Here is a 47,672-nt window from a genome sequence, read left to right as displayed (position 1 = left end):
GACGACGTGAACCGCCGTACGCCGATCGCCTTCGCGGAGGAGGGCCAGCTCCTCTACCTGCTGGGCGACACGCGTGAGGAGTTCGGCGGCTCGGCGTGGTCCGAGGTCGTCCACGGTCACCTGGGCGGCATGCCGCCGGCCGTGGACCTGGACCGCGAGAAGCTGCTCGGCGAGATCCTGATCGCCGCGTCCCGCGACGGCATGATCGACGCCGCGCACGACCTGTCCGACGGTGGGCTCGTCCAGGCGGTCGTCGAGTCCTGCCTGCGCGGCGGGAAGGGCGCCCGCCTCATCGTCCCGGACGGCCTCGACGCCTTCACCTTCCTGTTCAGCGAGTCGGCCGGCCGTGCGGTCGTGTCCGTCCCGCGCAGCGAGGAGCTCCGCTTCACCGACATGTGCGGTGCGCGCGGCCTGCCCGCGACGCGGATCGGTGTCGTGGACGGTGACGAGGTCGAGGTGCAGGGCGAGTTCGGCCTCCCGCTGAGCGAGCTGCGCGCCGCGTACGAGGCGACCATCCCGGGTCTGCTCGCCTGACGCGCACGGCCCCTGAGCCCCCGTTCGGACCTCGCGGTCCGGGCGGGGGCTCTTTCGTGGGTGCGGCAGCGACATAACGCTTGCACGTTATTACGTAACTACGTATTCTTGGGGTCATGGATCTGGAGCAACGCGTCACGGAGCTGGAGCGGCGCATGGCCGCGCTGGTGAGTGGCGACCGTGCCGTGCCGCCCGTCGGCGAGGGCGACTTCTGGGCCCTGGAGGGCCTCAAGGCGCAGCTCGCCGAGGCGGGCGCCGCCGACGGTGGGGTGCTGTTCACCGGGGCGGTACGGCTGCCGACCGGCGAGCGGTACGAGTGGCAGTACGGCACCCTCGCCGAGCGGCAGCTCGACGCCGACTGGGCGGAGGCGGCCGAGTCGTTCGCGGCGCTGGGCCACCCGGTCCGGCTCCGGCTCCTGCGGGAGATCAGCGGCGGCAAGCGCACCGCCGCCGAGCTGGCCGCGCTGGAGGAGATCGGCACGACCGGCCAGATCTACCACCACCTGCGCCAACTGACCGGCGCCGGATGGCTGCACACCACGGGGCGGGGCCGCTACGAGGTCCCGCCGGGGCGGGTGGTGCCGCTGTTCGTCGCGCTGGCCACGGCCCGACCGTGACACCACCACAGGGGGAAACCGCATGACCATCCGCACCTGCGCCAAGCTGCTCGCCCGCGCTCTGTGGGCGGTGTTCATCGCTCAGGCGATCGCCGGGATCTTCGTCGACCTGCCCTACAACTGGTGGCTGGGCTGGCTCCCGATGCTGGCCGCCGTCGCCATCGGCGCCGTCCTGCGCGGCACCGACGAGCGCCGCGACCCGGCCAAGCGGCCCGACCCGGTCGAGGTGGACCCGCCGGTGACCGGCCGCTGGTCCGCGCTGAACAGCCCGGCGGACAAGGTGCCGAGCCACGGCACGGACATGCTCGCGCAGACGTACGCGATCGACATCGTGGCCGAGCCGGAGGGCCGCAGCCGCCCGACGTTCGCCTGGCTCTGGCCGGTCGCCCGGCGCAACACCGACTTCCCGGCCTTCGACGCCCCGCTGCTCGCGGTCGCCGACGCGACGGTGGTGCGCGCGGAGGACCACCGGCGCGACCACCTCAGCCGCAACTCCCTGCCCGCGCTGCTGTACTTCTTCCTGGTGGAGGGCCTCTTCCGGTCCATCGGCGGGCCGGGCAACATCGTCGGCAACCATGTGGTGCTGGACCTCGGCGGAGGGGTGTACGCGGCGTACGCCCATGTGCGGCGCGGGTCGCTGACCGTGCGCCCCGGTGACCGGGTGACCGCCGGCCGGCCGCTCGGCCGGTGCGGCAACTCCGGCAACTCCACGGAACCGCACCTGCACTTCCAGCTGATGGACGGCCCCGACGTGCGCACCGCGAAGGGCCTGCCGTTCACCTGGCGGGGCATAGGCGTCCCGGCCGGCGGCGAGACGTTCACCGCCGACCGTCAGGTCACCACCGACGGCCGGGCCAGCGCCGACGGCCAGGTCAGCGCCGACGGCCAAATCACCACCGCCCCTCCGGCCACCGCCGGCCGTCCGGCCACCGCCGACCGTCAGGCCCGCGCCTAGGCGGCGGCGGGCTAACCTCGCCCCATGCCACCGGCCAAGCGCACCCAGCGAACCCGCGCGTACGACCCCGCCAAGATCCGGGCCGCCGTGCTCGCGCAGTTCGACCACGTCCGTCGATGCGTCCTCACCCTCACGCCCGAGCAACTGGCGCGGTCGACCCGTCTCGGGGAGTGGACGGTCCTCGAACTGGCCGCGCACATCACCATGGCGATGCGTTCCGTCGTCCGGGGTGCCGAGGCGCCAGCGCCGGCCGCCCGGGAGCTGTCCCTGCTGGAATGGCCGCTCGCCACCCGGCGCTTCGCCGCGGACGTCGACCACGACACCCGGGAGATCGCCGAGGCGGCGGCCGACACCCCGGGGGCGCTCGCCGGGCTGTACGAGGACATCGGCGGCCGGCTCGCCGAGCTGCTGGCGGCGGTGCCGGGCGAGCGGCTGATCACCACCCGCTTCGGGGGCGTACGCCTGGAGGACTTCCTGGTGACCCGGACCGTCGAACTGATCGTCCACACCGACGACCTGAACGACGCGACCGGGCTCGCCGTGCCGTACGACCGCCAGGCGCTCGCCGCCTGCACCCGGCTGCTGGCCGACGCGCTGGCGGTCAAGGCGCCCGGCGGGTCGGTCGAGGTCCGGGTGCCGCCCTACGCGGTGGTCCAGTGCGTCGAGGGGCCCCGGCACACGCGCGGCACACCGCCGAACGTGGTGGAGACCGACCCCCTGACCTGGGTACGGCTCGCCACGGGGCGGAGGTCCTGGGCGCAGGCGCTGGACGGCGCGCACATCCACGCGAGCGGGGAGCGGGCCGACCTGTCGGCGCACCTCCCGGTCCTCGGCTGAGCGCCCGGGCGGAACGGCCGCCGAGCACCGCCCGGGGCACCGGGCGGAACCGGCCCGCCGCCCGCTCCGTCCCATCACCATGCCGACCAAGACGACGACGCAGACGAAGCAGACGAAGCAGCAGCCCACGAAGCAGCCGCACCGCACCCGGGCCGCGGCGGCGCTCGCCCCGCTCCTCGCCCTCGCGCTCGGCGCCTGCGGCACCCAGTCCGGGGACGGCTCCGGAGCGGGCGACGGCAGCGCCTCCGTACGCCCCGACGTGCCCCTCACCGGGGTGCACTGGGCCGTCGAGAGCGTCACCGCCGACGGCAAGAAGACCGCCGCCCCGGCGGGCGCCAACGTCGAGATCGACGCCAAGGGCCGGGCGCAGGGCAACTTCGGGTGCAACCACTTCAGCGCCAAGGCGGACGTCCAGGGCGACCAGGTGACCCTCAGCGACGCCACCATGACCGAGATGGGCTGTCCCGAGCCGCTCCAGGGCTTCGAGGACGCGCTGCGCTCGGCCCTCACGGGCAAGCTCACCGCCAAGCTCACCGACGGCACCCTGACGCTGACCTCCGCAGGCGGCGACACGATCCGGCTGAGCGAGCAGCCCCCCGCCCCGCTCCAGGGCACCACCTGGAAGGTGAACTCGCTGGTCTCCGGCAAGACGGCCACCTCGCTGCCGGCCGGCACCGAGGGCAAGGCGTCCATGGTGTTCGGCAAGGACGGCTTTGTACGCGGAAACCTGGGCTGCAACCAGTTCAGCGCCCCGGTCACCGTGGAGGGGTCCACGCTCACCTTCGGCCGGATCACCAGCACGCGGAAGCTGTGCGCGGGCCCGCAGATGGAGCTGGAGCGCGCCCTGACGGCGGCGATGCAGGGCAAGGCCACGTACACGGTCGACCACCGCACCCTGACCATCACCGCACCCGGTGGCACCGGCTTCGCGGCGGGCGCCGACGCCAAGGCCGGCGGAGCCAAGTAACCAGGCGCCCCACGGCTCACCAGGCGCCCAACGGCCCACCGGGCGCCCAACGGCTCACCAGGCGCCCGGCCCCCGGCGGCCCGAGACGACCGCATCGGCAACACTCCGCACCAGCGGCAACACCACGCACAGCGACAACACCCGCACCGACAAGCACCGTCCGGCGCCGAAAAGAACGCGACACCCTTCCGGCCGCCGCGTACGATGCGCGCCCCGCTGCGAGGTCCGTCACACCCGGCCGGCCCGGTGGTGCTCCGCGTCCGGCCGGCCCCGGCGCGGACGTCCGGCGCACGGCACCGGTCCACCGGTGCGGGGCCGCTTCCGGGCCGGTCGGCTGAGCCCCTGGTCAGCGCGTGATCGGCGGGCGGAGCGGGTCGTCCGCCCGTCCGGCCGGCCCGCCGCCGGGGGGCCGCGGGGCGCCGGAGCGGGCGGAATCCGCGCCTCCCCGGCCGTCCGGAAGCGGGGCTGCCCGCCCGTCCCCAATTCGGACCAGTGGTCGATCTCGCCTACACTCGGTGGCGTGCCACGTGGTGACGGTCGACTCAATCACGATCTGCTTCCCGGCGAGAAGGGCCCCCAGGACGCTTGCGGCGTCTTCGGTGTCTGGGCTCCGGGCGAAGAGGTCGCAAAGCTCACGTACTTCGGGCTCTACGCCCTCCAGCATCGGGGCCAGGAATCCGCGGGAATCGCGGTCAGCAACGGCTCCCAGATCCTCGTCTTCAAGGACATGGGCCTCGTCTCCCAGGTCTTCGACGAAACCTCCCTCGGCTCCCTCTCCGGTCATATCGCGGTCGGTCACGCCCGCTACTCGACCACCGGCGCCTCCGTCTGGGAGAACGCCCAGCCGACCTTCCGGGCCACCGCCCACGGGTCCATCGCGCTCGGCCACAACGGCAACCTGGTGAACACCGCCCAGCTCGCCGAGATGGTCGCCGACCTCCCCAAGAAGGACGGCCGTGCCACGCAGGTGGCGGCCACCAACGACACCGACCTCGTCACCGCGCTCCTCGCGGGCCAGGTCGACGAGGACGGCAAGCCGCTGACCGTGGAGGAGGCCGCCGCCAAGATCCTCCCCGAGGTCATGGGCGCCTTCTCGCTCGTCTTCATGGACGAGCACACCCTCTACGCCGCCCGTGACCCGCAGGGCATCCGCCCCCTGGTCCTGGGCCGGCTGGAGCGCGGCTGGGTCGTCGCCTCCGAGTCCGCCGCCCTCGACATCTGCGGCGCCGCGTACGTCCGCGAGGTCGAGCCCGGCGAGATGATCGCCATCGACGAGAACGGCATCCGCACCTCCCGCTTCGCAGAAGCGAAGCCCAAGGGCTGTGTCTTCGAGTACGTCTACCTGGCGCGCCCCGACACCGACATCGCCGGGCGGAACGTCTACCTCTCCCGGGTCGAGATGGGCCGCCGGCTGGCGAAGGAGGCCCCCGTCGAGGCCGATCTCGTCATAGCGACGCCCGAGTCCGGCACCCCCGCCGCCATCGGTTACGCGGAGGCCAGCGGCATCCCGTTCGGCGCCGGCCTGGTGAAGAACGCGTACGTCGGCCGGACCTTCATCCAGCCGTCCCAGACCATCCGCCAGCTGGGCATCCGTCTGAAGCTCAACCCGCTGAAGGAAGTCATCAAGGGCAAGCGCCTGGTGGTCGTCGACGACTCCATCGTCCGCGGCAACACCCAGCGCGCCCTGGTCCGGATGCTCCGCGAGGCGGGCGCCGCCGAGGTCCACATCCGGATCTCCAGCCCGCCCGTGAAGTGGCCGTGCTTCTTCGGCATCGACTTCGCCACCCGCGCGGAGCTGATCGCCAACGGCATGACGGTCGAGGAGATCGGCAAGTCCCTGGGCGCCGACTCCCTCTCGTACATCTCGATCGACGGCATGATCGAGGCCACCACCATCGACAAGCAGCGGCTCTGCCGCGCCTGCTTCGACGGTGAGTACCCGATGGAGCTGCCCGACCCCGAGCTGCTCGGCAAGCAGCTGCTGGAGACCGAGCTGGCCGCCGGACCGGCCGCCACGGCGGCGGCCGACGCCCTCCGGCGCCCGTAGGACCACCCGCAATCCCTGCAGTACGACACGAAAGTTCTCACAGTCATGTCTGAGACTGAGACCACCGGTGCCAGCTACGCAGCCGCGGGCGTCGACATCGAAGCGGGCGACCGCGCCGTCGAGCTGATGAAGCAGTGGGTGAAGAAGACCCAGCGCCCCGAGGTCGCCGGCCTCGGCGGCCTCGGCGGATTCGCCGGCCTCTTCGACGCCTCCGCCCTGAAGCGCTACGAGCGCCCGCTGCTCGCCTCCGCCACCGACGGTGTCGGCACGAAGGTCGACATCGCCCGCCGGATGGGCGTCTACGACACCATCGGCCACGACCTGGTCGCCATGGTCATGGACGACATCGTCGTCTGCGGCGCCGAACCGCTGTTCATGACCGACTACATCTGCGTCGGCAAGGTCCACCCGGAGCGGGTCGCCGCCATCGTCAAGGGCATCGCCGAGGGCTGCGTCCTGGCCGGCTGCTCCCTGGTCGGCGGCGAGACCGCCGAGCACCCCGGCCTGCTCGGCCCGGACGACTTCGACGTCGCCGGCGCGGGCACGGGCGTGGTGGAGGCCGACCGGCTCCTCGGCGCCGATCGCATCCGTACGGGGGACGCGGTGATCGCCATGGCGGCCTCCGGCCTTCACTCCAACGGGTACTCGCTGGTGCGCCACGTGCTGTTCGACCGGGCCGGCATGCGTCTCGACCAGCAGGTCGAGGAGTTCGGCCGGACGCTCGGCGAGGAGCTGCTGGAGCCCACCAGGATCTACTCGCTGGACTGCCTGGCGCTCACGCGGACGACCGACGTGCACGCCTTCAGCCACATCACCGGCGGCGGCCTGGCCGCGAACCTCGCCCGGGTGATCCCGGACGGGCTGCACGCCACGGTCGACCGGTCGACCTGGTCCCCGGGCGCCGTGTTCGACCTGGTCGGCAAGGCCGGTCAGGTGGAGCGGCTGGAGCTGGAGAAGACCCTGAACATGGGCGTCGGCATGATCGCCGTCGTCCCCGCCGACTCGGCCGACGTCGCCCTGACCACGCTGGCCGACCGGGGCCTCGACGCCTGGGTCGCCGGTGAGATCACCGAGCGTGGCGAGCACACCACCGGAGCGGCCCTGACCGGCGACTACGCGGTCTGAGCAGCACAGAACCCGGTCCGGGGAGGCCCCGGACCGGGTTGGGTGAGTTCAGGCGTCAAGCACCGCGACGCTGTGACGACGGACCGGACTCCTCGTCCTCGTCGTCGTCATCGTTGTACAGCTCCGCGTAGCGGGCGTACGGGTCGTCTTCCTCGTCCTCGTCCTCGAACGGCTCGCCATTCGGCGGCTGCGAGAGCGGTTGCGGAGTGGAAGCGCCCAGCTCGCTGGCCAGACGCGACAGGTCAGTCCCGCCGCTGTTGTACTTCAGCTGGCGGGCGACCTTCGTCTGCTTGGCCTTGGCCCGGCCGCGCCCCATGGCTCGACCCCCTCGGTGACGGGGCTCGACGGCCCCAGAGTCTTGACACGCGTTCATGATGCGGAACGGACTCTCCGTGGAGAGACCGGCCCGTAGGGCTTCAACGGTACCTGCTTCCGCGGCCATACGGTACGCCGCCCGCATCACGCGCCTCGGAGCAGGACCGACGAGGAGCCCTCTCCTCGCTGGTCAGCTGCGATTTTAACCTCTTCCTGGCGGTCGACCCGCCGACCGGCGTGAGCCATGTCTCTCCGGAGTCCACCGAAGTCTCCTCGGAGTCTCTCCGGAGACCACCAGGATCCACCGGAGGCCTTCCGGGAGTGACCGGGCTCACACAGGCCGACGGGTCGGGACCGTCAACCACAACTCCTCACGCGGCTACCCGCGGCGCGCCTCCGCCATGCGCTGCTCGGCGATCCGGTCGGCCGCTGCGGCCGGCGGAATACCGTCTTCCTTCGCACGTGCGAATATCGCCAGCGTGGTGTCGAAGATCTTCGACGCCTTCGCCTTGCACCGGTCGAAGTCGAACCCGTGCAGCTCGTCCGCCACCTGGATCACCCCGCCGGCGTTCACCACGTAGTCCGGGGCGTAGAGGATGCCGCGGTCGGCGACGTCCTTCTCGACACCCGGGTGGGCGAGCTGGTTGTTGGCGGCGCCGCACACCACCTTCGCCGTCAGGACGGGCACGGTGTCGTCGTCCAGTGCGCCCCCGAGCGCGCACGGCGCGTAGACGTCCAGGCCCTCGGTACGGATCAGCGCGTCGGTGTCGGCGACCACGGTGACCTGCGGGAACTTGTCGGTGATCCGGCGCACCGACTCGGCCCGCACATCCGTGACGACGACCTCGGCGCCGTCCTCCAGGAGGTGCTCCACCAGGTAGTGGCCGACCTTGCCGACCCCGGCGACGCCGACCTTCCGGCCGCGCAGCGTCGGGTCGCCCCAGGCGTGCTGGGCCGAGGCGCGCATGCCCTGGAAGACGCCGTACGCGGTCAGGACCGAGGAGTCGCCGGCGCCGCCGTTCTCGGGGGAGCGGCCGGTGGTCCAGCGGTTCTCGCGGGCGACGACGTCCATGTCGGCCACATAGGTGCCGACGTCGCAGGCCGTGACGTACCGGCCGCCGAGGGAGGCGACGAACCGGCCGTAGGCCAGCAGCAGCTCCTCGGTCTTGATCAGCTCCGGGTCACCGATGATCACGGCCTTGCCGCCACCGTGCTCCAGACCGGCCATGGCGTTCTTGTACGACATCCCCCGGGACAGGTTCAGCGCGTCGGCGACGGCGTCTTCCTCGGAGGCATACGGGTAGAAGCGGGTGCCGCCGAGGGCCGGGCCCAGGGCGGTCGAGTGGAGGGCGATGACGGCCTTGAGGCCGGAGGCGCGGTCCTGGCACAGCACGACTTGTTCGTGGCCGCCCTGCTCCGATCGGAACAGGGTGTGCAGGACGCCGTCGGTCACATCGGTCACGGTGGTGACTCCCAAGTACGAGGCGGCGGATGAGGCCCTCCTGCGGGTGGGGGAGGACCTGTCGGCAAGAGAGTAAGTCCTACCTGGGCGTAGCGGAGAGCCCGTGCGCGCGGATCACCCCCTCGCGGAGTACGGGCGTGGAAGGATTCGGGCATGGCAGCCGTCTCCTCGGTCCCCGTCCCGTACCCGTCCTACCTGCGGGTGTACGAGCCGCTGGCGGCCTTCCCCGAGCCGGAGCGGGGCCACTGGGCCCGCTATGCCCGCCGGGGCACCGCCCCCACCGCGCAGGACGAGCTGCGCCGGGCGCTGGCCGGCCTGCTGGCCACCCCGCCGGTCGCGGTGCCGGTGCAGGAGAGCGCCGACGCCTTCGTCGCGGAGGTGGACGGCGTGGTGTGCGTGTGCCCGTGGCGGACGCGGCTGCGCGGGTGGCTGGCCCTGCCCGACCTGGCGGGCACGCTGCCGCCCCCGGTGCTGGACGCGGCGCTGCCGCCGGTGGTGCGCGGCCAGGCGGAGGCGGACTACGAGCGGTGGCGGGAGCGGAACCCGGACGCCCGCCCGTGGATCCTCACGGCGCTGTGGCAGGTGCCGGTGCGGTGGTTCGTGCTCTTCTCGGACGAGGAGCGGGAGTACGTCGCGCCCGGCGGCCCCGGCAAGGCGCCGGTGCTGCGCTACCGGACGCCGATGGTGCAGGCGCGCCGGCGGGTGGCGCGGGCGCTGCGGACGCTGCGCGAGGCGAGGGAGGAGGGGCCGCTGACGGAGGGCCTGGTGGAGGTGGGCCGGTGGCTGGAGGAGTTCCACCCGCGCTCGCTGGTGGAGCTGGACTACGGCGGCCTGGTGCACACGCTGTCGGAGGAGTTCCTCGCCGGGGACCGGTCGGCGGCGGACGTGGCGGCGGGCCTGGCCGCGCTGCGGGCCGGTGACGGGGAGGCGGCGGGCGAGGCGTACGAGCGGCTGACCGAGCGGTGGCGTGCGGTGCGGCTCCGCCAGCACGCCAACTGAGCCGGGCGCGACCGTAACGCGGGCCGCGAACGGGACGGGCGCCGCGAACGGACCGGGACGTCGGCCCGTACCAGATAATGATCTTGAGCTGGACCGGCCGCCGAGCGGACCTCCGGGGCCGAGTCGTGGGATCCGCCTATGGATCCGGCGGTCGAACTGACGGATGATCTCGCCCTGAAGACCGGTGTGGTGTCCGGGTCCCGCTCCCCTTCGGGTCCAAGGTCCCGATCCGGGCCTTTGTGTCAAGCGTGACGGACAGCACTAACGGGGCTCTTGCGCCCATCGCCCGACCTCATGCCAAAATAGGACAAGGAGTCCGGAGGGGGCTCCTTCCGTCCGCGTATGGGCGGAAGGCTCAGCATTGCACGCTATGGGGGGTCTGTTGACTCCTGATCGCTCTGTGACTGATCGTCACTGTGACGTGACTGTCCGTTATGGCATGGTCCATCGGCTTCCGCCGCTGATGAACACCTGAGAGGGCAATTCCATCGGTTTGGCCGAACGTGGCTGGACAGATGGTGTAGTTGTAGTGCCGAGGACAAGCCGTTCGTCCTATAACCGACTCGGCTCGCGTCCGCCATTTCGGGCAACGCGGGTCAAGGTGCAGAATTTAGAGGAAAGAACCGAGAAGGTTCGGTTCTCCCGAGGAGGCCGCTCATGACCGCTCGCACCCCTGATGCCGAGCCGCTGCTGACCCCCGCTGAGGTTGCCACGATGTTCCGCGTGGACCCGAAGACGGTGACCCGCTGGGCAAAGGCGGGCAAGCTCACGTCCATCCGTACGCTCGGTGGACACCGCCGGTACCGCGAGGCGGAGGTCCGCGCACTGCTGGCGGGCATCCCGCAGCAGCGCAGCGAGGCCTGAACACCCTGAAAAACCGGGCGTTTCCGGGTCCCCCAACCCGGGTTGCCCACCCCCAAGCTCCACCGACGTGAGCCCGCCCCAACGGGCCTTCGTCACCGATCGCGCTGGACTCCGCCGGGTCCAGCGCGATCTTTTTGTGTGCCCGGAGCCGGTCGAGGCCGCCCGGGGCCGGCCGGGGCCCGCGCCTGCGGGGGAGCGTCGAGGGCAGTGCAATTGCACATATTAAATGGGGTCGTTGTAGGGAGGGCGTAAGATCAGGGGTTTTCAAAACTCTTTTCGTGACTCGCGTCACACCCGTTCCGCGTCGTCCCCCGGGTCCACCGGCTCCTCCGGGGCGGTCCGGCCGGCGTCGTCCTGGCCCTCGTAGGCCGGGTCCGGGTACTCCATCGCCAGCCGCAGGAGGCGGTGGCAGACCGGGCAGTGCCGGGTGAGGTGGCGGTAGCCGGACGCGGCCGCCAGGTGGGCGCGGAGCAGCGCGCGGGTCTCGTGCCTGGCTGTGGATGCCGCCGCCATCGCGTCACCTCCGGTGAAGGGCCCCCGATCCCCTGATGCTTGGGTACCGGTGGCAGATGACCGCGTCAAGGCGCACAGCAGAAGGGCCCGCATCCCTGGGGAATGCGGGCCCTTCTGTTACTGCTGTGGCGATCCTGACGGGACTTGAACCCGCGACCTCCACCTTGACAGGGTGGCGAGCTAACCAACTGCTCCACAGGACCTGGATTTCGCTGCCGACTGCGCGGCTGCGAACCAAACTGTACAGCAGGTCAGAGGGTGCGGTCGAACTCACTCAGGGAAACGGGTCCGTCACGTGGTCCCGGCCCCCGGCGCCCGGCGGGCCGCTGGCGGTCATGGTGCCGCCGGCCGTCACGGCGCCGCCGCGTCGATGGCCTTCACGATCCGCTTGTCCGACACCGGGTACGCCGTGCCCAGCGCGTGCGCGAAGTAGCTGACCCGCAGCTCCTCGATCATCCACCGGATGTCCAGGACCTCCTGGGGCACCGGACGGCCCTTCGGCAGCTGCTCCAGCAGCCAGGCGTACTCGTCCCGCATCTCGTGCACCTTCTCCATGCGCGTGGTGTCGCGCTGGACGGACGTCGGCATCTGCTGGAGCCGCCGGTCCGCCGCCACCAGGTAGCGCATCAGGTCCGGCAGGCGCCGCAGGCCCGTCGCCGTGACGAAGCCGGGCGGCACGAGCGCCGCGAGCTGCTCGCGGACGTCCTGCACGTTCCGCACCAGCACCAGGCTGTTGGTGGCCTTCAGGCGCCGCTCGCACGCCTGCCAGGCGGCCAGGATCTGCTGCACCTGGTCCACCGTGCGGACGGTCAGCTCCACCAGGTCGGCGCGGACCGAGTCGTACAGCTTCCGGAAGGACTCCTCGTCCCACGCCGGGCCGCCGCGGTCGGCGATCAGCCGGTCGGCGGCGGCGGTCGCGCAGTCGTCGAACAGCGCCTGCACCGAGCCGTGCGGATTGCGGGAGAGAGCCAGCTTCTGCTGGTTCGTCAGCCGGTCCGAGGCGAACTTCGCCGGGTTCACCGGGATGTTCAGCATGATCAGCCGCCGGGTGCCGCGCCGCATCGCCTGCGCCTGCTCCTCCGGGGTGTCGAAGAGCCGTACGGAGACGGTCTCGCCGGCGTCCACCAGGGCCGGGTACGCCTTGATGGGCTGACCGCCCCGCCGCGTCTCGAAGACCTTCGGCAGCGTGCCGAACGTCCAGTCCGTCAGGCCCGTCCGCTCCAGGGACTGCCCGGAGCCCGAGGGGCCCTCCGTGGCGGCCCTGGCGGCCTGGGAGAGCGCCTGCCGCGCCTTGGGGCGCAGCCGGAGCTTCAGGGCCTCCAGGTCCTTGTCCTCGGCCAGCTTGCGGCGCCGCTCGTCGACGATCCGGAAAGTGATCTTCAGGTGGTCGGGGACCCGGGACAGGTCGAAGTCGTCCGCGTGCACCGGCACCCCGACCATCCGCTGCAGTTCACGCGCCAGCACGGCCGGCAGCGGCTCCACCGACGGCGCCGTACCGGCCAGGAACCGCTGGGCGAAGTTCGGCGCGGGCACGTAGTGGCGGCGCACCGGCTTGGGCAGGGAGCGGATCAGCTCGGTGACGACCTCCTCGCGGAGCCCCGGGATCTGCCAGTCGAAGCCCTCGTCCGTCACCTGGTTCAGCACCTGGAGCGGGATGTGCACGGTGACGCCGTCCGCGTCCGCGCCCGGCTCGAACTGGTACGTCACCCGGAACTTCAGCGCGCCCTGCCGCCACGAGTCCGGGTAGTCGGCCTTGGTGACCGCGCCCGCCTTCTCGTTGATGAGCATCTCGCGCTCGAAGTCGAGCAGTTCGGGCTCGTCCCGGCGCTTGTGCTTCCACCAGGAGTCGAAGTGCGCGCCCGACACCACATGGTCGGGGACCCGCCGGTCGTAGAAGTCGAACAGCGTCTCGTCGTCCACGAGGATGTCGCGGCGGCGGGCCCGGTGCTCCAGCTCCTCGACCTCGGTGAGCAGCTTGCGGTTGTCGGCGAAGAACTTGTGGTGCGTCCGCCAGTCGCCCTCCACCAGCGCGTGGCGGATGAACAGCTCCCGGCTCACCTCCGGGTCGATGCGCCCGTAGTTGACCTTGCGCTGGGCGACGATCGGCACGCCGTAGAGCGTGACCTTCTCGTACGCCATGACCGCCGCCTGGTCCTTCTCCCAGTGCGGCTCGCTGTACGTGCGCTTCAGCAGGTGCCCGGCGAGCGGCTCGATCCACTCGGGCTCGATCTTCGCGTTGACCCGGGCCCAGAGCCGGGAGGTCTCCACCAGCTCGGCCGACATGATGAAGCGCGGCGGCTTCTTGAAGAGGGCGGACCCGGGGAAGACGGCGAACTTGGCGTTGCGGGCGCCCAGGTACTCGTTCTTCGAGCCGTCCTTCACGTCCTTCATCCCGATGTGGGACAGCAGACCGGCCAGCAGCGAGACATGGACGCGGTCGTCCGGGGCGTCCTGGTCGTTGAGCTGGATGCCCATCTGCTTGGCGACCGTACGCAACTGCGTATAGATGTCCTGCCATTCGCGAATGCGCAGGTAGTTGAGGTACTCCGCCTTGCACATCCGGCGGAAGCTGGAGGAGCCGCGCTCCTTCTGCTGCTCGCGCAGATAGCGCCAGAGGTTCAGCAGGGCGAGGAAGTCGGACGTCTCGTCCTTGAAGCGGGCGTGCTGCTGGTCGGCCTGCGCCTGCTTCTCGGCCGGCCGCTCGCGCGGGTCCTGGATGGACAGCGCGGCGGCGATCACCATGACCTCGCGTACGCAGCCGTTCTTGTCGGCCTCCAGGACCATCCGGGCCAGCCGCGGGTCCACCGGGAGCTGGGCGAGCTTGCGGCCCGCCGGGGTGAGGCGCTTCTTCGGGTCCTTCTGCGCCGGGTCGATGGCGCCCAGCTCCTGGAGCAGCTGCACGCCGTCGCGGATGTTGCGGTGGTCCGGCGGGTCGATGAAGGGGAACTTCTCGATGTCGCCCAGCCCGGCCGCCGTCATCTGGAGGATGACCGACGCCAGGTTGGTCCGCAGGATCTCGGCGTCGGTGAACTCGGGGCGGGAGAGGAAGTCGTCCTCGTCGTACAGCCGGATGCAGATGCCGTCCGACGTACGGCCGCAGCGGCCCTTGCGCTGGTTGGCGCTGGCCTGGCTGATCGCCTCGATCGGCAGCCGCTGCACCTTGGTGCGGTGGCTGTAGCGGGAGATGCGGGCGGTGCCGGGATCGATGACGTACTTGATGCCGGGGACCGTCAGGGACGTCTCCGCGACGTTCGTGGCGAGGACGATCCGGCGGCCGGAGTGCGCCTGGAAGACCCGGTGCTGCTCGGCGTGCGAGAGGCGGGCGTAGAGGGGGAGCACCTCGGTGTTCCGCAGCTTCCGCTTCACCAGCGCGTCCGCGGTGTCGCGGATCTCCCGCTCGCCGGAGAGAAAGACCAGGATGTCGCCCGGTCCCTCCGCCTGAAGCTCGTCCACCGCGTCGCAGATCGCGGTGACCTGGTCGCGGTCGGAGTCCTCCGAGTCCTCCTCGAGGAGCGGCCGGTAGCGGACCTCGACCGGGTACGTACGGCCGGACACCTCGACGATCGGCGCGTCGCCGAAGTGGCGGGAGAAGCGCTCGGGGTCGATGGTCGCCGAGGTGATGACGACCTTGAGGTCGGGGCGGCGGGGGAGGAGCTGGGCCAGGTAGCCCAGCAGGAAGTCGATGTTGAGGCTGCGCTCGTGGGCCTCGTCAATGATGATCGTGTCGTAGGCGCGCAGCTCGCGGTCCGTCTGGATCTCGGCGAGCAGGATGCCGTCCGTCATCAGCTTGACGAAGGTCGCCTCCGGGTTCACCTGGTCGGTGAAGCGGACCTTCCAGCCGACGGCCTCCCCGAGCGGGGTGTCCAGCTCGTGCGCGACGCGCTCGGCGACCGTACGGGCCGCGATCCGGCGGGGCTGGGTGTGCCCGATCATGCCCCGGACGCCGCGCCCCAGCTCCAGGCAGATCTTGGGGATCTGGGTCGTCTTGCCGGACCCGGTCTCACCGGCGACGATCACGACCTGGTGGTCGCGTATCGCCTCCAGGATCTCGTCCTTCTTCTGGCTGACGGGAAGCTGCTCGGGGTACGTGACCCCCGGCACGCGCGCGGCACGCGCGGCGGTCCTGGCGGCGGCCTCGCCGGCCTCGGCGGCGATCTCGTCCAGCACGGCCTGCCGGGCCTCGGGCTTGCGGATGCGGCGGGCGCCTTCGAGACGGCGGCCGAGCCGGTGCGCGTCGCGCAGCGAGACCTCGGCCAGCAGGGTCTGGAGGTCGGCGAAGGAAGTAGACATACCTGACCCAGGATCTCACCCTCCGCGACGGAGTGGCGAACCGATTTCCCCGTACCATCGGGGGACCCCCGAAGCTCCCGAGAGGCCGCCCCGAGATGTCCGTCGCCCGCCCCGGCCGGTGGTGCCGCGCCGCGGCCGCCGTCCTCGTGCTGGTGGGCGCGCTGCTGGCGTGGGGGTACGCCCCGGACGGCATCCCGTCGGCCGCGGCCGCCAGCGCTTCGGGCCCGGGCCCCCGGCACGCGGCGGCGCCGGAGACGGCGGCGCCGGGGGCCGCGTATCCGGCGGTCTCCGCGACCGTGGACGGAACGGCGTCGGGGACCGCGTACTCGGCGGTTTCCGCGACCGTCGGCGGAACCGCGCCCGGCGCCGCGTATCCGGCGCTCTCCGCGACCGCCTCCGAACCGACCGCGACCGGGGCCGGGGCCGCGCCCGGGGCCGGCGCCCAGGCGGTGGGCGCCGCGGTCGCGCAGGCGCCCGGTGTGCCCGGCTGCGATCCGCTGGGCGACGCGCGGGGCGGCCTGACGCCCGCCGTACCGCCGCGACCGGGAGCCCCGGGCGAGCTGCTGCCCGCCCCGCACGCCGCGCGCGTGCCCGCCGGGGCGTGGGGCGCGGCCGGTACCGCACCGGTCGTCCGGCCGGAGCGGGGGCCGCCGCCGCTCGCCCCGCCCTCACCCCTGGACCTGTCGATCCTGCGCGTATAGCCGGCGAGCCGCACCCGCGCCACCGGTCCGTTTCCCCTGCGTTCAGGAGCCCCACCATGCCCAGGTCCAAGCCGTACCTCGTCGTTGCCGGTGTCGTCGCCGCCGCCGCGCTGCTCGGCACCGTCTCGTACACCGCCACCAAGCCCTCCGAACCCTCGCGGGCGCCCGTCGCCGAGAGCGCCGCCGACCCCGCCGACCCGGGCGCCGGCGTGCACCCCGAGCTGCTGAAGTACGCCCGGCGCGACGCCAAGGACCCCCTCGCGGCCGGGCGCGCCGACGCCCCGGTCGTCCTGATCGAGTACGCCGACTTCAAGTGCGGCTACTGCGGGAAGTTCGCCCGCGAGACCGAGCCCGAGCTGATGAGGAAGTACGTCGAGGACGGCACCCTGCGCATCGAGTGGCGCAACTTCCCGATCTTCGGCGAGGAGTCGGAGCGGGCGGCGCGCGGCGCGTGGGCGGCCGGGCGGCAGGGCCGGTTCTGGGAGTTCCACCGGGCCGCCTACGCCGAGGGCGCCAAGGAGAAGGGCTTCGGCAAGGACCGGGTGCTGGCGCTGGCCCGGGAGGCGGGCGTCGCCGACCTCGACCGCTTCGCCCGCGACCTCGACGGCGACGCGGCTCGGCAGGCCGTCGCCAAGGACCAGGAGCAGGCGTACTCGCTGGGCGCCACGTCCACGCCCTCCTTCCTCGTCAACGGACGGCCCATCGCGGGCGCACAGCCCATGGAGACGTTCACGACCGCGATCGAGGCGGCGAAGCGGGAGGCCGGCCGGTGAGCGACATCGGCTACCTGGCCGCCTTCCTCGGGGGCCTGCTGGCCCTGCTGAGCCCGTGCAGCGCCCTGCTGCTGCCCGCCTTCTTCGCGTACTCCATCGACACCCGCGCCCGGCTGCTCGCCCGCACCGGGATCTTCTACGCGGGGCTCGCCACCACGCTCGTCCCGCTGGGTGCGGCGGGGTCGCTGGCGGGCCGGTTCTTCTACGGCCACCGGGACCTGCTGGTCGCGGTGGGCGGCTGGACGATCGTCGCGCTCGGGGTGGCGCAGATGCTGGGCCTGGGCTTCGCCTCGCGCCGGATCGCCGAGGCGAGCGGCCGGATCCGCCCGGTGTCGGCGCTGTCCGTGTATGCCCTGGGCCTGGTCTACGGCCTGGCCGGCTTCTGCGCGGGCCCCATCCTCGGCAGCGTCCTGACGGTCGCGGCGCTCGGCGGCAACCCCGCGTACGGGGGCCTGCTCCTCGCGGTGTACGCCCTGGGCATGGCCGTGCCACTGTTCCTGCTCGCCCTGCTGTGGGACCGCTACGACCTGGGGCGGCGCGGCTGGCTGCGGGGCCGCGCGCTGACGGTGGGCCGCCTGCGGCTGCACAGCACGTCCCTGCTGTCGGGGCTGTTCTTCGTCGCCCTGGGCGCGCTGTTCCTCGCCTTCGACGGCACGACCGCGCTGCCGGGGCTGCTCTCGGTCGACGACTCGTACGCGGTGGAGGAGTGGGCCGCCTCCCTCGGCCGGGCGGTCCCGGACTGGGCGCTGCTGCTCGGGGTGGTCGCGGTGGTCGCCATCACCCTGGGCGTCCGCGGCTGGCGCGGCCGCACCCGAGCCTGACGGCCCCGGGGGCGGGCGGCCCGGCCCCCGCCCCCGCCCGGCCGCCGGGTGCGGGGCGGCGGGTGCGGCCGGCGTACGCCTGCGGCCGTCCGGTCCTTGGCGGCCGGGCGCCCGAACGGGGAGGGGTTGGCGTAAGCGGCACGAGAACGGCCCCACCGATGATCATCGGTGGGGCCGTTTGCCCTGATGGGGCTGCGGTGGCTGGGGCCGGGGTCGAACCGGCGACCTTCCGCTTTTCAGGCGGACGCTCGTACCAACTGAGCTACCCAGCCATGTGACTCTTGCGGGTCACAGCGGTCCTGACGGGATTTGAACCCGCGGCCTCCACCTTGACAGGGTGGCGAGCACTCCAAACTGCTCCACAGGACCAAGCGATGCGCGCGAGAACCAGTCTCGCACACGGTGATGCGTGCCCCCAACGGGATTCGAACCCGTGCTACCGCCTTGAAAGGGCGGCGTCCTGGGCCACTAGACGATGAGGGCTAATTGGCCCGCCTGGGCGCTTCTCAGCGCGTCGGGGACGTGAGAAGCATATGGGATGGCGGGACCGTTCGCCAAAACGGTTACGGGGACCCGCTGGGCGTCCGGGGAGCGGACGGGCCCGGCGTCGGGGCGGACGGGGTCTCCGGCTCCGGGACGTGCCGGCTGACCTCGGCGGTCGTCAGGCCGAGGCCGCCGAGCGTGACCTCGTCCCACGCCTGGAGGCGGCGGGTGTCCCGGTCCAGGTAGAGCACCGAGGCATGGACCTTCTCCGGCTCCTCCTTCTCCAGGGCGCGCAGCCCGCCGCCGCCCGTGGAGCCCTCGATCTTCAGCCGGGTGCCCTCCGGGAGGAGCTTGTTCACCCGCCGGTGGACGTGGCCCGCCAGGACCAGCGGGACGTGGCCGTCGGTCTCCTGGGCCGCCACCGGGTTGTGCGCCACCGCGATGTCGACGGGCGTGCCCGCCCGGGCCTGGGCGTCCAGCGACGCGGCCAGCCGCGCCCCCGCCGCGCGCTCGGCGTCGTCGCCGGCCGGCACCACCGAGCGGTCCGGCGTGAACTGCGGGTCGCCCACCCCGGCCACCCGCAGGCCGCCGACGGTGACGGCGCGGCCGCCGTCGAGGACGTGGACGTTCCGCAGGCCCTCCAGGTACCGCTGGGTCACCGCCGAGTCGTGGTTGCCGCGCACCCAGACGTAGGGCGCGCCCAGGTCGCTGATCGGGTCGAGGAAGCCGTTCTCGGCGGCGGTGCCGTGATCCATGGTGTCGCCCGAGTCGATGATCACGTCGATCCGGTACTGCTCCACCAGCGAGCGGACGATCTCCCACGCGGCCGGGTTCAGGTGGATGTCGGAGACGTGCAGGACCCGCATGGTGCCCGGGTCCGGCTGGTACGTCGGGAGCGTCGAGGCGGCGTCGTACAGCTTCGTCACATTGGTGACCAGCCGGGCCAGTTCCTTCTGGTAGACGTCGAACTCACTGACGATCGAGCGGGCGTTGCCGACCACCGAGGGGGCGGAGGACAGCAGCCCGGAGAACCGCGGCTCCAGCACCGACTTGGGGTTCCAGGTGGCGTACGCGGACACGCCCGCGGCCCCCAGCAGGACGAGCGCCAGGCCGCCGGCCGCCAGGGCGCGGCGCGGGCGGCGGTAGACGGCGAGCCCCAGCGCGGTGGCGCCGGAGACCACGGCGACGCAGGAGCGCCAGGCCAGCTCGGTGGTGCCGTCCGCCACGTCCTGGGTGATCTCGTCCTGGAGGCCGGTGATCCGCTCGGGGTGCTCCACCAGCGCCTGGGCGCGGACCGGGTCGAGCTGGTCGACGTCCACGTCGAGCCGGATGGGCGCGGTGTGCGAGTCCAGCTCCAGCGCGCCCAGCGGCGAGACGTTGATCTTCGTTCCGCCGTTCAGGGAGGGGCGCAGGGTCATGCTGGTGTCCATCGGCCCCACCGGCGTACGGACGCTCCCGACGATCAGCAGCCCCAGCCACGCGCCCATCACGACCACGGCCACCATGCCCAGCGCGCGGGCATACGGGTGAGGGGTGCTGACCAGGGTGGACGTGGGGCCGGTGCGGCGGGAGGAGTAGTGGCCCGTCAGACGGGCACGGGCGGTACGGAGGGCAGCTCGGGCGGCCATGGGCGCCGTATGCCCATGCGGACGGGCCACTATGCCCGGCCATCCGTGACAATGGCCGCGTGCTGGAGATGACACGCGAGGAGTTCGAGGAACTGGTCGCCGAGGCGCTGGACCGGATCCCGCCGGAGCTGACGCGGCTGATGGACAACGTCGCGGTGTTCGTGGAGGACGAGCCCTCTCCGGACGACCCCGACCTGCTGGGGCTGTACGAGGGCACGCCGCTGACCGACCGGGGCGAGTGGTACGCGGGCGTCCTGCCCGACCGGATCACCATCTACCGGGGGCCGACGCTGCGGATGTGCGACTCGCGGGAGGACGTCGTCGCCGAGACGGAGGTGACGGTGGTGCACGAGATCGCCCACCACTTCGGCATCGACGACGAGCGGCTGCACGAGCTGGGCTACGGCTGAGGCGCGGCGCCTCCGCATCCGGTGCACGGCCGGGACACCCCCGAGCGGGGGTACGGCTGTGGCGCGGCCTCCCGAGCAGGGGTACGGCCGCGGGGCCCGGCGCGGCCGGCGTACGGCACGGGCTGGCCGGTGTGCGGCCGAGGCGTGGCGCGGCCGGCGTACGGCACGGGCTGGCCGGCGTACGGCCGAGGCACGGCCGGCGTACGGCACGGGTTCGCGGTCCGGCCGCGCGGCGGCGACGTGTCCGCAGGAGCCGGCGTACGGCTCGACCCGCGGACCGGCGGGCGGGGCCGGGCGGGTGGCGTGCGCGGGGGCGTGTCCTTGTGGCGCCTGGGGAGTTGGGCAGGGGGACCCCGTCCCGCGCCCCCGGAGGTGCCCTCGTGCGCCATATGCCCGCCCCCGTCCGATGGGCCGTCACCGCGCTGGCGGTGGCGGCCTCCGCCGGCTCCGTCAGCGGCTGCATGAGCGTCTCCGACGCGGGCGCCCGCCCCGGCCCGGCCCGGTCGGCCGACCCGGCCGAGGCCGCGGCGGACGAGCCGGACGGCGGGGCGGACGCGCCCGGCGGCCGGCACGACGTCCGGACCGGGCACGGCGTGGACGGCGCGGCGGGCCTGCCGGGCGAGCGGGCCGACGGGGCGCCGGAGCCGAGCGGCGCGCCCGGGCCGGCCAAGCGGTCCGCGGCGCCCTCGGGCAAGCCGTCGCCCGGTGCCGGGACCGGTGCGCGGCCCACGAAGCCGCCCGCCCCCTCGCCGAGCGGTGGCGAGTCCGGGGGCGCGGCGGGCGGCGGCGGGGAGTCGCCCGCCCCGGAGCCGACGCCCCCCGCGACCACGCCGCCCCCGGAGCCGACGCCGCCGTCCTCGCCGCCCGCCGAGCCGAGCCCGGACCCGTCGGACCCGCCGTCCGCGTCGCCGCCCGCCGAAACCCGCAACCACGCGCTGCGGGCGCCCGGGCGGCAGTGGGAGGGGGCGGAGCCGGCGGCCTCTCCGCAGACGCCGCCCGCCTGAGCCCGGGAGCGATAAGGGGGCGGGGAGACGGACGTCATACCCGGGCGACGTGAACCGGTTTGCGCTGAGTGGGGGAGAGTGCGTATGGTGGTAGATCGTTTGATCCCATGTTCCCCTTTGCCCGGCGCCACTACTCAGAGCGCCGCGTGTGGCGCGTACTCTCCCTTGCCGTGGCTGACCGCATCGAGGCGGTCGAATTGCGATACACGGAGTTGACGGGCGCGTGCCGAGACTCCGGAAGGTTTCGCATTTCGCATGTCCATTTTCAGTCCTGACCACGCCGTCATGCCCGAGAACGCCGAGTTCGACGAGAACACCGTCGACGGCGCCGTCGAGGCCACCGACGCCCCCGAGGCCGCCGACGTCACCGAGCAGCAGGCGGCGGAGGAGCCCCAGGTCACCTTCGGCGACCTGGGCCTGCCCGAAGGCATCGTCCGCAAGCTCGCCCAGAACGGCGTGACCACCCCCTTCCCGATCCAGGCCGCGACCATCCCGGACGCCCTGGCCGGCAAGGACATCCTCGGCCGCGGCCGTACCGGCTCCGGCAAGACCCTCTCCTTCGGCCTGCCGCTGCTGGCCACCCTGGCCGGCGGCCACACCGAGAAGAAGAAGCCCCGCGGCGTCATCCTCACCCCGACCCGTGAGCTCGCCATGCAGGTGGCGGACGCCCTCCAGCCGTACGGCGACGTCCTCGGCCTCAAGATGAAGGTCGTCTGCGGCGGTACGTCGATGGGCAACCAGATCTACGCCCTGGAGCGCGGCGTCGACATCCTCGTCGCCACCCCGGGCCGGCTGCGCGACATCATCAACCGCGGCGCCTGCTCGCTCGAGGCCGTGAAGATCGCGGTCCTCGACGAGGCCGACCAGATGGCCGACCTGGGCTTCATGCCCGAGGTCACCGAGCTGCTGGACCAGGTGCCCGTGGGCGGCCAGCGCCTCCTGTTCTCCGCCACGCTGGAGAACGAGATCGACAGCCTCGTCAAGCGCTACCTGGTCAACCCGGTCACGCACGAGGTCGACCCGTCCGCCGGTGCCGTCACGACGATGACCCACCACGTCCTGGTCGTGAAGCCCAAGGACAAGGCGCCGGTCACCGCCGCGATCGCCGCCCGCAAGGGCCGCACCATCATCTTCGTCCGCACCCAGCTCGGTGCCGACCGGATCGCCGAGCAGCTGCAGGACACCGGCGTGAAGGCCGACGCCCTGCACGGCGGCATGACGCAGGGCGCCCGCACCCGCGTCCTGGAGGACTTCAAGAAGGGCTACGTCAACGCGCTCGTCGCCACCGACGTCGCCGCCCGCGGCATCCACGTCGACGGCATCGACCTCGTCCTGAACGTGGACCCGGCCGGCGACCATAAGGACTACCTGCACCGTTCCGGCCGTACGGCCCGTGCGGGCAAGTCCGGCGTGGTCGTGTCGCTGGCCCTGCCGCACCAGCGCCGCCAGATCTTCCGCCTGATGGAGGACGCGGGCGTCGACGCCACGCGCCACATCGTGGGCGGGGCCGGGGCGTTCGACCCGGAGGTCGCCGAGATCACCGGCGCCCGGTCGCTGACCGAGGTGCAGGCCGACTCCGCGAACAACGCCGCCAAGCAGGCCGAGCGCGAGGTCGCCGACCTCACGCAGCAGCTGGAGCGCCTCCAGCGCCGTGCCGTCGAGCTGCGCGAGGAGGCCGACCGCCTGGTCGCCCGTGCCGCCCGCGAGCGGGGCGACGACCCGCAGGCCGCGGTCGCCGAGGTGACCGAGGCCGCCGAGGCCGAGGTGCAGGCCGCGGTCGCGTCCGTGCCGGCCCAGCAGGTGCGGGAGGAGCGCCCGTCCTCGTACGAGCGCCGCGAGCGCCGTGACGAGCGGGGCAACTACGAGCGCCGCGACCGCCGCGACGACCGGGGTGACCGGGGCGGGTACGAGCGCCGTGACCGCGACGACCGTCCGTCCGGCGGGTTCCGCCGCGACGACCGCCGTGACGACCGCCGGGACAACGACCGTGGCGGGTTCCGTCGCGACAACGACCGTCCGTCCGGTGGCTTCCGTCGCGACAACGACCGTCCCTCCGGCGGGTTCCGTCGCGACAACGACCGTCCGTCCGGTGGCTTCCGCCGCGACAACGACCGTCCCTCGGGCGGCTTCCGCCGGGACAACGACCGTCCGTCCGGTGGCTTCCGCCGCGACGACCGTCCGTCCGGTGGGTTCCGCCGTGACGACCGCCGCGACGACCGCCACACCGGCGGCCACCGCGGCAGCGACCGCCCGTACAACCGCGACCGCCGTGACGACCGCCCCTCGGGCGGCGGCTTCCGCTCCGGCGGCCACGAGCGCCCGTACGGCCGCCGTGACGACCACCGAGGCGGCTCCGGCTCCTCCTCCTTCGGCCGCCGCGACGACAAGCCGCGCTGGAAGCGCAACGGCTGACCCGCACCACCGGGCGCACACCGCCGAGCAGGGCCCGTATCTCGCACCGAGGTACGGGCCCTGCCCCGTTGAGCGCCTCCGGTGATCCGATACCCGATCGGATGCCGGGCGCCTTGGGGCTATGCTCTGGGGTAACTCCGCGAGGGCCGTTAGCTCAATTGGCAGAGCAGCGGACTTTTAATCCGTTGGTTGTGGGTTCGAGTCCCACACGGCCTACCGGGTCGGGAGCCCACCAGGGCATCCGACCGGCAAGCTGAGCCCCGGCCGCTTCACGGCCGGGGCAGGCAGCCCCTCGTACCGCCGCGTTGTGCACGGCGCAGTCGGCGGACCGACAACAGTCCCATTCGGTGAAGCTGGGGGACCGTGGCCGCTGAACGGAACACCCGTACCAACTTCGCCTTCTCACCTCCAAAGGACGCGCCCGGGTCCTGGCGGGCGGACCTCGGCTCCCTGGAGCGGGCGCTGAGCCAGGCGTTTCCGGGCCTGACCGTGGAGCACCGCACCTCGGCCCTTCACCAGATGACCGTCCTGGACTTCGAGGTCGAGGTGACGCCGGGCGTCTGGATCGACGGGACCGCCGCGCTGCCGCACGCCGAGTACGCCTTCATCACCCTGACCGATGTGACGGCGGGTGAAGCGGCTGTCTTCGCACGCTGGCTCCGGGACTCCTTCGTGCCCGCCACGCATCTGGTCCGCTTCGCCGGCAGCCTCGCCATGGCGAACGGTGAACAGGAGCCGTGGCCGCTGCCGTCCCAGGGGGACGAGGAGGAGATCGAGGCGGAGCTGCGCAGGCACCTCGATGCTGCTCCGTAGCCACAGGACGCGGCCGCACAGAAACGCCCCGTCCGGTCTTTGCCCGGGTTCCAGCGGTCATCGCAACGCCCGACCAACGCAACGAAGAAGAGAACCGCTCAGCCCGCGCTCATGCCGCCGAGGCCCGCGCCGAGTCGCGCCGGCCCCGTCCGGAGACCGGGCCGGCCCCGTCCCGAGACCCGGCCGGCCGAGCGCCTGTCTACACTGCTCGAGGCCCAAGAGAGCCGGTCGTCGGTGTGCCGTCGGCACACGGCACAACCGCGACAGGGGGAGCGGTGAAAGTACCGGCGGAGCTGGTCGGCACTCGTGTCACGCGCACGGCCTTCGACCACCAGGTCCGGATCAGCTTCACCGATGACGCCCCGGACGGCCGCATCCGCGTCGACGGCGAGCTCGTCATCGAGACGCCGTTCACCCTCACAGACACCTCGGGCCGGCAGACCCTCCTGACGCCGGCCACCGGACCGTCCTTGGCGCCGCTGCTCGGCCTGTTTGCCAAGTCCGTCACCGAAGCCGAGGTCACCGGGCAAGGCACCCTGTCTCTCGGCTTCGATGACGGCACTCGGCTCAGCGTCGAACCGGACCCCGACCACGAGTCGTGGCACCTCACCGGCTCGGGAATCGACCCCGTCCTGGTCGGCCCGGGCGGCGAGACCGACTGGCAACACTGATCACCGCCGCAGCCGACACCGTTGCGGCACTCAACCCGTGTCGCGACGACCGCTGGAATCCGCCTTGTGCCGGGCGGGGCGCTTCGGTGTTCCGGGGGGCGGTCAGGGCGTGCTGTCCTCCGCGAGGGTGTACGCGACCAGGGCGTTGGCGTGGCCGTGGCCGAGGGCGTGCTCGGACTTGAGCCAGGCGACCAGCTCCATGTGCTTGGTCAGCGGGGAGGAGCGGATCAGCTCCTGCCAGTCCGCGATCGGGCGGCCGTACTTCTTCTCGATGGAGGGGAAGTAGCTCGCGGGTCCCTTGGCCGTGGTCGTCATCAGTGCCCCGTTTCTGGTCCGGTCCGGCTGGTGAGGTGATGCTGCACTGTCGACCGGCCGACCGGGGCGGAATCATCGCCGCCCCTCTGTGTGCCGCGTCACACCGGCCGTGCTCTAGAGCTCCTGGTCCGGCCAGTCGAGGAGGCGGGCGCCGATGACGGCCGTCTGGAGGGTGTAGCGGTCCACGGGGTCGCCCGGGTCGGCGCCCGTCAGGCGGTGGATGCGGTCCAGGCGGTACGTCATGGCCCGGACGCTCAGCGACAGCCGGCGGGCGGCCTCGGCGGAGACGCAGCCGGTGTCGAAGTACGCCGTGAGCGTGTCGATCAGCGGGCGGGCACCGCCCCGGGCGCCCTGGAGCGGGCCGAGCACCGAGCGGACCAGGTCGGCCATCGCCTGCCGGTCGCGGGTGAGGACCGGGTACACCAGCAGGTCGGCGGCGCGCAGCACCGGGCCCTCCAGCTGCATCCGGGCCGCCAGGTCGAGGGCGTTGAGCGCCTCCTCGTACGAGTGGACGACGCCGCCGACCCCCGGGTGGGAGCGCCCGATGGCGACCCGGCCGCCGTCCGTCGCCGCGTACGCCTGCTTGGCGAAGAAGGACAGCACGTCCGTCTCGTCGGCGGGCGCGATGCAGATCAGCCGCCCGTTCTTGGTGGTCAGCAGGGTGCGCCGGTCGCCGAAACGGGCGCCCAGCGACGCCTCGACGCCGCGTGTGACGGCGTAGCCGTCCTCGTACGGCTCCGGGCCCTCGGCGACGGCGACCGCGTGCGCGTGCGACAGCAGCAGGCCGAAGCGGGCCGCCCGCTCGGCCAGCCGGCCGGCGTCGGTGCGGCCGTGCAGCAGGTCGTCGATGAACTCCCGGCGGGCCGCCTCCTGCTGCCGGATCGCCAGCCGCTGCGCCCGCTCATGGCCCTCGGCGAAGGCGTCCACCGCCTGCTCCACCGCCACGAGCAGGTGGTCCGCCTCCCGGCCGCGCAGCCGCGCCGACACCTCCTGGGCGGCACAGAGGTGGGCGCGTACGAGGGCCCGCAGCCCGAGCCCCGCCTCCGCCGCCCGCTCGCCCTGCGCCCGCAGCGCCTCCAGCTCGTCCCGGCTCAGCCGTCTGCCGGTGGCGCAGGCGGCGGCGATGATCCCGTCGTACCCGCTCAGGTACGCCTCGGGCGTGTCCGTCCCAGCCATCCGTCCCTCCCCGTCCGCCGCGCCCGCGACGCCCTCTTGACGCGACGTTGACGCGGTCGTCCAGGGTGGCACGCCCGCCCTCCGGCCCGCTCCGGGGGCCCGGGCGGGCAATGGATTGGGGATCGTGCGCCGGATGGCGTAGGGTGGTGTTCACCGACGCGGGGTGGAGCAGCTCGGTAGCTCGCTGGGCTCATAACCCAGAGGTCGCAGGTTCAAATCCTGTCCCCGCTACTGAAGACGAAGGCCCGGTGCATTGCGCACCGGGCCTTCGTCGTGCTCGCGCGTCCCGGGAGGGGCGCGGGGCCTCGTCGCTCGGACGGCGGAGGGTGGGGCGCCGTGCGGCGCGGCTCCGCTCCGGTGGGGTGGCGCGCGGTACCGTCCGCAGCCGTGGGCGGACCGGGCAGGAGGCCAGTGGTGGGGCAGCGAGCGCGGGACGGCGACGACGGCGGGGAGCGGGCGTGGGCCCGGGGGTTCGTGAGCGCACTGCCCGCGCTGCTGATCGCGGGCGGGGTGGTGTACGACCTGACGACCCCGGCGCGGTTCACCGCCGTACCGCTGTTCGTCGCGGCCCCGCTGGTCGCCGCGCCGCTGTTCACCGCCCGCGCCACGCTGCTGGCCGGGCTGTTCGCGGTGCTGGCCATGTGGGGGCTGCACCTGGGCAAGGCGTACCAGGACGACACGCAGAACCTCACCGAGATCCTCACGGTGCTCGTGGTGGCCGGGCTGGCGCTGCTGATCAACCGGGTCGTGCGGCGCAGCGGGGAGCGGCTCGCGTCGGCGCGGGTGATCGCCGAGACGGCGCAGCGGGCCGTGCTGCCGACGCCCGCCGAGCGGATCGGCGGGCTGCAGGTGGCGGCGCGGTACGAGGCGGCGCAGGCGGACGCGTTCATCGGGGGCGACCTGTTCGCGGTGCAGGACACGCCGTTCGGGGTGCGGCTGGTGGTGGGGGACGTACGGGGCAAGGGCATGGGCGCGGTCGAGGCCGTGGCGGTGGTGATCGGGGCGTTCCGGGAGGCGGCCGAGCAGGAGAGCTCGCTGGAGGGCGTGGCGCAGCGGCTGGAGCGGGCGCTGGCGCGGGAGGGGACGCGGCGGGACGGCCTGGACGCCTTCGAGGGGTTCACCACGGCGGTGCTGGCGGAGATCCCCCGGGGCCAGGACGTGGTGCGGGTGCTCGACCGGGGGCACCCCGTACCGCTGATGCTGTACGCGGACGGGAGCGTCGAGCCGCTGGAGCAGGCGGTGCCGGCGCTGCCCCTGGGCATGGCGGACCTGGCAACGTGGCCGGACCGGGCGTTCGAGGCGCCGTACCCGGCGGGCGCGACGCTCCTCCTCTACACGGACGGGCTGTCGGAGGCGCGTGACGCGCGGGGGGTCTTCTACGACCCGGTGGCCCGGCTGACGGGGCGGCTGTTCCCCGGGCCGGACGCGGTGCTGGACGCCCTGGTGGGCGATGTGCGGCGGCACACCGGCGGCGGGGCGACCGACGACATGGCGCTGCTGGCGGTCGCCCGGCCGGCGCAGGGCCAGCCGGAGCGGCGGCGCACGATCCCGGTCGTGCCCTGAAGGGCGCGTGGTGTTTTCCGCCGTCCGTACGGTGCGTAGTCGGCGGGCGCCCCTGCGCATAACATATGACGAACCGTCAGAACAACTGTGGCGGATGCATGTTTCTGATGCGCGATCAACTCGCCCGGATGTGCCCCGCTGTGGGCGGGTACGTCCCCCGGTTTCGTGGTTAATGATCAGTAGGAACGGCTTGGAATCCGGAGCCTGCGTCTATTAACGTTCGATAACGCAGCGCGGTCGTCCCAGCCGTCGCCAGAGACGGCACCGTGCGCGTGCGCCGAATTCCGCAAGGGAACCGGGGAACCACCACCATGGGGTGAATCGGGCCGAACAGGGCCCGTAGGAGACCTTCCTGCTCCGAACCCGTCAGCTAACCCGGTAGGCGAGAAGGAAGGAAAGGAGTACGCCTCCGTGGCGTCCAACAGCCCTGCCCCCGCAGCTCCCCTCGGTTCCACCGGATCCTTCAGCACGTCGGGTGCCCCGGACGCCGCACCCGTAAACGGGCAGTGGGAGGAGTGGAACCCCACCGAGGAGTCCGTCCGCCCCGTCCGGGGCCGGCACCGGGTGGCCAAGCAGCGCGGCGGACTCGCCCGCAGCTCCACCGTCCTCGGCGTGGGCGTCATCGCGGCGGTCGGCGCGGGCGGCATGGCCACCGCGCAGGACAAGCCGGCGGTCTCCATATCCCTGCCGGACATCGTCACCGACAACCTCCCCGACGCCGAGGCCCTGCCCGGCATCGGCTCCCTGATCTCCGACGACACCGACTCCGGTGACGGCGACGGGGACGGAGGCGCGGCCGACGGGACCGACGGCGGACCGCTCACCGCGGCCAACCTCACCGCCGGCGGCGACCGGGACACCGCCGCGCAGCAGAGCAGCAGCGCCGCCGACGCCGGCGAGGCCCTGCGCGCCCGCATCCTCCAGCAGGCCGAGCAGCAGCAGGCCACCGCCGACGCCGAGGCGAAGGCCGCCGCCGAGACCGCCGCCGCCGAACAGGCCGCCGCCCAGGCCAAGGCCCAGCAGTCCGCCGCCCAGAAGCAGGCCGCCGACGAGAAGGCGAAGGCGGAAGCCGCCGCCAAGGCCGAGGCCGCCGCCAAGGCGAAGGCCGCCGAGGAGGAGCGGCTCGCGAAGCTCGCCGGCAGCTGGTCGCTCCCGACCTCCTCGTACACCATCACCTCCACCTACGGCCAGGCCGGCAACATGTGGTCCTCCGGCTACCACACCGGCCTCGACCTCGCCGCCCCCACGGGCACCCCCGCCAAGGCCGTCCACGGTGGCACCGTCAAGTCGGCCGGCTGGTCCGGCTCCTACGGCTACCGCATCGTGCTGGAGCTGGAGGACGGCACCGAGGTCTGGTACTGCCACCTGTCGTCCATGACGGTCGGCGCCGGTCAGACGGTCGGCACCGGCGAGACCATCGGCCGGGTCGGCGCCACCGGCAATGTCACCGGGCCGCACCTGCACCTGGAGGTGCACACCCCGGGCGGCGACGGCATCGACCCGCTCGCCTGGCTGCGCGGCAAGGGCCTCTCCGTCTGATCCCCCGCCCCGTCGCGGGCACCTCGCACATTTCCCACTCCTGGCCCCTGCGCCCACCCGCGCCCCGACCCCGGCAGCCCTGGCGGCACACCCCCCGACGCCAGGGCTGCCGGTATGGCCCGGCCCGCCCTAGAAGCGGTACGGGTTGTAGCCGCCGTAGTCCAGGTGCGGAGGCGGCGTCCGGACCCGGCCGGTCGCCCGCGCCGCGTACGTCAGCGCCGGCCCCGCGACCTCCTTGCGCTGCCACAGGTGGTGCAGCAACTCCTGCTCGCGCGCCATGAAGTCGTGGCCCACCGTCCCCCGGCGCGCCCGGTGGCGCAGGAACGCCAGCGATGTCGCGAACGCCTCGTACTCGCCGACCGCGCGAGCCGCCGCCGGGCCGAAGCAGCGCGCCGCGTACCCCCGGGCCAGCGCCCGCGCCCGCATCGAGGAGAGCGCCGGCGGCTCGGCGGGCGTCAGCCAGCCCGCCGACGCGTACGCCGGGAGCTCGCCCGCTATCGTGCGCAACTCGCGCTGGCGGGACCATATCGCCAGCCACGTCAGCAGCCCGAGCGCCGGCAGCATGAACGCCCCATACACCGCGTAGAAGCCCCACGGCCCGAGCGCCGCCGACCCGTTCCACAACGCGTGCATGCCCATGGCCAGGGCGAGCCCCAGCACCGGCAGCGCCACCCGGCGTACGCGCCGGCCGCGCGCGGCCGCCGCCGCGATGCCGAAGCCCACGCCGGTGAGCACGGTGAACAGCGGGTGCGCGAACGGGGACATCACGATCCGGACGAAGAACGTCGCCGCCGTGACGGACGCGAAACCCGACGTCCCGAACTCCTGGTCCTCCCCGAAGGCGTTGCCCAGATACAGGATGTTCTCGGTGAAGGCGAAGCCGGTCGCCGTGAACCCGGCGATCACCACCCCGTCGACGATCCCGGTGAACTCCCGTCTGCGGAACACGAACACCAGCAGCACGGCGGCGGCCTTGGCGCTCTCCTCCACCACGGGCGCGATGACGGTGGCGCCGAGCGTGTCCGCGGACGCCGGGTCGGCCGTGGCCGTGGCTATCCAGCGGGTCGCGAAGGTGTTGGCGACGATGGCGACCAGCGCGGCGGCGCACGCGCCCCACGCGAACGAGAAGAGCAGGTTCCGCCAGGGGCCCGGCTCCACCCGGTCCAGCCAGCGGAACGCCGCCATCAGCAGCGGAACGGGCAGCAGCGCGAGGCCCAGCCCGACGAGGAAGCCCTCCGTGCCGGTCTGCTCCCGCACCAGCGCGAGGATCACCAGCCCGCACAGCGCGAGCACGAGGACGACCGCGGACGCCCGCACCGCCCGGCTGCGCCAGAAGCGGTGGCGGGGCCGGTAGTGCCAGCGGGCACGCTCCGGCACGGCGTCGAACGACGGCTGCGGTTCATACGCCGGGACGGCCGGGAACGGCGACTGGTACTGCGTAGACGAGTGGGACACGCGATCGACCCTAACGACCGGCACTGACAGTGCGCGACGGCATTGCTACAGCTGCGGCACCCGGAGCGCAGGACCGCTGGTGCCCGGCGCGCGAGCCGGCGCGGACGACGGCTGGTGCCCGGCGCGCGAGCCGGCGCGGACGACGGCTGGTGCCGGGCGCACACCCGGCGCGGACGACGGCTGGTGCCCGGCGCGCGAGCCGGCTGGTGCCCGCCGCTCAGACCCGCCGGAACAGCAGGTCGTGCACCACATGACCCTTGTCCAGGCCCTGCCCCTCGAAACGGGTCAGCGGCCGGAACGCGGGGCGCGGCGCGAAACCGCCACCGGGCGCGGTGTTGGCGAAGTCCGGGCGCGCGTCCAGGACCTCCAGCATCTGCTCGGCGTACGGCTCCCAGTCGGTGGCGCAGTGCAGCACCGCCCCGGGCTTCATCCGGGTGGCCACCAGGTTCAGGAACTCCGGCTGGATCAGCCGGCGCTTGTGGTGCCGCTTCTTGGGCCAGGGGTCGGGGAAGTACACGCGTACGCCGTCGAGGGCGGCGGGCTCCAGCATCTCCCGCAGCAGGATGATCGCGTCGCCGTTGGCCACCCGCACGTTCTCCAGGCCGGCCTTCTCCGCGAGCGCGAGGAGGTTGCCCTGGCCGGGGGTGTGCACGTCCACCGCGAGGATGCCCGTCGACGGGTCGTCGGCCGCCATCTGCGCGGTGGCCTCGCCCATCCCGAACCCGATCTCCAGCACGACCGGAAGGCCGCCGAACATCTCGTCCAGGTCGAGGGTCCGCTGCCCGTCGATGTCCAGGCCCCAGGTGCCCCACAGCCGCCGCAGCGCCTCGCCCTGCCCGGGCGTGACGCGACTGCGCCGGGGCTGGAAGCTGCGGATCCGCCGCTCGAAGTGCGAGCCGGCGGGGTCGGGCGCGGGGCCCTCGGGGAAGCGGGGCTCGCCCTTGGGACGGGGCTGGGCGGCGGTCTCCGGAGCGGTTTCCGGGGCGGATTCACGGGAGTCAGACACAATGCCCCGATTCTACGGGCCCCCCGGCGGAGGGCCGCTCCGGCCAGGGCCGGGGGCTTGGGGGGGGGCGGGGGCTTGGGGGGGGGGGCGGGGGCCGGGGGCCGGCTCATCGGCCGGGCGGTCAGGCCGTGGCCGGGGGCCGGGGCCGGGGCGGTGGACGGGGCTCGGTCGGGTGGTCAGGCCATGGCGGGGGCCGGAGCCGGGGCCGGGGGCCGGTGGGCCGGGGCTGTGCGGGGCCGGCCGGGGGCGTGCGGGACCGGCCGGGGGCCGTCACGCCAGGTGCGCCAGCGCCCGGCGGGCCACCTCCCGTCCGATCGGCAGGGACGCCGTCGCCGCCGGGGACGGCGCGTTGAGCACATGGACGGTCCGGGGGGCCTCGCGGATCAGGAAGTCGTCCACCAGCGCGCCGTCCCGGAGCACCGCCTGCGCGCGGACCCCCGCCGGGGCGCGGCGCAGGTCCTCGGGCTCCACCTCCGGGAGCAGCCTCCGCACCGCCTCGGTGAACGCCCGCTTCGACACCGACCGGTGCAGCTCCCCCGCCCCGTACCGCCAGTGGCGGCGGGCGATCCGCCAGGAACCGGGCCACGCCAGCGTCCCGGCCAGCTCCCGGGGGCGGACCACCGACCAGGCGTACCCCTCACGGCCGAGCGCGGGCACCGCGTTCGGCCCGACGTGGACGCCCCCGTCGATACCGCGCGTCAGGTGCACGCCCAGGAACGGGAACGCCGGGTCCGGCACCGGATACACCAGGCCCCGCACCAGCTCGGGCCGGGCCAGCTCGTAGTACTCCCCCCGGAAGGGGACGATCCGCATGCCCGGGTCGTCGCCGGCGAGCCGGGCGACCCGGTCGCAGTGCAGCCCCGCGCAGTTCACCAGCGCCCGCCCGCGGACGATCGCCCCGTCCGCCGTCCGCACGGCGACCCCCCAGGGGCGCCGGTCCACGGCGGTGACCTCCGCGCCGTACCGGATGTCCGCCCGGGACTCCTCCGCCAGCCGCGCCGCCACCGCCCCGTAGTCGCACACGCCCGTGGTGCCGACGTGGATCGCGGCCAGGCCGCGCACACCCGGTTCGTACTCGGTGATCTGGGCCGGGCCCAGCTCCCGCACCGGGATGCCGTTCTCCCGGCCGCGCTGGACCAGGGCGTGCAGCCGGGGCAGCTCGTCCCGCCCGGTGGCCACGATCAGCTTGCCCGTCACCTCGTGCGGCAGGCCGTACTCCGCGCAGAACTTCACCATCTCCGCGGCGCCCCGCACCGCGTACCGCGCCTTGAGGGAGCCCGGCCGGTAGTAGATGCCGCTGTGGATCACCCCGCTGTTGCGCCCGGTCTGGTGCCGCGCCGGACCCGGCTCCTTCTCCAGCACCACCACGCGCGTGCCGGGCGCGGCACGGGTGATCGCGTACGCCGTCGACAGCCCGACGATCCCGCCGCCGATCACGAGCACGTCGCAGTCGACACGCCCGAAGCCCTCACTGCCGTACGCGGACACCTCTGCCACCTCCCACCCCAGATAGTGCACTGGCCCACTGTCAATGGCCCTAAACATGCCACGCAGCAGGTGGGACGCGGTGACCCCGGGTCCGCGCCGGGGACGGCCTCCGGGGGACCCGTACGGCCCCGGGCTCACGCCGGGGTCATCAGCAGCGGGCGCGCCCGCTCCCTCAGCTCCGCGACCCGGGGCTCGTCCCCGTACGGCTCCAGCCGGTGCAGCAGATCGCGTACGTACTCGGTGGTGCGCGCCGACGAGATCCGGCCCGCCACCTCCACCGCGCGCGTGCCCGCCGCGCACGCGGCGTCCAGGTTGCCCGACTCCAGCTCGGCCACGGCGCTCACCACCAGCCGTAACCCGTGCGAGCGGACGTACTCCTCCGTCGGCCGCGACAGCGCCTGTTCCGTGAAGCGGCGCACCTGGCGCGGCGCCTTGAGGTCCCGGTAGCACTCGGCGGCGTCCGCGCAGAACCGGTCGTACGAGTAGAAACCCAGCCACGACGGGTCCGCGTCGCCTTCCCGGGACCGCTCCAGCCACCCCTCCGCCGCCCGCAGCGCCGCCCCGGCCGCCGCGGCGTCCCCGGCCTTGGCGTGCGCCCGCGCCTCCACCAGCCGGAAGAACGACATGGTCCGCGCGGTCGCCAGGCCCCGGTTGCGCTCCAGCGCGGCCTGCGCCAGGTCCACGCCCTCGTCCGCGAAGCCCCGGTAGGTGGCCTGGAGCGACATCGACGCCAGGACGTACCCCCCGAGGGGCACGTCGGCGGCGGCCCGCGCGAGGCGCAGCGCCTGGATGTAGTAGCGCTGCGCCGCCTCCTGCTGGCCCGTGTCGAAGGCCATCCAGCCGGCCAGCCTGGTCAGCTCGGCGGTCGCCCCGAACAGCGCCCGGCCGACCTCGTCCGAGTACGCCCCGAGGAGCAGGGGCGCCGCGTCGACCCGCAGGCACTCGGGCACCATCGAGGAACGCCAGTCCCCGCCGCCGTACTTGGAGTCCCAGCGGCGCGCGTCCTCCGCGGCCTCCCGCAGCTTCGCCACGTCGCTGTGGCCCACTCGCACCGGGCCGCTCTCGTCGGCCGCGCCGTCCGGCGCCCCGTCCGGCGCGGCGGCCACCGACCGCTCCACCGACGAGTCGGCCGGGGTTATGAGCCACCGGGAGGCGGGCGTCGCATACGCGCTGACCGCGAAAGAACCGGCCAGCGACTGCCAGATCCCGCCACCGCCGGCCCGCCGCCCCGCCAGGTCCAGCCGGTACAGCTCGGTCGCCGACCGCACCGCCTCGCCCACGTCGCGCGGGAAGGCCAGGCCCACCTCGGGGGCCGGGTCGGCGTCGGCCAGGCCGATCTCGTGCAGCGGGACGGGGCGGCCCAGCTTCTGCCCGATCGCCGCCGCGATCAGGTGCGGGGCGGCGCCCTGCGGCACCATGCCCTTCGACACCCACCGGGCGACCGACGTCTTGTCGTACCGCAGGGTCAGTCCGCGCTGCGCCCCGAGGTCGTTGACCCGCCGGGCCAGGCCGGCGTTGCTGATTCCCGCGAGGGCGAGAACGGTGCCGAGCTTCTCGTTCGGCCCGCGTTGCTCCCTGGACATGCGCCACCCCTCGACCCAGACGGCCGCCGCGACGCCAGGCATAGGCGCGCGGCATTCGTAAACCCAGCGTAGTTCGCCGCATCCCCACCGTTAAGGGGCGGTGTTCCGTATGGCGAGATTGTTGTGCGTACGGGTGGTCGTGCGGCGGCTCGTGCCCCTTCACGGTGCGCGGGCGCTGCGCGGTGGGGGCGCCCGGGCGCCGCCCCGCCCGGCGCGGACGGCGCGCGCACCGGGGCCGGCCGGCCGTGCCGGGGCCGTGCTCCCGGTGTGTGGCCGTGCGCCCGCCCGTGCGCTCTGGTCCGCCAGGTGAGGGAGCGCTTCCATGGGTGACGCGTGGGTCGGCCCGCCGTACTGGAAGCGGCGGGCTGGGGGAGACCGCCGCCCTCATCCCCGCGGGCGGCGGACCGGTCCGGGGGGCGGACAGCGCCTCCCGGGCTGGGCACTGTGGGTGAGTGTGCCGGGAAATGTACGGGTGGTCCGTGCGCGGAGATTGGCCGAATGCTGCCCCTCGCCGGGTGGACACGGCTCCCGTCGTACGGTCGCGCCCGGAGAGTCGACAGCCGGTGCCCCGGAGCGGACCGACGGTGGTCCGCCGGTGGTGCATCGGTGAACGCCGGGTGGCGCCGTCGAACCACCGGTGAAGCGGCGGGTGTTGTCGCCCGTCGGCCACATGCCAGGGGCGCGTTCCCATTTCACGGGGCGCGGTTCGCAGCCCCTCCGGTACGCCATTGTCGTGGCAGCATGTCTCCATCAAAGGTGCTGGGTTGTCCACAGCCTGTGGAGGCGGCGATGCGGTGGCTGGTGGGGTGGAGCAGTGTCGCCGCGCGTTTCGGGACCGGCCCCGGCACCCGGAACGGCACGGGAAACGGGACGGGCAACGGCCTCGGCCACGGGTCCGGTCACGGGTCCGGGGGCGGTTACGGGGGCGGTTACGGGGGCGGTTACGGGTCCGGGGGCGGTTACGGGGCAGGCCCCGGCGCGGGTTTCGCCACCGCCGGCGCGGTGGGCTCCGACGACGAGAACCGGACGGTCCACCCCGTCGGCGCCCAACTCCTGTGGGGCGACCCCGATCCGCTGTGGGCGGTGGGCGACTGGCGCCCCGACGAGATCCGGGTCGTCACCGTCGCCCCGCCGCCCGGCCCCGGCGCCCACCCGCCCACGATCCGGCTCGCCGTCCTCGGCTGCTGCGCCGCCGACGACGACCGGCTGAGAGTCGGGCTGCTCGCCGCGCGCGGCGGCGCCATGCGCCACCTGACGGCATGGCCCGGCAGTTACACCGCCGTCGTCCAGGTCGGCCGCCGCATCACCGTCCTCGGCGACCTCGCCGGCGCCCGGCCCGTCTTCCACACCCCGTGGGCCGGCGGCACCGCGTACGCCACCGCCGCCCTCCCCCTCGCCGACCTCATCGAGGCCCAGCTCGACATTGGCCACCTCGCCGCCCTCCTCGCCTGCCCCGAGACACCCGAGGCGCTGCGCGACTCGACCCCGTACGCCGGCGTCAAACGCGTACCGCCCGGCCACGCGCTCGTGCTGCGCGAGGGCTCGCGGGAGATCACCGGCTACGAACCGGTCGCCTCCCTCGCCGTCGCGGCACCCCAGGTCGACCCCGACCGGGCGGTGGACGGCGTACGGGACGCGCTCGTCGAGGCGGTACGGGCCCGGCTCACCGCCCCCCGCCACGCGCCCATGACCCTGCCGCCCGACCCCGGCCCCGTCCCCGGCATGGGCCCCGCCGAACGGCGCGCCGCGCGCGGGGCACCCGTGCCCGGCATCGGCGCCGACCTGTCCGGCGGCAGCGCCTCCGGCACCCTCGCCCTCCTCGCGGCCGGCCTGCCCGGCGCACCCGGCACGATCCTGGGCCACGGCACCGGCGCGGGCGAACGGCTGCTCGCCGTCACCTTCAACGACCTGGCCACCGGCGGGCGCGACGCCGAGGCGGAACGGGCCCGCGCCCGCGCCGTCGCCGAGAACCCGCGCCTGCACCACGTGGTGGTCGCCGCGTCCGAGGAAGCCCTCCCGTACGCCACGCTCGAAGGGCCCCTCACCGACGAACCCGGGCCCTCCCTGGTGGCCGCCGAACGGCACCGGCGGCGCCTCGCGGCGGGCAGCGCCGACCACTTCACCGGACACGGCGCACGCCAGGTGCTCGACGCCCACCCCGCGCGCCTGGCCGACCTGCTGATGGACCGCAGACGGCGCCACCTGCTGCGCCCCGTGACCGCGCTCGCCAAGGCCAGCGGCCCGACCGCCGGTTCGCTGCTCGTGCCCCTCACCGTCTACCGGGCGGCCCGCCGGCTGGCCCGTACGCCCTACCGCGCCGGACTGGAATCGGCCGCCGACCGGCTGCTGGCCGCCAACCGGTCCGTGTCGCCCGCCGTGAACGGCCCGCTCTCCGCCTCCCTCGCCTCCCTCGCCTGGGCCCGCCCCGGCCCGGCCGCCCGCTGGCTGACCGGCGAGGCGCTCGCCGAAGTATCGGTTCGCCTCAACCAGGCCGCCACCAGGCCCACTTCGGTCCAGCGGCCGGGCGAGGCACGCGCGCGTGCCGCCCTCGCGCGGTTCGCCGCCGACCACCGCGTCCTGGAGCAGGCCGCCGAGGTCCGCAGCCAGCGGCTCCACTCGCCCTTCCTCGACAACCAGGTCGTACGCGCCTGCCGCGACCTCCCGGAATCGCTGCGCGTCCAGCCCGGCGCCCGCGCCGCCGTCCTGCGCACCGTCCTCGCGGGCGCGGGCATCCACGACCTGCCGCCCGGCTGGGGGACGGCGTCCCACGCCCCGGCCGCCGCCGCCGAACGTGCCGGCCTGCGCGCCGCGCTCCCGCAGCTGCTGGCCCTCTTCGACGCCCCGCTCCTCGCCGACGCCGGCCTCATCGAGGCCCGGGTCGTCCGCAAGGCCCTGCGCGCCGCCGCCGAGGGCGAGCCGGTGCCCCTGGACGGCCTGGCCGACCTGGTCTCCACCGAACTGTGGCTGCGCCGCCTGCTGTCCCGCCGGGGCAGCTGCTGGACCGGCTCGGCCGCCCCGCGCCAGCGCGCCGTCGCGGGGGGAGTGCCCCGGAGGCCCACCCTGCGCTCCTGAAGCGCTTGAAGTGCTCCTGAAGCCCTTGTAGCGCCTGAAGCGCTCCTGAAGCCGGGCGCCGCGACTGGCCCGGGGCTCTTGACGTTCCAGGGGAGCCGGGATTCCGGTGGGGCGGGGGCTCCGACGGGCCCCCGGGGCGCCTCAGCCGCAGGTGATGCGGGACTCGGCCCAGTCGGCGGGCGCCACCGACCCGAGCGGCGCCGCCGGGTCCGGCTCGACGACCAGCCGTACGGTCCGGCGGCCCGCGATCCCGACGCGCAGCGGCACCGCCGGGTCGCCGCCGCGGAGCACCGGCGACCGCCACAGCCGGGTGCCGTCCCCGTACACCGAGAACCGCACCGCGCCCAGCCCCAGCGCCATGTCGTCCACCCCGGCGAACGCCTCGTACACCGTGCAGCGGCGGTTGAGGTCGATCGTCAGCGACGACCGGGCGTGCACGGTCACGCCGTGCCCGTACCGCTTGCCTCCGACGGACATGCCCCAGCGCTGCCACATCCAGCTCGACGCGCCGAGCCGGACCTCCGGGCCGGTGTGGTCGCCGTGGAGGCCGTAGTCGAGCTGGTTGACCCGGTAGACCACCGGGGCGGGCGGCTCGGGTGGCGGCGGGGCGGGCGGGCGCTCCGGGGCCGGCGCCGGGGGCGGGGACGGTGCCGGGGTCGGCTTCGGCGCGGGGGCCGGTGGGGGCGCGGGACGCGTGGGGCTCGGTGCGGGAGGGGCGGGGCGCGCGGGCGGAGCGGGACGTGGAGGCGCGGAGGGGCGCGGGCTCGGCGGGGCCGGTTCCGGTGCGGGCTCGGCGGGCGGTGGCGGGGTGGTGCGGCGCGGGGACGGCTCGGGCGGCGGCGGTACGGCGGACTCGGCGGCGGGCGGGCGCGCCTCGGGCTCCGGTGCGGGCGAGGGGCTGCCGGACAGCGCCCACACCGCGCCGGCCACCGCCGTGACGGCCACCGTGACCGCGAGGCCCGCCTTGGCCGGGGCGCCCAGCCCCTCCGCCGCCGCCCCGGCACCTCCGGCCCCGGCGCCTCCGGCACTTCCGGCTCCCGCGCCGCCGGCCGCCGCGGCGGCACCGGCCCCCGCTCCCGCGGCACCCGCCGCCCCGGCTGCGGTGAGCCCCGCCGCCTGGACCGCGTACCCGGCCGCGAACCAGCCGACGACCGCGACCGGCAGCAGCGCGGGAATCCCGGCGTTGACCTGCTCCAGCTCGCCCACCGCCAGCCGGCATCGGGCGCACTCCTCCAGGTGCCCCCGCAGGCCCCGCGCCGCCCGCATCCGCAGCCCGCCCCGGGCGTAGGCGCCGAGCCGGTCCGCATAGCGGGCGCAGTCGCCCCCGGCGGTGAGCGCACGGCTCACATGCGCCTGGAGGTACGCCTGCTTCAGCCCCTCCCGGGCGCGGCTGGCGAGCACCGCCGTGGCGTTGGCGGTCAGCCCGAACAGCGGCGCCACCTCGCTCGGCGACTCCTCCTCGACGGTGGTGTGCCACAGCACCGCCTGCCACCGCTCGGGCAGCGAGCGGAAGGCCCGCATGGCGAGCGACTGCTCCGCCTGGTGCATGGCCCGTACGTCGGCGCCCACCTCCAGGGCGTCGCCGAGCGGGGCCGCCGAGGCACGGGCCGCCTCCGTGGCGAACAACGCGAAGTCGTCGACCAGCTGCTCGCGCCGGGACGTCCTCGTCCACGCGGCGGCGACCCGGCGCACGGTCGTCAGCAGGTAGGCGCGGACGGCCTGTTCGGGACCGGCGCCGCCGCGCACCGCCTGGAGCGTCCGCGCGAACACCTCGGCCGTCAGGTCGTCGGCGGTGTGCGCGTCCCGGCAGCAGGTGCGGGCGTAGCGCCGCACCGCCGCCGCGTGCCGGCGGAACAGCTCCTCGTACGCGGTGTCGTCGCCGTCCCGCATCCGCCGGACCAGTTCGGCGTCCGACGGCGGCAGCTCGACGGGCGGCGGCAGCACCGATCCATGGCCGCCGCCCTCGCGCTGGGCGGGCACGGCCGCGGGTCCCGGCTCCCCGCCGGGCGCCACCGGGGCACCGCCCGGCCCGCCCTGCTGCGGGACATGTGGCGATGCCGTCCCGGACGACCGCCCCGGCTCGTCGCGCCCTTCACCGCTCATCGCGGAAGCCCCCGTACCCCTCCCGGACCCTGACACCGGGCCAGCGTGCCACGGGGAGAGGCGGTGACCGGGGGAGAGCGCCCGTCAACCACCCGTCCGGGGAAACGACCCGAACGCAGGAACCCTCCATGCCCCGAACGGGTGAGCCCGTGCGTGCCCCCGCGGCCAGGACAAGCACCCACCCGCCGCCGAACGCCGAACGCCGAACGCCGAACGCCGAACGGCGCCCGAGCGACCCGGCTGCCCGGAGCGGGACTACTCCGGGGCGGACCCGCCGGCCCGCCCCGCACGGAGTCGCCGCCCTACGCGGGCCGGGAGCGGAGGCCCTCCAGGAGGATGTCCAGCAGCCGGGCCGAGGCGGCGCTCTGCTGGGCCGCGTCCGGCAGGGAGGGCGCCGCCGTGGCGATGACCAGCAGCACGTCCGCGACCGTCACGTCACCGCGCAGCTCGCCCGCCTCCCGCGCCCGGTCGACGAGCCGCCCCACGACCTCCAGCAGCTCCGACGCACCCGCGTCGTCCAGCTCGGCCGCCGGTATCGCCCGCGGCGGCACCACCCGCAGCTCGGGCTGCCCGGACACGGCGGGGACGGCCGGCGCGGCCGGGACGCCGGAGGCACCCCGCTGCTGCGGCACCCGCAGCTCACCGCCCTGCCCGCCCTGAGAGCCCGTGTCGGACGCCCCGGCACCCGGCTCGTCCACGCCCACGCGCAGCACGTGCGGCGGCAGCAGCCGGCCCGCGCCCGAGGCCACGGACGTGCGTAGGAAGCGGGACAGTGCCGACCACGGCTCGTCCTCCTGCCCCAGGGCCGTCCGCGCCTGCTCGGTCAGCCGCGCGGTCTCCTCCTCGGCTATCCGGCGCACCAGCACGTCCTTGCTCGGGAACCGCCGGTAGACCGTGCCGACCCCGACCCGCGCCCTGCGCGCCACGTCCTCCATCGGCGCCCCGTACCCGAGTTCGCCGAACACCTCACGCGCCGCGCGCAGCACGTGCTCGAGGTTCCGCTGGGCGTCCACGCGCAGCGGCGCCGTACGGCCGGCCGATCCGCCTGCCACCCGGCCGGTCAGTCCACCGCCGAACCCCTCCGCGGACGAAGAGGACGAAGTGGACGCCGAAGCGACAGCGGTCGACCAGCGCGAATCCTGCATATGCATAAATGTTCCCCCGGTAATGATGTGTCTCCCCCCGGAGACCTTCCCCCACCCTGACAAGTCCGGGGCCCCGGCCACGCGCTCAGGTCATGCGCAGCGCCCGGCTCCCCGACGACATACGAACATAGTTGAGTCGAGGTCAATTCAGAAGGGGTAGTTCCGTCCGGTGCGCCCCCCGATCGGAGCAAGGACCGGATCACTCCCGATTCCGGACCCCCGAACCACCCCCGGACCGCCCTCTGACCTGCGCGCACCGGCCCCCGCGCACCTCCCGTGCCACCCCGCGCCCCGTCCTGCCTCCGGTCACACAATTCGCCGGGCCTGTGGACAAACCCCGGAGCCCGTTGCGTCATGGGAAGGTGACCGAACCTGTGCGCATTCTCGTTGTCGGCGGTGGCTACGTCGGGATGTACACCGCCCTGCACCTCCAACGGCACCTCAAGGACCGGCTGAGAAACGGCACGGCCGAGATCACTGTGGTCACACCCGACCCGTACATGACCTACCAGCCCTTCCTCCCCGAGGCGGCGGCCGGCAACATCTCGCCACGCCATGTCGTCGTCCCCCTCCGCCGGGTCCTCCCCTCGTGCCGCATCCTCATCGGCGAGGTGAAGGCCGTCGACCACGCCAAGCGCACGGCGACCGTCACCACCCTCGCCACCGACGAGGAGGGCACCGGGCCCGTCCGGCTCGGCTACGACGAACTGGTCATCGCGCCCGGCTCGATCTCCCGCACCCTCCCGGTCCCCGGCCTCGCCGAGTACGGCATCGGCTTCAAGACCGTCGAGGAGGCCATCGGGCTCCGCAACCACGTCATCGAGCAGATGGACATCGCGTCCTCGACCCGCGACCCCGCCATCCGCGACGCCGCCCTCACCTTCGTGTTCGTCGGCGGGGGCTACGCCGGGGTGGAGGCCCTCGGCGAACTGGAGGACATGGCCCGCTACACCGCGCGGTACTACCACAACATCAAGCCACAGGACCTGAAATGGGTCCTCGTCGAGGCCACCGGCAGGATCCTCCCCGAGGTCGGCGAGGACATGGGCAAGTACACCGTGCGCGAGCTGCGCGCCCGGAACATCGACGTACGGCTGGAGACCCGGCTGGAGTCCTGCGAGGACCGCGTCGCCGTCCTCAGCGACGGCACCCGCCTCCCGACCCGTACCGTCGTGTGGACGGCCGGCGTGAAACCCGCCCCCGTCCTCGCCTCCACCGACCTCCCGCTCGACGAGCGCGGACGGCTCGTGTGCACCCCCCGCCTCACCGTCGAGGGCACCGAGCACGCCTGGGCGGCCGGTGACGCCGCCGCCGTCCCGGACGTCACGGCCGGCAGCCCCGGCGCGTACTGCGCCCCCAACGCCCAGCACGCCGTGCGCCAGACCAAGGTCCTCGCCGAGAACCTCGCCGCCTCCCTCCAGGGCAGGCCGCTCAAGGACTACGCCCACAAGTACGTCGGCTCCGTCGCCTCCCTCGGGCTGCACAAGGGCGTCGCCCACGTCTACGGCCGCAAACTCAAGGGCTACCCGGCCTGGTTCATGCACCGCGCCTACCACCTCAGCCGCGTCCCCACGTTCAACCGCAAGGCGCGCGTGCTGGCCGAATGGACCCTCGCCGGACTCTTCAAGCGGGAGATCGTCTCCCTCGGCTCGCTGGAGCACCCCCGGGCCGAGTTCGAACTCGCCGCCGGGCCCCCGCCACCCGAACCCGACGACGAGGCGTTCCGGGGCGGAACCGCGGACGGTGGGGCGAAGTCCGGCTGACAGGCCCCCGGGACCGGTACGGTGCGGCACAGCCGCACCGTCCGGCCCACCCGTAGGGACCGGCACACCCGGCCACCCCGCCACCCGGCGCCGCCGGTTCACCGCAGACGCGGCGAAGGCGACAAACCCCCCTTGTCAGTGCGGTCGGTCACACTGGACGTGTGACCATAGGTGGGCTCACACCTGCACAGAGTGACTCAGCACGGCAACGACACCACGAGGCATACAGATCCGTGAACTTCACGCGTTGGAGCGCCCGGCTTCCCGGTACGCAGCGCCGCGCCGCCGCGCGCGGCACCGGCCACGCCGCCGCGCCGGAGCGCCGGGGCGACTCCGTACCCGCGGCGCGGGGTGAGCCCGACCAGCAGGCCGAGCCCGCCCCCGGCGACGGGGCCGGGGTCCCCGCCCTGGAGGACTTCTCCGTACGGGAGATCCTCGGCCGCCTCCCCGGCCTCGTGGCGCTCACCCACGGACCCGACCACCGCGTCGCGTACGTGAACGACGCCTACGCCGCCGCCTTCGGCCCCCGCCGCACGGGCGCCGACGCCGCCACCGCCTGCCCGGAGCTGGCGGAGCTGGGCCTGTTGCCCCTCCTCGACCAGGTGCTGCGCAGCGGGAAGCCCCGCACGGTCAAGTCCCGCCGCACACAGGCCGGCGGCTCGTACACCGTCACCTGCCTGCCCGTCGACACGCGTGCGTCCACCGGCGCGGGCGTCCTCGTCCACGCCGCCGACGTCACCGACCACGCGGAGGCCGCCGAGCGCCTGCGGGCCAGCGAGCGCCGCCACCGCGAGACCGCCGTCACCCTGCAAAGGTCCCTGCTGCCGCAGGAATTGGAGCAGCCCGACGACCTCCGCGTCGCCGCGACCTACCAGCCCGGCGGCACCGACGCCGCCGTCGGCGGCGACTGGTACGACGTGATCACCCTCGGCGCCGGCCGCACCGCCCTCGTCATCGGAGACGTCATGGGCCGGGGCGTGCGGGCCGCCGCCGTCATGGGGCAACTGCGCACCGCCGTACGGGCCTACGCCCGGCTCGACCTGCCGCCGCACGAGGTCCTCCAGCTCCTCGACGGCCTCGCCGCCGAGATCGACGCCAGCCAGATCGCCACCTGCGTCTACGCCGTCCACGACCCCAACGAGGGCCGCCTCGTGTACGCCTCCGCCGGGCACCTCCCCATCCTCGTACGCGACGAGGACGGCACCGTCCGCCGCGCCGAGGAGCCCACCGGCCCGCCGCTCGGCACCGGCGGCTGGCTGCACGCCTCCGGCACCATCGCCCTGCCGCCCGGCTCCACCGCCGTCCTCTACACCGACGGCCTGGTCGAGCGCCGCCGCGAGGACATCGACGAAGGCGTCACCGCCCTGGAGCGCGCGCTCGCCGGCGCCACCGGCAGCCCCCAGGTCGTCTGCGACCGGCTGCTGCGCGCCCTGGGCGTCACCGCCGAGCACGACGACGACGTCGCCGTCCTCGTCCTCCAGCACCCCTCCCGCAGCGGAGCCGACGCCGAGCTGTTCCACAACGCCGCGCTCGACCTCCTCGGCGGGGTCGAGGCGGCCCCACGCGCGCGTGCCTTCGCCTCGGGCGTCCTCGCCAGCTGGCGCTTCCCGGTCGAGCTGCGCGACCTGGGCGTCCTCGCCACCAGCGAGCTCGTCGCCAACTCCCTCCAGCACGGCACCCCGCCCATGCGGCTCCGGCTCCGCCGCACCGACCGGCGCCTGATCATCGAGGTGACCGACGGCGACGACCACCTCCCGCGCAGACGCCGCGCCGAAACGGAGGACGAGGCGGGTCGTGGCATCTCGATCATCGCCACGATCGCCTCGTCCTGGGGAAGCCGCCGCACCCCGGGAGGGGGCAAGGCGGTCTGGTGCGAGTTCGCGCTGCCGGGCTAGCCGGCCGGGTGCCGGCTCAGGCCGCCGGCTCCACGGCCCGCTCCGGCTCGTGCCGCGCCACGACCCTCGTCGCCGCCGCCAGGTACGGGTGGTCCTGCGCCGGCGTGAGCCGCCTGCCCAGCCGTACCGCCAGCAGCGAGATGCCCAGCGAGAACAGCACGAAGGTCACGATGTACGGCCCGTGCAGCGCGGCCCCCATGGGCCCGCCCACGGCCGGACCGACCGCCAGCGCGAGCTGCTTGACCAGGGCGAACGCCGAGTTGTACTGACCGACCATCGACTCCGGGGCCAGGTCGGCCACCAGCGGCGCCACCGTCGGCGACAGCATCGCCTCGCCCAGCCCGAACAGGCCGTACGTCGCGATGAACGCGGCCGTCGCCATCGCCTGGCTGCCGTGACCCAGCCCCGCGTACCCGGCGAACAGCCACGCGACGGTCCAGATCAGTCCCACCCACGCGATCACCCGGGTCCGCCGGCGGCGCTCCACGAAGCGCAGCACCAGGAACTGGGCGACCACGATGACGGCCGTGTTCGCGGCCAGGGCCATGCCGAGCGCCGACGGGTCGATCCCGGCGGCCTCCGTGCCGTACGCGGCGAGACCCGACTCGAACTGCCCGTAGCAGGCGAAGAACAGCACGAAGCCCAGCACGCACAGCTGCACCATCGCCCGGTGCCCCAGCAGCGCCCGCAGCCCGCCCCCGGCCTTCCCGCCCGAGGGGGCCTGGCCGAGCGCCGGCGAACGCGGCACCCGCACGGTGGCGGCGATCCCCGCCAGCACCAGGAACATCACGGCCTCGATCGAGAAGAGCAGCAGGAAGCTGTCCGGCCGGCTCTCGTCGACGAGCTGCCCGCCGATCAGACCACCGATGCCCAGGCCGAGGTTCTGGAGGAAGAACTGCATCGCGAAGGCGCGGGTCCGCGTCTCCGGGGACGAGCACCAGACGATCATCGTGGCGAGCGCCGGCTGCATCACGGCGGTACCCGCACCGAGCAGCGCCGCCGCCCCGACGACGGTGACGACACTGCTCGCCAGCCCCATGCCCAGCGCACCGACGGAGGCCAGCAGCGCGGCGCCCACCAGCACCGGGAGCGGCCCACGGCGGTCGATGGCCCGCCCGGTGAAGGGGAGGACGACCAGAGCGGCCATGGCGAAGACCGCCAGCACGGCCCCCGCCGTACCGGCGCCCAGGTCCCGCACCTGAGCCACATACACATAGAGATACGGAACGGTGAACCCGAGCCCGAACGCGCTCAGCACGTTCCCTGCCTGGATCCGGCGCATCGCAGCGCCCATCGCCTTGGTCACACTCACCTACTTAGGCTCTGTAGGGCTCAGCCCTGAAGACTTCAACACTAAAGTTCGATGCTTAACTGTACACACCGAAGGACTTCAACGCCAACGAGTCGCGTGCCATACTCCCGGCATGCCCGATACGCAGGAACCGAGCCTCGACGAGCAGATCGCCGCCTACCAGCGCGAATTCCGCGACCTGGACCCCCAGGTCGAGAAGGTGGTCTCCGCCCTGGGCCGGCTGAACCGCCGGATGAACGTCGCCTACGGCCGCCAGGTCGCCGAGCTCGGCATCAGCAACGCGGAGTGGGAGGTGCTCAAGCACCTGGTCCTCTCCGGGGAGCCCTACCGCCTGGGCCCCGGCGAACTCGCCAAGCGCCTCGGCCTCACCCCGGCAGCGATGACGCACCGCATCGACCGCATGGCCGCCGAGGGCCTCGTCACCCGGGACCGGGACGAGAACAACCGGGTCCGCGTGATCGTGGAGCTCACCGACGACGGCCGCACCAAGTGGCTGGAGGCGATGCGCATGGCGACCGCCTTCGAGGAGGACCTCCTCCAGGACCTCACCCCCGAGGAGCGCGGCTCCCTGGGCGAGATGCTGATCCGCCTGCTGCGCCGCGTGGAGCACGCCCAGCCGGACGCCAGCGGCCGGCTCACGGACCTGGACTAGCCGGACGGCCGGGCCCCGGGGCGGAGTTGACACCCCTCCCCGCGATGCGTAAAGTTCTTCGGGTTGCCACGGAGCCGTAACGGTTCTGCGGTAGCCGATCCCGCCGCGTCACGCGGCAATCCAACTCAGCACGGCCTCCCGAACGGGATGCATTTCGGCATGCCGAAATGTCTTTCGAAAGACTCGATTATGAGTCGCCCGGGAAATCCGCTAGAGTTTGGGGCGTCGGAACGGCCCAACAGCCGGAAAGACAACCCCCTCTGACTGGCAATCAGGCCCGAAAGGATCTGATAGAGTCGGAAACGCCGGAAAGGGAAACGCGAAAGCGAAGAACGGCCCGGCAGCCCGCTCCAGCGGGTGGCAG

37 protein-coding genes, 6 tRNA genes and 1 riboswitch are annotated in these 47,672 nt (G+C 73.8%); of the genes, 25 read left to right on the top strand and 18 right to left on the bottom strand.

Annotated features, from left to right (window positions below):
* The 7 genes from ACF08D_RS31070 to purM form a co-directional block, all read left to right on the top strand.
* Positions 1 to 534, top strand: a 534-nt coding sequence (locus tag ACF08D_RS31070) for an AIR synthase-related protein (RefSeq protein WP_392227519.1), incomplete at its 5' end; no start/stop codon positions are given.
* 116 nt (positions 535 to 650) lie between these two features.
* Positions 651 to 1,151: an ArsR/SmtB family transcription factor gene (locus ACF08D_RS31065; protein WP_392227517.1), complete on the top strand. Its 501-nt coding sequence runs from the start codon at positions 651 to 653 to the stop codon at positions 1,149 to 1,151.
* 22 nt (positions 1,152 to 1,173) lie between these two features.
* Complete coding sequence (locus ACF08D_RS31060) at positions 1,174 to 2,106, top strand: M23 family metallopeptidase (RefSeq protein WP_392227515.1); 933 nt, start codon at positions 1,174 to 1,176, stop codon at positions 2,104 to 2,106.
* Positions 2,107 to 2,130: 24 nt separating this feature from the next.
* Positions 2,131 to 2,943, top strand: a complete 813-nt coding sequence (locus ACF08D_RS31055) for a sterol carrier family protein (RefSeq protein ID WP_392227513.1) — start codon at positions 2,131 to 2,133, stop codon at positions 2,941 to 2,943.
* A 79-nt stretch (positions 2,944 to 3,022) separates the two neighbouring features.
* Positions 3,023 to 3,910, top strand: a complete 888-nt coding sequence (locus ACF08D_RS31050; RefSeq protein WP_392227512.1) for an META domain-containing protein — start codon at positions 3,023 to 3,025, stop codon at positions 3,908 to 3,910.
* A 520-nt stretch (positions 3,911 to 4,430) separates the two neighbouring features.
* Positions 4,431 to 5,957 (top strand): amidophosphoribosyltransferase, encoded by a 1,527-nt coding sequence (gene purF, locus ACF08D_RS31045; protein ID WP_392227510.1) that lies wholly within the window; start codon positions 4,431 to 4,433, stop codon positions 5,955 to 5,957.
* A gap of 45 nt (positions 5,958 to 6,002) precedes the next feature.
* Positions 6,003 to 7,082, top strand: a complete 1,080-nt coding sequence (purM, locus tag ACF08D_RS31040) for a phosphoribosylformylglycinamidine cyclo-ligase (RefSeq protein WP_392227508.1) — start codon at positions 6,003 to 6,005, stop codon at positions 7,080 to 7,082.
* Positions 7,083 to 7,137: 55 nt separating this feature from the next.
* On the opposite strand, the gene ACF08D_RS31035 is transcribed toward purM, so the two are convergent.
* Positions 7,138 to 7,398, bottom strand: a complete 261-nt coding sequence (locus tag ACF08D_RS31035) for a DUF3073 domain-containing protein (RefSeq protein ID WP_064072105.1) — start codon at positions 7,396 to 7,398, stop codon at positions 7,138 to 7,140.
* 378 nt (positions 7,399 to 7,776) lie between these two features.
* The gene (locus ACF08D_RS31030; RefSeq protein ID WP_392227506.1) at positions 7,777 to 8,859 is read right to left on the bottom strand and encodes a Leu/Phe/Val dehydrogenase; all 1,083 of its coding nucleotides are present in this window, start codon (positions 8,857 to 8,859) and stop codon (positions 7,777 to 7,779) included.
* 153 nt (positions 8,860 to 9,012) lie between these two features.
* Here ACF08D_RS31030 and ACF08D_RS31025 point away from each other — a divergent pair, with 153 nt between their 5' ends.
* Positions 9,013 to 9,858 (top strand): hypothetical protein, encoded by an 846-nt coding sequence (locus ACF08D_RS31025; RefSeq protein ID WP_392227504.1) that lies wholly within the window; start codon positions 9,013 to 9,015, stop codon positions 9,856 to 9,858.
* A 657-nt stretch (positions 9,859 to 10,515) separates the two neighbouring features.
* Positions 10,516 to 10,722 carry a developmental transcriptional regulator BldC gene (gene bldC, locus ACF08D_RS31020; RefSeq protein WP_003949541.1) on the top strand — a complete coding sequence of 69 codons (207 nt, stop codon included), beginning with the start codon at positions 10,516 to 10,518 and terminating at the stop codon, positions 10,720 to 10,722.
* A 288-nt stretch (positions 10,723 to 11,010) separates the two neighbouring features.
* On the opposite strand, the gene ACF08D_RS31015 is transcribed toward bldC, so the two are convergent.
* The 3 genes from ACF08D_RS31015 to hrpA form a co-directional block, all read right to left on the bottom strand.
* On the bottom strand, positions 11,011 to 11,235 hold the full coding sequence (locus tag ACF08D_RS31015) for a DUF6274 family protein (RefSeq protein WP_392227502.1): 225 nt from the start codon (positions 11,233 to 11,235) through the stop codon (positions 11,011 to 11,013).
* 126 nt (positions 11,236 to 11,361) lie between these two features.
* A tRNA-Asp gene (locus tag ACF08D_RS31010) sits at positions 11,362 to 11,438 on the bottom strand.
* A 148-nt stretch (positions 11,439 to 11,586) separates the two neighbouring features.
* Positions 11,587 to 15,525, bottom strand: coding sequence for an ATP-dependent RNA helicase HrpA (hrpA, locus tag ACF08D_RS31005; protein ID WP_392227500.1), 3,939 nt, complete (start codon positions 15,523 to 15,525; stop codon positions 11,587 to 11,589).
* Between the two features lie 95 nt (positions 15,526 to 15,620).
* Between hrpA and ACF08D_RS31000 the strand changes: the two genes are divergently transcribed.
* Genes ACF08D_RS31000 through ACF08D_RS30990 form a run of 3 tightly spaced genes read left to right on the top strand, consistent with a single transcriptional unit; the run spans position 15,621 to position 17,820 of the window.
* Entirely contained in the window at positions 15,621 to 16,226 is a 606-nt protein-coding gene (locus ACF08D_RS31000; protein WP_392227498.1) for a hypothetical protein, read from the top strand.
* 56 nt (positions 16,227 to 16,282) lie between these two features.
* Positions 16,283 to 16,999, top strand: coding sequence for a DsbA family protein (locus ACF08D_RS30995; RefSeq protein WP_392227496.1), 717 nt, complete (start codon positions 16,283 to 16,285; stop codon positions 16,997 to 16,999).
* Entirely contained in the window at positions 16,996 to 17,820 is an 825-nt protein-coding gene (locus ACF08D_RS30990) for a cytochrome c biogenesis CcdA family protein (RefSeq protein WP_392227494.1), read from the top strand. The genes ACF08D_RS30995 and ACF08D_RS30990 overlap by 4 nt, the downstream gene beginning before the upstream one ends.
* A gap of 198 nt (positions 17,821 to 18,018) precedes the next feature.
* Here the strand turns inward: ACF08D_RS30990 and ACF08D_RS30985 are convergent.
* The 4 genes from ACF08D_RS30985 to ACF08D_RS30970 all read right to left on the bottom strand — a co-directional run bounded on the left by ACF08D_RS30985 (position 18,019) and on the right by ACF08D_RS30970 (position 19,931).
* Positions 18,019 to 18,092: transfer RNA gene (locus ACF08D_RS30985), tRNA-Phe, on the bottom strand.
* A gap of 22 nt (positions 18,093 to 18,114) precedes the next feature.
* Positions 18,115 to 18,189, bottom strand: a tRNA-Asp gene (locus ACF08D_RS30980).
* Positions 18,190 to 18,230: 41 nt separating this feature from the next.
* Positions 18,231 to 18,303: transfer RNA gene (locus ACF08D_RS30975), tRNA-Glu, on the bottom strand.
* 80 nt (positions 18,304 to 18,383) lie between these two features.
* Positions 18,384 to 19,931 (bottom strand): metallophosphoesterase, encoded by a 1,548-nt coding sequence (locus tag ACF08D_RS30970; protein WP_392227492.1) that lies wholly within the window; start codon positions 19,929 to 19,931, stop codon positions 18,384 to 18,386.
* Positions 19,932 to 19,990: 59 nt separating this feature from the next.
* Between ACF08D_RS30970 and ACF08D_RS30965 the strand changes: the two genes are divergently transcribed.
* The 6 genes from ACF08D_RS30965 to ACF08D_RS30940 all read left to right on the top strand — a co-directional run bounded on the left by ACF08D_RS30965 (position 19,991) and on the right by ACF08D_RS30940 (position 25,241).
* Entirely contained in the window at positions 19,991 to 20,341 is a 351-nt protein-coding gene (locus ACF08D_RS30965; protein ID WP_064072095.1) for a metallopeptidase family protein, read from the top strand.
* Positions 20,342 to 20,730: 389 nt separating this feature from the next.
* Positions 20,731 to 21,345: a hypothetical protein gene (locus ACF08D_RS30960; protein ID WP_392227490.1), complete on the top strand. Its 615-nt coding sequence runs from the start codon at positions 20,731 to 20,733 to the stop codon at positions 21,343 to 21,345.
* A gap of 255 nt (positions 21,346 to 21,600) precedes the next feature.
* Positions 21,601 to 23,757 carry a DEAD/DEAH box helicase gene (locus ACF08D_RS30955; RefSeq protein ID WP_392227488.1) on the top strand — a complete coding sequence of 719 codons (2,157 nt, stop codon included), beginning with the start codon at positions 21,601 to 21,603 and terminating at the stop codon, positions 23,755 to 23,757.
* A gap of 143 nt (positions 23,758 to 23,900) precedes the next feature.
* Positions 23,901 to 23,973, top strand: a tRNA-Lys gene (locus ACF08D_RS30950).
* A 147-nt stretch (positions 23,974 to 24,120) separates the two neighbouring features.
* Positions 24,121 to 24,570 (top strand): hypothetical protein, encoded by a 450-nt coding sequence (locus ACF08D_RS30945; protein ID WP_392227486.1) that lies wholly within the window; start codon positions 24,121 to 24,123, stop codon positions 24,568 to 24,570.
* Between the two features lie 236 nt (positions 24,571 to 24,806).
* Positions 24,807 to 25,241 carry a DUF6188 family protein gene (locus ACF08D_RS30940; RefSeq protein WP_392227485.1) on the top strand — a complete coding sequence of 145 codons (435 nt, stop codon included), beginning with the start codon at positions 24,807 to 24,809 and terminating at the stop codon, positions 25,239 to 25,241.
* A gap of 102 nt (positions 25,242 to 25,343) precedes the next feature.
* On the opposite strand, the gene ACF08D_RS30935 is transcribed toward ACF08D_RS30940, so the two are convergent.
* Positions 25,344 to 25,556: a DUF4287 domain-containing protein gene (locus tag ACF08D_RS30935; RefSeq protein WP_392227483.1), complete on the bottom strand. Its 213-nt coding sequence runs from the start codon at positions 25,554 to 25,556 to the stop codon at positions 25,344 to 25,346.
* A gap of 114 nt (positions 25,557 to 25,670) precedes the next feature.
* A complete protein-coding gene (locus tag ACF08D_RS30930) occupies positions 25,671 to 26,732 on the bottom strand; it encodes a PucR family transcriptional regulator (RefSeq protein ID WP_392227481.1) in 1,062 nt (353 codons plus the stop codon).
* Positions 26,733 to 26,889: 157 nt separating this feature from the next.
* On the opposite strand from ACF08D_RS30930, the gene ACF08D_RS30925 reads away from it, so the two are divergent.
* From ACF08D_RS30925 to ACF08D_RS30915, 3 genes are all read left to right on the top strand, one after another.
* Positions 26,890 to 26,963, top strand: a tRNA-Met gene (locus ACF08D_RS30925).
* A 183-nt stretch (positions 26,964 to 27,146) separates the two neighbouring features.
* Entirely contained in the window at positions 27,147 to 28,295 is a 1,149-nt protein-coding gene (locus ACF08D_RS30920; protein WP_392227480.1) for a PP2C family protein-serine/threonine phosphatase, read from the top strand.
* Between the two features lie 265 nt (positions 28,296 to 28,560).
* A riboswitch (cyclic di-AMP (ydaO/yuaA leader) is annotated at positions 28,561 to 28,695 on the top strand.
* A gap of 11 nt (positions 28,696 to 28,706) precedes the next feature.
* Positions 28,707 to 29,834: a M23 family metallopeptidase gene (locus tag ACF08D_RS30915; RefSeq protein WP_392227478.1), complete on the top strand. Its 1,128-nt coding sequence runs from the start codon at positions 28,707 to 28,709 to the stop codon at positions 29,832 to 29,834.
* A 129-nt stretch (positions 29,835 to 29,963) separates the two neighbouring features.
* On the opposite strand, the gene ACF08D_RS30910 is transcribed toward ACF08D_RS30915, so the two are convergent.
* The 4 genes from ACF08D_RS30910 to ACF08D_RS30895 all read right to left on the bottom strand — a co-directional run bounded on the left by ACF08D_RS30910 (position 29,964) and on the right by ACF08D_RS30895 (position 35,366).
* Positions 29,964 to 31,289 (bottom strand): PrsW family intramembrane metalloprotease, encoded by a 1,326-nt coding sequence (locus ACF08D_RS30910; protein ID WP_392227476.1) that lies wholly within the window; start codon positions 31,287 to 31,289, stop codon positions 29,964 to 29,966.
* A gap of 217 nt (positions 31,290 to 31,506) precedes the next feature.
* On the bottom strand, positions 31,507 to 32,295 hold the full coding sequence (trmB, locus tag ACF08D_RS30905; protein ID WP_392227474.1) for a tRNA (guanosine(46)-N7)-methyltransferase TrmB: 789 nt from the start codon (positions 32,293 to 32,295) through the stop codon (positions 31,507 to 31,509).
* A 270-nt stretch (positions 32,296 to 32,565) separates the two neighbouring features.
* Positions 32,566 to 33,840, bottom strand: a complete 1,275-nt coding sequence (gene lhgO / locus ACF08D_RS30900; RefSeq protein WP_392227472.1) for an L-2-hydroxyglutarate oxidase — start codon at positions 33,838 to 33,840, stop codon at positions 32,566 to 32,568.
* A gap of 77 nt (positions 33,841 to 33,917) precedes the next feature.
* On the bottom strand, positions 33,918 to 35,366 hold the full coding sequence (locus ACF08D_RS30895) for an MFS transporter (RefSeq protein WP_392227471.1): 1,449 nt from the start codon (positions 35,364 to 35,366) through the stop codon (positions 33,918 to 33,920).
* Positions 35,367 to 36,155: 789 nt separating this feature from the next.
* Here ACF08D_RS30895 and ACF08D_RS30890 point away from each other — a divergent pair.
* Positions 36,156 to 38,438 (top strand): asparagine synthase-related protein, encoded by a 2,283-nt coding sequence (locus tag ACF08D_RS30890; protein ID WP_392227469.1) that lies wholly within the window; start codon positions 36,156 to 36,158, stop codon positions 38,436 to 38,438.
* Positions 38,439 to 38,579: 141 nt separating this feature from the next.
* Here the strand turns inward: ACF08D_RS30890 and ACF08D_RS30885 are convergent, their stop codons facing one another.
* Positions 38,580 to 40,541: a sigma-70 family RNA polymerase sigma factor gene (locus ACF08D_RS30885; protein WP_392227467.1), complete on the bottom strand. Its 1,962-nt coding sequence runs from the start codon at positions 40,539 to 40,541 to the stop codon at positions 38,580 to 38,582.
* 302 nt (positions 40,542 to 40,843) lie between these two features.
* Positions 40,844 to 41,692: a TetR/AcrR family transcriptional regulator gene (locus tag ACF08D_RS30880; protein ID WP_392227465.1), complete on the bottom strand. Its 849-nt coding sequence runs from the start codon at positions 41,690 to 41,692 to the stop codon at positions 40,844 to 40,846.
* 404 nt (positions 41,693 to 42,096) lie between these two features.
* Between ACF08D_RS30880 and ACF08D_RS30875 the strand changes: the two genes are divergently transcribed.
* Entirely contained in the window at positions 42,097 to 43,449 is a 1,353-nt protein-coding gene (locus ACF08D_RS30875; RefSeq protein ID WP_392227522.1) for an NAD(P)/FAD-dependent oxidoreductase, read from the top strand.
* A gap of 233 nt (positions 43,450 to 43,682) precedes the next feature.
* Positions 43,683 to 45,344, top strand: a complete 1,662-nt coding sequence (locus ACF08D_RS30870; protein ID WP_392227464.1) for a SpoIIE family protein phosphatase — start codon at positions 43,683 to 43,685, stop codon at positions 45,342 to 45,344.
* Between the two features lie 16 nt (positions 45,345 to 45,360).
* Here ACF08D_RS30870 and ACF08D_RS30865 read toward each other — a convergent pair whose 3' ends face one another.
* Entirely contained in the window at positions 45,361 to 46,626 is a 1,266-nt protein-coding gene (locus ACF08D_RS30865; RefSeq protein ID WP_392227520.1) for an MFS transporter, read from the bottom strand.
* 142 nt (positions 46,627 to 46,768) lie between these two features.
* On the opposite strand from ACF08D_RS30865, the gene ACF08D_RS30860 reads away from it, so the two are divergent.
* Positions 46,769 to 47,308 carry a MarR family winged helix-turn-helix transcriptional regulator gene (locus ACF08D_RS30860; protein WP_392227462.1) on the top strand — a complete coding sequence of 180 codons (540 nt, stop codon included), beginning with the start codon at positions 46,769 to 46,771 and terminating at the stop codon, positions 47,306 to 47,308.
* The last annotated feature ends 364 nt before the right edge of the window (positions 47,309 to 47,672 follow it).

This window comes from Streptomyces sp. NPDC015131 (genome assembly GCF_043079975.1).
Taxonomy (GTDB): Bacteria; Actinomycetota; Actinomycetes; order Streptomycetales; family Streptomycetaceae; genus Streptomyces.
This window is presented reverse-complemented; position numbering and strand designations above follow the sequence as displayed.

Bases quoted from the DNA above. Each gene is read 5' to 3' on its own strand.
- ACF08D_RS31065 (WP_392227517.1), top strand. From the start codon at position 651: ATGGATCTGGAGCAACGCGTCACGGAGCTGGAGCGGCGCATGGCCGCG.
- ACF08D_RS31060 (WP_392227515.1), top strand. From the start codon at position 1,174: ATGACCATCCGCACCTGCGCCAAGCTGCTCGCCCGCGCTCTGTGGGCG.
- ACF08D_RS31055 (WP_392227513.1), top strand. From the start codon at position 2,131: ATGCCACCGGCCAAGCGCACCCAGCGAACCCGCGCGTACGACCCCGCC.
- ACF08D_RS31050 (WP_392227512.1), top strand. From the start codon at position 3,023: ATGCCGACCAAGACGACGACGCAGACGAAGCAGACGAAGCAGCAGCCC.
- purM (WP_392227508.1), top strand. From the start codon at position 6,003: ATGTCTGAGACTGAGACCACCGGTGCCAGCTACGCAGCCGCGGGCGTC.
- ACF08D_RS31035 (WP_064072105.1), bottom strand. From the start codon at position 7,398: ATGGGGCGCGGCCGGGCCAAGGCCAAGCAGACGAAGGTCGCCCGCCAG.
- ACF08D_RS31025 (WP_392227504.1), top strand. From the start codon at position 9,013: ATGGCAGCCGTCTCCTCGGTCCCCGTCCCGTACCCGTCCTACCTGCGG.
- bldC (WP_003949541.1), top strand. From the start codon at position 10,516: ATGACCGCTCGCACCCCTGATGCCGAGCCGCTGCTGACCCCCGCTGAG.
- ACF08D_RS31015 (WP_392227502.1), bottom strand. From the start codon at position 11,235: ATGGCGGCGGCATCCACAGCCAGGCACGAGACCCGCGCGCTGCTCCGC.
- hrpA (WP_392227500.1), bottom strand. From the start codon at position 15,525: ATGTCTACTTCCTTCGCCGACCTCCAGACCCTGCTGGCCGAGGTCTCG.
- ACF08D_RS31000 (WP_392227498.1), top strand. From the start codon at position 15,621: ATGTCCGTCGCCCGCCCCGGCCGGTGGTGCCGCGCCGCGGCCGCCGTC.
- ACF08D_RS30995 (WP_392227496.1), top strand. From the start codon at position 16,283: ATGCCCAGGTCCAAGCCGTACCTCGTCGTTGCCGGTGTCGTCGCCGCC.
- ACF08D_RS30970 (WP_392227492.1), bottom strand. From the start codon at position 19,931: ATGGCCGCCCGAGCTGCCCTCCGTACCGCCCGTGCCCGTCTGACGGGC.
- ACF08D_RS30960 (WP_392227490.1), top strand. From the start codon at position 20,731: ATGCCCGCCCCCGTCCGATGGGCCGTCACCGCGCTGGCGGTGGCGGCC.
- ACF08D_RS30955 (WP_392227488.1), top strand. From the start codon at position 21,601: ATGTCCATTTTCAGTCCTGACCACGCCGTCATGCCCGAGAACGCCGAG.
- ACF08D_RS30935 (WP_392227483.1), bottom strand. From the start codon at position 25,556: ATGACGACCACGGCCAAGGGACCCGCGAGCTACTTCCCCTCCATCGAG.
- ACF08D_RS30930 (WP_392227481.1), bottom strand. From the start codon at position 26,732: ATGGCTGGGACGGACACGCCCGAGGCGTACCTGAGCGGGTACGACGGG.
- lhgO (WP_392227472.1), bottom strand. From the start codon at position 33,840: ATGTTTAGGGCCATTGACAGTGGGCCAGTGCACTATCTGGGGTGGGAG.
- ACF08D_RS30895 (WP_392227471.1), bottom strand. From the start codon at position 35,366: ATGTCCAGGGAGCAACGCGGGCCGAACGAGAAGCTCGGCACCGTTCTC.
- ACF08D_RS30890 (WP_392227469.1), top strand. From the start codon at position 36,156: ATGCGGTGGCTGGTGGGGTGGAGCAGTGTCGCCGCGCGTTTCGGGACC.
- ACF08D_RS30885 (WP_392227467.1), bottom strand. From the start codon at position 40,541: ATGAGCGGTGAAGGGCGCGACGAGCCGGGGCGGTCGTCCGGGACGGCA.
- ACF08D_RS30880 (WP_392227465.1), bottom strand. From the start codon at position 41,692: ATGCATATGCAGGATTCGCGCTGGTCGACCGCTGTCGCTTCGGCGTCC.
- ACF08D_RS30875 (WP_392227522.1), top strand. From the start codon at position 42,097: ATGTACACCGCCCTGCACCTCCAACGGCACCTCAAGGACCGGCTGAGA.
- ACF08D_RS30865 (WP_392227520.1), bottom strand. From the start codon at position 46,626: ATGCGCCGGATCCAGGCAGGGAACGTGCTGAGCGCGTTCGGGCTCGGG.
- ACF08D_RS30860 (WP_392227462.1), top strand. From the start codon at position 46,769: ATGCCCGATACGCAGGAACCGAGCCTCGACGAGCAGATCGCCGCCTAC.